The sequence below is a fragment of the Pseudomonas gingeri genome, assembly GCF_013385425.1.
In the GTDB taxonomy this organism is placed as follows: domain Bacteria; phylum Pseudomonadota; class Gammaproteobacteria; order Pseudomonadales; family Pseudomonadaceae; genus Aquipseudomonas; species Aquipseudomonas gingeri_D.
Genome location: NZ_JACAQA010000003.1, coordinates 569,332 through 612,722, shown reverse-complemented (window position 1 = coordinate 612,722; position 43,391 = coordinate 569,332). Strand labels below are relative to the sequence as shown.

Below are 43,391 nucleotides of genomic sequence, written 5' to 3'. Positions count from 1 at the left end.
TATCCACGGCCATCACCGACAGTTTTTTCACATCACTGGAAGTGGATTGCACGCTCGACACCATCACGCCAATGGCGCCAAGGGTTTCATCGACGCGACGACGACCGCTCGAAGCCGTCACGCTTGAGGTGGTCGCCGCAGCCGAGGCCTGCGCCGCGTTGCTGACCACTTCGTCGACCGCGGCGCTCATCTCGGTGACCGCCGTGGCGGCCATGGCGATTTCATTGTCCTGGCGAACCATCCCCCTGGCGGCCTCCTCCGTCACCGCCTGCAGCTGCTCGGCGGTCGCGGCCAACTGGGTCGACGACCCGCCAATCCGGGTGATGGTCTCGCGGAGGTTGGCCTGCATGGTGGCCAGCGCCGCCAGCAGTTGAGCCAGTTCATCCGAACCTTTGATCACAATGGGTTGGCTGAGATCGTTGCCGGCAATACGCCGAGCGATCGCGAGAGACTGGCTCAGGGGCACCGTGACGCTTCGGGTATACGACCAGGCCAACAGTACCGTCGCAATCAATGAAGTGCTGATCAATAGACTGATCATGACCTGGGTATCCAGGTAGACGGCATCCGCCGCTTCACCCGCGGCCTTGGCTTTGAGTTGAGCCAACTCAATCAGTGTGTTGATTCCGGAGGCGACTTTGGCGAGGCCGGGCAGTACATCGGTCGCGGTAAATGTATTGGCCCCGGCGAAGTCGTTTGTCTTGATGAGGGTCAGGTACTTGTCTTCGATGGCATTGAACGCCTGAATGTTGATGGCCAGTTCAGCAAACGCCACTTTTCCCTCGGGCATGATAAGCAGTTCTGATAAGTATTTCATTTTTTCCTGGGCGCTGGAGCGCAGCCTTCCTAAGGCCTCCAGGCTCTTGGATTTAGTGTCTTCGGTTTCCAGCGTATTACGCAGATTGGCGTTGTAAGGGCGAATGCTAATGAAATTTCTGTCGAGGGATCCGAGTGCTTCAATTGTGGGAAGGACGTCGTTCTCAACCAGGTCTTCCGCATCATTCAGCGCATTGGCCTGTTTCAAGGAGAACAAACCCATGGCCGTAATCAATAGGCAAAAAATTCCAAAGCATAGTGTCGAGCGGGTGGCGAGATTCAGTGTTCTGAGAGACATAGAACATTCCAGGTAAATGCTTGTGTTTGTCGATGCGTTCGAATAAGTAGTCTGGCTGGATTGCCCATTGAGGCATGGCAGCTGATATATATCCCTGAGTATATGTAGAATAACTACAATATTGATGAATTTAAAATACATAAAAAATCGATTTCGATATTTTAAAGATATAGAGTTTGCACTACCGCTCAGCCTGCTGAGTGAACGGCGCTGTCGGGCGTTTCAGCTGCGCAGTTCCTGCTGCAAGCGCTCCCGGTCGATGGCGTTTTCCCAATGGGCGATGGCCAGGCAAGCTACGGCGTTGCCGATCAGGTTGGTCAGTGAGCGGCACTTCATCAGCCGCTCGATGCTCAGCAGCAATGCGGCGCTGTCGAGTGGCACGATCTGCAGGGCGGTCAGGGTCACGGCCAGGGTAATGAACGACGAACCGGTCATGGCGCTGGCGCCTTTGGAGGTCAACATGGCGATCATTAGCAAGGTAATGAGCTCGCCGGGGTTCAGATCCACCTCGGCAATCTGGGTGACAAACAGCGCACTGGCCATAAGGTAGATATTGGTGCCGTTGAGGTTGAGCGAGTTTCCGGCGGGCAGGACCAGTCGCACGATGTTTTGCGCGCAGCCCAATCGCTCCATCTTGACGATCAGGGACGGCAGTGCGGCGAGCGAAGACGTGGTGAACAAAACTAGCAACAGCTCTTCCTTGATGTAGCGCAGCAGGCTCGACAAGCGCACCCCGGCAACCCGGGTTACACAGCTGAATACGGTCACAATGAACAGCAGGCTGGCCAGGTACAGGGTCAGCATCAGTTTTGCCAGGGGCAGTATCGACGACAGCCCATATCGGCCGATGGTGTAGGCGAGGGTGGCGAAGGCGGCCAGCGGCGCCAGTTTCAGTAGCATGGCCATGATATGGAGCATCAGTTGCGCCAGGATCTCGATACCTTGGCGCAGCGGCGCGCTCTTCTGGCCGCCGCGGGCCAGGGCCATGCCGAACAGAACAGCGAGAAACAGCACCTGCAGAGCGTTGGGCTGCATGAAGGCCTCGACGAAAGAGCTGGGAATGGTGTCGAGCACAAAGCGGCTGAAATGGAGCGAGTCGTGGAGGTTGTCGAGGAAGGGAGGATGCTGGGGGATTTCACGATCATCCAGCGTCAGCCCGACACCGGGCTGCAGCAAGAGTGCGGCAAGCATCCCGGATAGCAGGGAGAGCAGTGCCATGACCTCGAAATAGACCATGGTCTTGCTGCCGATGCGTACCGACTGGCGGTGATCGTGCAGGCTGGCGATTCCAGACACGACGAGCACGAATACCATCAGGGTGATGTTCATACTGATGAGCTTGATGAAGCCTTCGCTGACGGGCTTGAGCGTGGCCGCCATGTCCGGTTGCCCATACCCCAGTGCCAGGCCGCAAAGGATAGCGACCAACATGTGCAGGACACTGTTGCCAAGCAAACGCTCAGGCATGGGCCATTCAACTCCTGGCGATACGTTGTGCCAGGTTGATGAAGTTGCACAGGATCGGTCCTTGCTCTTCATACCGGCAAATCAGGGTAATCGGTGCCACCAGTCGGGGCCGGGCGCTGATATGGCAATAGACCACTGACTTGCGATGAAATCCGTTCATTGATGCGGGTACCACGGAAATCCCGGCCCCGGCGGCCACCAGGCTGATATTGGTCAACATGCGTTCGACTTCGAAGGCAATCTTGGGGGTGAAGCCTGCGTTTTCGCAGGCTTCGATCAGTTTCGAATACATTCCCGTGGCGCCACTGCGTCGAACGAGGATGAACGGCTCGTCAGCCAGGAGCTTGAGCGCGATAACCGGCATCGGCTCGTCGCTGCCCTCGGCTTTTTTTTTACGCGTGCACTTCAATAACCTGTGCCCGATCGGAAGAACCAGCAGCATGTCTTCCTCGATCAATTGATAGAAGCTCATTGCGTGGGGCGGGCTCACGGGGACACGAAGGATTCCGATGTCGAGCTTGCGCTGAACCACATCGTCGGTCAGTTCCCGGGCACTGCCCTCATTGAGCAACAGGCTGACACCCGGATAGGCCTCGCGATAGGCGCGGACTATGTGGGGGATCAAGTGGTGCGCGGCGGCCGAACTGGTAAGGCCGACTGATAGCGTCCCCTCGTAACCTTGGGCGGCCTTGGCCGAACGCCGTGTGGCGTCCGAGACCCGATTGAGGATGTCCCGTGCTTCCTGAAGGAAAATCAGGCCTCCGGGTGTCAGGTCGACACCCTTGGAGTGACGTCGAAACAGATCGAACCCCAGCTCTTTTTCCAGGGCTTGAATCTGCTGGCTGAGCGGAGGCTGTTGCATGTTCAGTCGAAGCGCCGCGCGAGTGAAATGTTGCTCCTCGGCGACCATCAGAAAGTAGCGCAAATGTCGAAGTTCCATAGAGGCCCGAAAAGTCTGGATTGATCAAGAAGCGTCGTCTGAAGCGCGCCGATAACAGCGGACCCAACGATGTCGGTCAGTACGCAGTCACACCAGGTCCCTGGAAGTGAGCAGGTGACCGCCAGGCACCTTGGACAGCACCGCATCGATCAATACCCTGGCAATATTGGCTGGCGGATTGATCCACAGGCCTCGTGGCAATATCGGCCGAAGCAGGGCGGCCAGGGGGAGTATCAAGCGTTCGGCAGGACGAAACTCTTCACGACTACCGCCGATCATTCCCGGACGAATAATCGTCAACGAGGGAAACCCGATGTTACCGATATCCCGTTCCAGCTCACCTTTGGTCCGGCAATAGTAAAGGGGGATGGACAGGGAAGCTCCAGGCGAAGAGATCAGCGCGCAAGCCTTCGCCCCCTGCGCCAACGCCCATTCTGCGAACTCGATCGGCAACAGGTAATCGACTTGTCGAAACGCTTCCTTCGAACCGGCCTTGGCGATGGTTGTGCCCATTGCGCAGATCATGGCGTCAATCGGCACCTTGGCGGCGTCCGCCAGTATCTGGCGCAAATCCTCCGACACCGGGTTATGGAGCTTGGGGTGTGGCGCGAGAGCCCTGCGCGTAGGGGCGATCACCCGTTCGATACGCTCGTTTTCCAGGGCTTGTTGAAGCACGTTGCGGCCAACCTGGCCTGTCGCCCCGAGAATCAATAGCGTCATCGTTTTGTCTCTTTATTCTGCGGGCCGCAAGCCCCGGTGTTGTGGGGAGGAGGGGCTTGGTGCGGCACGCCGCGAGCCCCCATCGTTGCAAATAGCGCAAGGCTTGCAATCGGGTGCCATGATGAACTGTTTTCAAGAGGAGATAATTATGTGGAAACAGACTATATAATTCCATTTACTATAATTATCAGGCGTTGTGTTTTCCGATGGATCGATTCCAAGAGATGCAGGTTTTTGTGCGAATCGCCGATCGCCAGAGTTTCACCGCGGCGGCGGAAGATCTGCGGATCCCCCGCGCCACAGTGACCAACCTCATCAAACGGCTGGAGTCGCGCATTGGCGTGCGCCTGCTGGAGCGCACGACGCGGCAGGTGCGCCTGACCCACGACGGTGAGGCTTACTATCATCGTTGCGTGCGTTTGCTGACGGATCTGGAGGAGGCGGAAACCTCTTTTAGCGATGCCCGCCCAAAGGGCCTGCTGCGAGTAAATCTGCAAGGCACCCTGGCGAAGCACTTCGTGATGCCGGCACTGAGAGATTTTCTGACGCAATACCCCGATATCACGCTGCACATGGGCGAGGATGATCGATTTATCGACCTGGTGCGCGAGGGGGTCGACTGTGTGTTGCGCGCGGGCTCACTGCAGGACTCTTCGATGATTGCCCGTCGCGTGGCATGCATGGAGCAGGTCACGGTGGCCAGTCCGGACTATTTGCAGCGTTATGGCGAACCGCTCGACCTTGACGAGCTGCGCTCCCATGTCGCGGTGAGCTACGTTTCCAGTGCCACCGGCAGGCCCCTCGGGCTGGACTTCAAGGTTAACAATGAAGTTGTCGAGATCAACCTGCGCGCGCTTGTCTCGGTGACGGGAGCCGATCTCTACACCGGCGCCGCGCTCTGCGGGCTGGGATTGGTGCAAGTGCCACGTTACCGGATCGAGAGGGAACTGGCCGAAGGTCGGTTGAAAGTCATATTGCCCGGTTTTGCGCCGCCGCCGATGCCCGTGACGGTGCTCTATCCACGGACCCGACAGCTATCGTCCCGTGTACGTGTTTTCACCCAGTGGCTGGGCAAGTGTTTTGAGTATGCCCCCTACGCCATGCGTGATTGAAGGCGGGCCTCGATTTTTCGCCGGGACAAGGCTGTTTGCTACCTGGCATAACGGTCAGGGCCGCGGGTGGCGGTCCGCACGCAACTGAACGCGGTATTTTCAAGCCCTATAGCCAGTTGCAAGTGATGGCAGCCCTGGCGCAGCCGGGGATCCTTTGCCCGGTGCATAGAGGTGTTTGAAAAACTGGCCTGGATAGTAGACTTGAGCCTGAATGGGCTTCGGCGATCAGACGCCGGCCGCGACTTTGGAGAGCAAGCACATTGTCAGTAGCCAGTAGTGTCAAGGGGGGCGGGTCTGACTCCGGATGGTCGGTGTTTCTGGTGTTCTTGCGCTTGGGTCTGAGCTCTTTCGGCGGCCCGATTGCACATCTGGGCTATTTTCGCGAGGAGTTCGTGGCGCGACGCCAATGGCTCAGCGAGCGCAGCTATGTCGATCTGGTCGCGTTGTGTCAGTTCCTTCCCGGACCCGCCAGTAGCCAGGTAGGCATCGGGATCGGACTCTCGCGTGCCGGGTTTCGGGGGGCGCTGGCTGCGTGGGCAGGCTTCACCTTGCCATCGGCGATCCTCCTGGCCCTGTTCGCCCAGGGCATGTCCATTTGGGGAAGCTCGTTGCCCAGTGGCCTGCTGCACGGTCTCAAGATCGTCGCGGTGGCCGTGGTAGCCCAAGCCGTCTGGGGCATGGCGCGCAATCTTTGCACCGATGTGCCGCGGGTGACCATCACCGCGTTCGCGGCCTGCGCCGCGCTGCTGTGGCCCAACGCCTGGGGACAGGTCGGAGTGATTGTCGTCAGCGCCGTCATCGGTTTGCTGCTGTTCAAACCCGCTCAAGGTCGAATGGCGGAGTCGTTGCCGATCCCGGTTAGCCGGAAAGCCGGAGGGGTGGCGCTGCTGCTGTTTTTCAGCCTGCTGGTGGGTCTGCCCCTGGCGCTCCAGGTTTGGCCTTCGCCCACGCTGGCCATGGTGAACGCCTTCTACCGTGCCGGTTCCTTGGTCTTTGGCGGCGGGCACGTGGTGCTGCCGTTGCTGCAGGCGGCCACGGTACCCAATGGTTGGGTCGCCAATGATACGTTTCTCGCCGGCTATGGCCTGGCGCAGGCGGTTCCGGGCCCGCTCCTGACCTTTTCGGCTTTTCTCGGGGCCTCCATGAGCGTCCAGCCTTCGGGTTGGGCTGGCGCGACGCTGTGCCTCATCGCTATTTTCGTGCCTTCGTTCCTGCTGGTGATCGGGGTGTTGCCATTCTGGGAGCGCCTGCGGCACAGCGTGCGCACCCGGTCGGCGCTTGCCGGGGTTAACGCGGGGGTGGTCGGGTTGCTCCTGGCGGCCTTGTACAACCCGGTCTGGAGCAGCGCAATATTCAAGCCTCAGGACTTCGGCCTGGCGCTGCTGGCCCTGGTCGCCCTGATGTTCTGGAAGGTCCCGCCGTGGTTGGTCGTCCTCGGCTGTGGCTTGCTCGGATGGCTGCTAAGCGTTGTATAGGATGGCGGTGACGCTGCCGTCACCCAGATGGCTGGCTCGCTCAATAGCGCAAACTCTCCTGGCGCAGTCGCGCGAAGCGCTCAAGGGACGAGGCATCGAGCGCTTGCGCCGCGTCCGCTGCCGCGCCGTCGTGGATCGCTTGCCACACCGCTTGTGAACCGACCGACGCCCTGGTCGCCGCCAGATCGAAGGTGTCGGGGTAGAGCGCGTGCAGGGTGGCGAGCAGCGTCAAGCCGAGGCTGGCGACGGGACGCGGAGTGGCGGTGGTGTCGCGCACGATGCTGACGCCATGACAGAGTTGACCGCGCCAGGTCGACTCGGTGGGGACGAAATCGATCTTTTCGAAATGCATGCCTGTATCCAGTGCATTCAGCCTGTCTGCCAGTCGGCCGGCGTCGATCCAGGGGGCGCCTATCCATTCGAACGGATGCGCTGTGCCGCGTCCGACACTCAAATTCGCACCTTCGAGCAAGCCGACTTCCGGGTACAGGTCCAGTTGCGGCAGCGTGCGCAGGTTCGGTGAGAGCGGCACCCAGCCCAGGCCTGTGTCGGCGAAGGTCATGGAGCGGCGGTAGCCTTGCATCGGTACGACGCGCAGGTCCGCGCCGATGTGCTTGTTGTGGTTGAACAGACTTGCCAGTTCGCCGACGGTCATGCCGGGGAGCAGCGGAAGCGGGAAATAACCGGTGAATGAGGTGTGGCGGCTGTCCAGCAGCGGCCCGCCGAAGCGCTGCCCGCCGAGCGGATCGGGGCGGTCCAGGACAAACAGCGGTATGCCTTGTGCCACCGCGGCTTCGAGTGCGTAGCCCAATGTGGTCTCGTAGGTGAAGAAACGCACGCCGGCATCCTGGATATCGAAGACCAGCGCATCCAGCCCCTGGAGCGAGCCGGCCGGGAAGCGCTGTGTCGCACCGTAGAGGCTATGGACGGTGAGGCCCGTGGCGCTGTCGAGGGTGTCGCCGACCCGCTCGTCGAGATCGGTGTTCAGCCCGTGCTCCGGCGAGAACAGTGCTGTCAGCCTGACGCCTGGCGCATGGGCGAGCACGTCGACGGTGCGCCGACCGTTGGCGTCGAAGCCGCTGCGATTGGTGATCAGGCCCACGCGCAGGCCGGCGAGTGCTGCAAACTGCTGCGCCTCCAGTACGTCGATACCGGTCTGCACCGGGCCGATCGAGGTGGGCAACTGGGTGGCGGCCTGCAACGCCGGCCATGCCGACGGCTGCAATCGAGCGATTTGCGCGGTGCTGGTCGGTGTCGCCCGGCTGGCCAGCAGCGCGAGCAACTGGGCACGCAGCGGGCGCGCGTCACCGCGATCATTCGGATGCACGCGGTTGCTCAGGATGACGATGAACTGGTGTGTCTGGGTATCGATCCACAGGCCCGTGCCGGTATATCCGGTGTGGCCGAGCATGCCAATGGGCGGTAGACGATCACGATTGGGCACCAAGGGGGCGGCCAGTTCCCAGCCGAGTCCGCGCCACGGCGGGCTCGCGAGGGGCGAGGCGGCCGTGGCGAGTGCGCTAATGCTCTGCGGTCGCAGGATCGGCGTGCTGCCCACGCGTCCGTCGTTCAGTAGCATCTGCGCGAAGCGGGCGAGGTCGTCCGCGGTGGAAAACAGCCCGGCATTGCCGGAGACACCGCCCATCCATTGGGCGGTCGGATCGTGCACGCGGCCCTGGCGCATGCCGGCCTTGTCCGGGGTTGTCGGGGCACTGCGTGCCGCTCGCCGGACGTCCGGGAGAAAGAGCGTGTCGCGCATGCCGAGTGGAGCAAAGATATAAGCCTGGCAATAGGCATCGAGCGAACGGTGGCTGACCCGCTCGATCAGTTCGCCGAGGACCACGAAATTCAGGTCGCTGTAGATGACCCGTTCACCGGGTGCGCTGCGCGGAGACTCTGCGGCGATGGCCTTCAATACGCCTTCGCGGCCCGGCTGAGCGGGGCGTGCGGGCAGGCCCGCGCGTAGCCCGGAGGTGTGCGCCAACAGGTTACGCACGCTCACCCTGTCCTTGCCGTGGGCCGCAAAGGCCGGCCAATAGTGTGCAACGGGGGCATCCAGGTCGAGGCGGCCGGTTTCGGCCAGTTGCATGATCGCCGTGGTGGTGGCGATGACCTTGGTCAGGGAGGCGAGGTCGAACTCGGTGTCCAGCGTCATCGGCTCAGGGGCCGGTAGGGTGGCGCGCTGTCCAAAGGCCTGGCGGTAGAACACATGGCTGGCGTCCCCGATCAGCACGACGGCCCCCGGGATGCGCCCGGCGGCGATCTGCCCCTCGACGATCCGTGCGGCTTGCAGGCGAGCGGCCGCATCGAGGTCGGCGGCCCCGGCGATCTGTATTGTTGCCAGGCCGGCGAGGAGCACCGAGACTTTCAGTGCCCCGATCAACGTTGCGGCAAATCGGCGGCGGCGTAGTGATTGTGCGGGTTCCATAACATCCATCCATCGCTGTCGGCGGCGTCGGCGGCCTTTATCTGGACACTGATCGCGGCGGCGTCAAATACGCGATGATCGAAGGCATAATCGCGAAAGGCTTGCAGCCACGGGCGAAAACGCACGCCTGGCAGGTGGGTGCGCTTCACGGCCTCCGCCAGGGAGCGCCTGACGATCTGGCCGGGATCGCTGACCGGGTTGCTCAGGCCCGGCAGTCCCCAGGTGAAACCGGATGGGTAGAGCATCGGCGAAATATAGTCCAGCGGTGCGCCGAGGGTTTCGAGTTGCTGGCCGATGGCGGTGTCGTCGAGATTCCAGCAAACATAGCCGAAGATGTCGGCGGAGACGAATACGTTGTAGGGCGCCAGTCGCGCGCGGGCGGCTTGCAGGAAACCGACGATCGCCGCTGTCCGGTTGCCCCGGGTATTCGGCTGGGCAAAGTGTAATCCGCCCTTGTCGGGAAAGCGCACATAGTCGAACTGGACTTCATCGAAGCCCATTTGTGCTGCCTCCTCGGCGATATCGAGATTGTGCTGCCAGACGTCGTGGGAAAACGGGTCCATCCATTGCAGCTTTTCGTTATCACGCCATGGCGCGCCTTGCGTGGTGTGCACGCTCCATTCCGGATGCGCGCTGGCGAGCGGGTCGTCCTTGAACACCACGATGCGCGCGATCAGGTACAAGTGTTGCGCATGCAGCCTGGCCAGCAGTGCCGGAAAGTCCTGTACCTGCGGTGCGCGCTCGGCCAGATGGGCGGTGGCGCCACTCTTCTCGCGGGCCGCGCTGTGATAGGGCGTCAGGCCGCGATCGCCCTTGACGTCGATTACCAAGGCATTGATGACCGTGCTCTGGGACAGGCTGACGGCCTGGTTGCGCAGGCTCGCGCTGGTCACGCCGAATACCGACAGATAGACCGCTTTCGGACGAAATGGGGTCAATAGGAGGGTGATGGGCGTTTCGTCGGACACCTGGGCTTGCGCACGCAGATACCCGGGCGCGCGAGCCCCGACGCTCGTGGCCGCCTGGGCGGTCTCGAAGCGCCCGTGCTCATCGGTGCGGGTGACGCCGGCCGAGGTGGTGATGATTGCGCCGACCAGTGGCTCCTGCGTGCTTGAGTCGAGCACGATGCCGCTCACGGCCAGGGCTTCCTGGCCTGTCAGCAGGGTGGCGACGGTGAGCAGTAGCGCAATCGCGTATCGCCTTGAGGAACGGAGGGTCATGGTGTGTTCCCCGCTGCGGGTGTCGTCGGGGTATCCGGTTCGCCGAGCAGGCGGGCGAACGCCCTGGCGCCATAGGCGTCGATCATCAGGAAGCGCGGCAGTGCCAGCAGCCGTGCGTGGCGGTCGGTCTTGCGGGCGTCGAGGGTGAAGGCGGCCACGTAGTGCTCTTCGGCGGCCAGTGCGAGCAATTCGTCGTCGTAGATGCCGTAAGGCCAGGCGAGCATGTCGATAGACGCGCCCGTTTGAGCCTCGAGACGGCGACGTGAATTGTCCAGTTGCGTGCGGACGAACTGCTGGAAGTCGGCGGGTGTACGCTGTTTGCGCTCGACCTTGAAATTGGGATGCCAGTAGGTGTGCGACTGGATGTCGAACAGCCCGCTCTGCTTCAGGGTCCGCAATTGCTCCCAGGTCAGCGCATAGGAAGCGTTCGAGATCGCCGATGGATAGATGAACAGCGTGACCGCAAAGCGATCGCGCAACACGATGGGCAGCAGTTTTTCGAAGACCGAACGATGCCCGTCGTCCACCGTGATCACCACCGGCTTCGGCGGCAGCGTCGCATGGGGATCGCGCAGCCAGTCGACCACCTCACGCAGCGGCACGATCTGGTAGCCACGCTCGTGCAGAACCTGTAACTGGGCTTCGAAGGTGCTCATGCGCACGGTCATCGAGTCGTCCGCCGTTTCCGAGAAACGGTGGTAAACCAGGATCGCGACACGGGGTTCCGCGGGCGGTGTGACGCCGTCCGTGCCCCAGGCCAGTGCGCAGAGACCCGCCAGCACGACACACACCATGAATTTACCGCACATCTGAGCGCTCCTGCGCAAGTCACGCTCACTCGCGTCATCCGTCTCGCGAATGCGAGGCGGATTCAGTGTGTGTCGAGTCCGGCCGCGTCCATATGATGAAAGTCAAAGCCGTGTGACATGGCACTGTCCGGAGTGCTGACTTGATCTATATCAAGGTTAGCTCATCGTTGCCGCGCGACTGTGTGAAAGGACACTATCGGAGGTCTACGTTCATGAATATCGATGAGGCGATTTCGGGCCGTCGCTCGATACGCGAATACACCACGCAAGCCGTTGACGAACCGCTTATTCAGCGCTTGATCAATGCCGCCATCCAGGCGCCCAGCGCGGTCAACCAGCAACCGTGGACGTTCACGGTGATACGTGATCAGGCGTTGCTGGATCGGATCTCTCGCGAGGCCAAGGCCCATATGCTCGCGACCATGCCCGCGGGAACCCTGTCCGAGCACTTCCATTCGGTGCTTAATGATGCGGATTTCCAGATCTTCTATCAGGCACCGGTGCTCATCCTGATTTCGGGGAGCACCCAAGGCCAGTGGATGGTCGAAGATTGCGCATTGGCTGCCGAGAACCTGATGCTCGCCGCCTATGCCGAGGGGCTCGGCAGTTGCTGGATCGGGTTTGCCCAGCGTTTTCTCGATACGCCGGAGGGGAAGAGCCTGCTGGGTCTTCCCGCCGAATGGTTGCCGGTTGCGCCGATCATCCTGGGGCATCCCAAGTCCGTGCCGGCCCCGGTCCAGCGCAACGAGGCGCAGATCCGCTGGATTGGCTGAGCCGGACGATCAGACTGCTGGTCTTACTTGGGCGCGGGGGGTGTCGCCGGCACCATCCGCCAGCCTTCAGGACACTCGCGCACATAGGGGTAGTAGCCCTTGGCTGACGGACAGTAATACCAGTTTGCCGCAGAGGGCGTCGCGGGCGCGGTGACCACCGGCGGTGCTGCGATCACCACCGAGGGCGGGATATCCGGGTAGTAGTACTCAGGGGCCGGGTAGTAGTAGACCGGATAAGCCGGAGCGTAATACGGGCCGCTGAGACGTCCCGCCTCCCAACCCAGGCCCAGGCCAAGCGCCAGCCCCCACCAACCCGCGCCACCTCGATAACCGCCTCCACGCGGTGCGGCGCTGGCCGGTACCGCGAGACTGGTAGCGATCACAAGCATGCCCACGAGAACGCAACGTTTTACCGAATCGATATTCATGATCTCTGTCCAATAATGGAACGTTCAGTGGCGCCTATTGTTCGACGGTTTCGTCGCGGTCTTCTTCCAGCGCCGGGGTGAGCGATTGCATGGGCATCTGCCAACCATCGGCGGCGGAGGCCCGGTGGTGCATCACTGTCCAGAACAGATCGAAAATGGTCTTCTGTTCGGCGGCCAAGGTGTCGTAGAAGGCCTGGGTACGCACCTGCGCCGCATCCAGGCGTACCAGGTGGGCCTGCATCCACTGGGTCTGGGCGCGCAGGCGCTCTATGCCCCTGGCCATTCTTTCCGGCGTGGTCTGGTCAACCAGTGCCTTCGGGGCGGCGGCGTCCTTTTCACCTTCGCCGTTGTCCTTTTTCAGTTGCTCCTTGGCATCGGCCAGGACCCCTGACGACCAGGTCTCCCAGGCCGGCAATTGCTCCGCTTTCAGATTCAGTTTGCCTTTGAGATCGTCAAGGGTCAGTTGGGTATGTTTGATCCAGTCGAACTCCGAATGGAGTTTGAACATCCCCCCTGACGCTGGCATTTGTGGATTCGCCATGACCTGGGTGGAGGGCAACAGAAAAGCGCTGGCTGCCACCAACAAGCATTGAGCGATCAAACCTGACTTTTTCATCTTCAGCCCCTGCCGGTACCGTGATTGTCAGGTCGAGCATAGGAGTGGCGCACGGGGGGGAATCTGATCTATGTCAGAAGACCCCGAGTGCCTTGATGAATGTTTTCTCAGCGCGCCAATCCGGGATAAAGCCTGGCCGCCAGCAGTAAAAGCAGGGCGAAAACCGACAGCATTACCGCAAAGCTCGTACTCAAGGCATACACACTGTTGCCGCCGACAATCATGCCGCCGCGCAAGGTATCCACCAGGTAGGTCAGTGGGTTGCAGACCGCGACAACTTTCAGCCAACCGGGCATCAGCTCCAGCGGGTAAATGGCGTTCGAGGCAAAGAACAGCGGCATGGTCAGGACCTGGCCGATCCCCATGAAGCGCTCCCGGGTCTTGACGATGCAGGCAATCACCAGGGAAAAGGTCGAGAAAATACACGAGCCGACGAACACCCCCGCGGCAACGGTGAGGATCGGCAGCAGCTCCCAGCGGATTTCGACTTTCAAGGCGATGGCCACCAGATAGACCACGATCGCCTGTACCAGCCCGCGCAGGCCGGCGGCAAAGGCCTTGCCCATGATCAGGGCGCTACGATGCGCCGGGGTCACCAGAAGCTTGTGGACGATACCCAGGTCACGCTCCCAGATAATGGCGATGCCGTAGAAAATGGCGCTGAACAGAATGCTTTGCGCCAGGATGCCCGGCGCCATGTAATCCAGGTAGCGCAGGTTGCCCGTGGGGATGCCGCGTACCTGGCTGAAAACCTGCCCGAATATCGCCAGCCACAGCACCGGCTGGACGGCTCGCGACAGCAACTCGGTGGGGTCGCGAATCAGCTTGCGCACCTCGGCATTGCAGACCGCGAATGTCTCATTGAGGTAATCGAACAGGCTCATCATCCCAACCTCTGAGCGACATCGCGGCTCTCGCGAGTACCGCGATAGTTGCCGCCCTGCTCAATACTGACGCCACTGAAGTAAACGAACACATCGTCCAGGCTGGCCTGCTTGCCCACCTGCGCCTTGAGTTCAGCGGGTTTGCCGACGACGGCCAGGCGCCCCTGGTGAAGAATCGCCAGCTCGTCGCAAAGCACGTCGGCTTCCTCCATGTCGTGGGTGGTGATCAGGATGGTGGTGCCTTTGCTCTGGCGCAATTGCAGCAAGCGTTCCCATACGGTCCGGCGGGCGATGGGGTCGAGGCCGATGGTCGGTTCATCGAGGAACAGGACTTGTGGGTAGTGCAGCGTGGCCTGGGCGATTTCAAGGCGGCGAATCATGCCGCCGGAGTAGGTCCGGACCAATTTCGATGCGGTCTCTTCAAGCCCGGCGAACGCCAGCGCCTCTTTCACCCGCGCCTGCCTTTTGGCGCCGCGCAGGCCTTGCAAACGGGCCGACAGGTTCAAGTTTTCAATGGCGGTCAATGCTCCGTCAGCCGAAAGCATCTGTGGCACATAGCCGATATGGCGGCGGACCTCGATCGGTCGACGGGCAATATCAAAACCGGCCACCGTTGCCGAGCCGGAGGTGGGGTCGAGCAGGGTGGTCAGCATCTTGATAACGGTGCTCTTGCCGGCGCCATTGGGACCCAGCAGGCCGAAGATACAGCCATGGGGCACTTGCAGGTCCAAACCTTCGAGCGCCACGAAGTGGTCGAAGCATTTGCGCAAGGCCTTGGTGGAAATGGCTGGGGACTCAAGGGTGTCGGTCATGGTGCGAGGACTCTGCGAAGAGGTCATGGATCAATGGCGGCATCAGCCTGGAGAGCCGGTGACAACCGACAACCTGATGCTCGACCTGCCATGTCATTGAGCTTGAACTTCGGGTTTCGGACTTGATGAAAATCAAGTCCGGAGCCTGACGGCGGCCTCGAGGGCTATTTGTTCTTCCAGTATTTCTGCATTTCGAGAAACAGAAACGAGGCGGTCCAGGAAATCAGCACCAGGCCGGTCAGGCCCTGCAGCCCGGTCAGGTACTTGAGGTGGCCGACGGGGGAGATGTCGCCGAAACCGATCGTGGTGTAGGTGGTGAAGGAAAAGTACACGCAGTCCATGAACGAGCCATCGAAGTTGCCCTCCAGGCTTCCCCATTTGCCGGAACTGACCATCAGGTAATAGACCAGGGCGAAGCACCAGACTTCCGCCGCGTGGGCGACCAGCGCGCCGAATACCCCGATGACAATCCTGAAACGATTCGAGAGCTTGAGTCGGGGCAGCCAGTCGTTCAGCCGTAACAGGCACTCGTAGTGGATCACCACGACGACGATGACGGCCAGTGTATTGATCAGGGTGACTGCCAGCATGGCCGGCCTCCAGCAATGGAAGAAAAAAGATCGTCTACCATCTTCGGGCCTGGTACCGATCAGTGCTTTCTACCCTGGGGCGACGAAAAATTATTGAGCTAAATCAACAGTGCTTTTTGTAGACCGATAGATGGCCATTTGTTGATAAAGATCAGGGGGCATTGGCAAGGGCGCCAGATACTTGCCACACCCCCTGGAGTTTCCAACGGAGACCCGGGAAAGCGCGCCGTCACAACCGATGTACCCAAGGCTGGCAAACACCGCGTAGCCATTTCCATACCATGGCCTGCCGGGCAGGAGAGATCATGAGTACCGCTCCAGTCGTTTCTACAACGCATCCGGCGATCGTTTCAAACGGCCTGAGCAAATGGTTTGGCGAAGGCAATGCGCGCATGCAGGCGGTCAACCAGGTATCACTGGTCGCCGGGTTTGGCGAGATGGTGTTTATCGTCGGTCCTTCCGGGAGTGGCAAGACCACGTTTCTCAGCATGATCTCCGGCATCCTGCGCCCCGATGCCGGCACGGTGACCATCAATGGCCAGGATATCTGGAGCCTGGGCACTGACCAATTGGCCGAGCTGCGCCTCAATAACATTGGCTTCGTGTTTCAGGACTATCACCTCTTCGCGCGCTTGACCGCCGCCGAGAATGTGGCGATTCCGCTGATTCTCCAGCATCACGACTGGGACGATGCCATTGTCCGGGCCCGGCGCAGCCTGGAAGTGGTCGGCCTCAAGGATCGCGGGGATATTCTGCCGGTCAAGCTGTCCGGCGGCGAACAACAACGGGTGGCCATTGCCCGGGCGATTGTCGGCGAACCACAGATTCTGATCTTCGACGAGCCGACCGCGTCCCTCGATGGCGATACCGGGAAAATGATCATCGCCTTCGTCAAGACCCATATCCTCAACCAGCAGCGGTGCATCCTGATCGTCACCCACGATGCGCGGATCAACGAGTACGCCGATCGCATCATTCACATGGAAGACGGGCGCATCACCGAACTGGAACGGGTCGCCTCATGAAAAACCGCCTGCTGTTCGGTGTGGCCGTACTCGGTGTCTTGGCCGGCCTGGTGGCCGCCTATCTCTTTGGGCGCACTCCACAGACGCCGCCGCCGGTCTTCGCCCCGGCGAGCAGTCCCTATGAGACCGCGATTTATGCCAACGGCATTATCGAGAGTGAACAGTCCGGCGGCTCCGACATCGTGATTTACCCGCAGGTGGCCGGGCCAGTGACGCAACTGTTGGTGCACGAGGGGCAGAAGGTGACCCTGGGGATGCCGTTGGTGACCCTTGACGATGCCGTGCCCAGGGCCAATTTCGAGTTGGCACAGGCCAATCTGAGCACTGCCCGGGACCAGTACAACAAGCGTCTGGCCTCCTACGGCATGGACCCCAAGTCGATCAGCAAGGATACCCTCGATACCGCCAGGGACACGGCGGCCCAGGCCCAGGCGGCGTTGAAGGCCGCGGCGGCGACGCTGGCGCAGTATGCGATCAAGGCGCCCGCGAATGGGGTGGTGTTGGCCATCAACAGCACCGTCGGCAGCTATGTGTCGTCCCAGGGCGCCTATAACACCTACACCGAGGGGTTCACGCCGTTGCTGGTCATGAGTTCCGAGCAGGATCATCTGGCCGTGCGCTGTTACATCGACGAGATCCTGATTGCCCGCTTGCCGGCGCCTGAACATATCCGCGCGCAGATGCAGATCCATGGCACGGAGATCAAGGTACCGCTGGAGTTCGTGCGGGTGCAGCCCTATGTTTCGCCGAAAATCGAGTTGTCCGATCAGCGCCAGGAGAAAGTCGACCTGAGGGTCTTGCCGGTGATTTTCCGCTTTGAGAAAAAAGACCTCCCGATGGTGTACCCGGGGCAGTTGGTGGATGTTTTCATAGGGCAGAAATAATGGACCAGTCGCGCGTGTTTCGCCCGATGAGGCCCTGTGGCCGCTGGCTGGTCCTCAGCTTGTTGACGCTGACCAGCGCGTGCACCCTCGGTCCGGATTTCTCACGTCCGGCGGCCCCGGCACAGGAGGGTTATATTCGCGATCCGATCAGCGCCACCGTGGCCGCCCAAGGGCAGGCGCAGCGCTTTTTGCCGGGGGCCGAGGTCGCGCCTGACTGGTGGCGGCTGTTCCAGTCCGCTTCGCTGGATGCGGTGGTCCATCAGGCGATTGCCAACAACATGACCCTGCGGGCAGCCGAGGCCAGCTTGCGGCAAAGCCAGGATACGCTCATGGCCGGCTATGGGGTTTTCTACCCGCACCTGGACGTTCACGCGGGCGCCGATCGTGAGCGCAGCGCACCCATCCAGCAAGGACTGGGTACCAAGGGCTCGATCTTCAATGTCGTGACCTTGAGTGGCACGATCAGCTACACCCTGGATATTTTCGGCGGCGAACGTCGAACCGTGGAAGGCCTGCAGGCCCAGGTCGATCATCAGACCTGGCTGACCCAGGCGGCTTACCTCACCTTGACCGCCAATGTCGTCAATGCCGCCATTGCTCGCGCAGCTTATGCCGCGCAGATCCAGGCCACCGAACAACTGATCGAACTGCAAAAGCAGCAGCTGCAAACCACCCAGGTGCAGGTACGCAGCGGTACGACGCCGTATTCGGCGATCCTCAGCTTGCAAAGCCTGATCGCCAGCAACGAGGCGCTGTTGCCGGCCCTGCGGCAGAAAGTCAGCCAGGCCGAGCATTTGCTGGCCACCCTGGAAGGCGTTGTACCGTCCGAAGTCAAACTCCCGGACATCCAGTTGAGCGGGCTGTCGTTACCCAAGGATCTCCCCGTCAGCCTGCCTTCGGTATTGGTCCGCCAGCGCCCGGACATCCTCTCCGCCGAAGCACAGCTGCACCAGGCCAGCGCCGCTATCGGCGTGGCTACGGCGGCGATGTTTCCCAGCTTCAGCCTGACTGGCACCTATGGCACTGCCGGATCGAGCCCCGGATCATTGTTCGCCGGTGCCGGGCGTTTCTGGAGTGTCGGGCCGTCGATCGATATCCCGCTGTTCCAGGGTGGCAGCCTGTGGTTTGGCCGCAAGGCCGCGATCGATGCCTATCAGCAGGCCGCGGCGGGTTATCGGGAAGTGGTGCTGGAATCTTTTGCCCAGGTCGCCGATACCCTCAAAGCGCTGGAGTTCGATGCCCAGGCCTTGCAAAAGCAGGCCGAAGCCCAGGCCGCCTCCGCAGAGGCCTTGCGGTTGTTGCAAGCCAACTATCGCTCGGGCCTGGTGACCTATCTGGATCTGCTGGCCGCCGATGTGCAACTGCATCAGGTCAACATTGCCTATTTGCAGGCGCTTGCCCAACGTCATCAGGACACCGTCGGTCTGTTCGTTGCCCTGGGGGGCGGCTGGTGGAACCGAGTCGACGCCACCGGCAGCAGGCCCGGCCCATGAAGCACTTCGGCATTCTGCGCATAGGTTTCAAACTCCTGGTCAATGACCGCTCCAAGTTTTCCGCGTTGCTGGTGGGTATTACCTTTTCGGTATTCCTGATGATGCAGATGACGGCGATGTTTGCCGGGATCCTCAACCGGGCCTACTCGACGGTGACCAATATCGGTGCGGCGATGTGGATCCTGGACCCGGCCGTGAACACCCCGACCAGCGTCATCCCGCTGCCGGATTACCTGCTTGATGCAGTGCGCAGCATGGACCAGGTCCGCTATGCCGTGCCGATTTTCATCGGCGGCGCCCAGGTCCGGCTGGCCAGCGGCACTTACCAGTCGGTCAGTGTGATCGGCCTGGACGACACCAGCCTGTTCGGCCGGCCGTTACTGGAGCAGGGGGCCATCGAGGATATCTACGCCGAAAACGCGTTCATCATGGTCCACGATGCCGAGTTTTCGAAGCTGGAGAACCCAAGGATAGGCACCGCCTTCGAGCTCAATGATCATCGCGGCACCATTGTCGGCATTGCCAAGGTCCTCACCAGCGGCCTGACCGGGGTGCCGACGCTCTACACCACCTACCGGCGCGCCATCGAATACCTGCCGACCACCCGGTTCACCATCTCCTATATCCTCCTGGATCCCCGCGATGAAGCGGCCGTGGGCCAGATCAAGCAACAGGTCTCGAAGTTGGGGTACATCGCCCTGACCAAGGACGAGTTCAACCAGCGCATCGCCAATTACTACATCTATCAGACCGGGGTAGGCACCAATATCCTGATGATGACAGTCATCAGCTTTCTGGTCGGTCTGTCGATTTCCGGCCAGACCTTCTACACCTTTATCCTGGAAAACCTGGACAAGTTTGCCGCCCTCAAGGCCATTGGCGCCAAGAGCCGTGAACTGATCTACATGATCCTGTTCATGGCCACGTTCACGGCGATGACCGGTTATGGACTGGGCATCGGCCTGGTCACGCTGATGATCTCCGTGGCGCGCTCCAACCTGCCCAACTACGCGGCCATCATCACGTTCTGGAACCTCGGGCTGGCCTTCGTCATGGTGCTCCTGATCGCCGGGGTCTCCAGCTATGTGGGTATCCGCAAGGTCCTGAGAGTCGAGCCTTTCGATATTTTCAGAGGGTGATGACAACTCGCTGGAGCGCATCGTGATCCTGCTCGGTTGCTGGCCAGGGGGTCAGCACGATTGCCCCCTTGACCGCTCCCGCCCTGAGTTGCGCCAAGGCCTGGTTGGCCTCGGCCAGGGGAAAAACCGTGACGTCGCAATGTACCGATGTGCGGCGGATTTCGTCGAAAAATGCCGTGCCGTCGTCGCGCGTGAGATTGGCTACCGAGCGTATGCAGCGTTCGCCCCACAGTAGCCGGTAGGGAAAACCTGGCACATCGCTCATATGAATACCGGCGCAGATCACACAGCCCCCGCGGACCGTGGAGGCCAGCGCCTGTGGGACCAACGGACCGACCGGGGCAAAGATCAGGCTCGCATCCAGCAGATGGGGTGATGGCTGGTCCGAAGGGCCCGCCCAGGTCGCGCCGAGTGCACGAGCGTAAGCCTGGCCTTCGGTGTCTCCGGGCCGGGTGAAGGCATAGACTTGCTGTCCCCGGCCCAGCGCCACCTGGATCGCCAGATGGGCCGCCGCGCCGAAGCCGTAGAGACCCAGGTGCTGCGCCGTGCCGGCCATGCGCAAGGCGCGAAAGCCGATCAAGCCGGCGCAGAGCAGGGGCGCGGCTTCAGTCGCGCTCATGCCTTCGGGCAGGGCAAAGCAGAATCGGGCATCGGCCACTGTGTATTGCGCATAGCCGCCGTCCAGGTGACAGCCGGTGAATTGCGCTTGCTCGCAGAGATTTTCCCGGCCCGAGCGGCAGAATTCGCATTCCCCGCATGTCCAGCCCAACCAGGGCACGCCGACCCGCTGGCCGATCCAGCTGGAGGCGACATCGCTGCCGACAGCGATCACTTCACCGACGATTTCATGCCCGGGCACCCTGGGTAGCACCGCCTGGGGCAGTTCTCCGTCCAGCAGATGCAGATCCGTGCGGCACACGCCACAGGCCAGCACCTTGATCAGCAGTTGCCCTTGCGCTGGATGCGGAATCTGCCGCTCCTCCGATTGCAGGGGCTGGCCGGGGGCGTGCAGGACCATGGCATGCATGACGATTCTCCTGAAACAGTGATGTTGCAGCGATCCCAGATCAGCTGCCCATGTTGTTCAGCGGTGCCGCTCGAAGAGGGGCGTGGTCCCGTCCACGGCCTGACCCAATGGGCCGGTGAGGGCGATAACATGACGGGCTTCGCAGGCCGACGGCATCAGGGCGGGGAACTCCTCGGGCGTGAGCGTCTCCTTCTCCATCAGCAGGTTGGCACCGCTATCCAGATCGGCGCGCCGCTGCTTGAGCAGCGCCTGCGCACGTGTATAGGCTTCATCGAGCAAGACACGAATACCCAGGTCGATCTCCCGGGCAGTCTGTTCCGAGTAGTCTTTTTCGCCCGCGCCCGCTAGATATTCGCCCAGATAGGTGGAAGACCGCCGTTCCAGTACCGACTGGCCGAGCTCGGCGCTCATGCCGAAGCGGGTGATCAACTGCCGGGCGATATCGGTGGCGCGTGTCAGATCGTCGGCCGCGCCAGTGGAGATCTGGCCATAGACGATGTATTCGGCCGCGCGTCCGGCCATCAGCACCACAATCCGGTCCTTGAGCATCTGGCAACTGATCAGGAAGTGGTCTTCGGTCGGGCGCTGCAAGGTGTAGCCCAACGAACCGGCGGCACGGGGAATAATGGACACTTTGTGCACCGGGTCCATCCCGGGCAGGGTCGCGGCAGCCAGGGCATGTCCCATCTCGTGATAGGCCACGATCAGGCGTTCTTCGGGATGCAGCAGGCTGCTTTTATGTTCAAGGCCCACGACGATGCGTTCTACCGCGTTGGTGAAATCTTGCAGGTTGACGCTCGAGCCTGCCCGGCGGGTGGCAACGATTGCGGCTTCGTTGACCAGGTTGGCCAAGTCGGCCCCGGTGAAACCAGTGGTGATATCGGCAATTCGCTCGGCATCGGTGCCGGGGTCCAGGGTGATTTTCTGCAGGTGGACCTTGAGAATGGCCAGGCGTCCCTTGCGGTCGGGACGGTCGATCAGGATCTGCCGATCAAAGCGACCGGCGCGCAGCAGGGCGGGATCAAGAATTTCCGGGCGGTTGGTCGCCGCCAGCAGGACTACCCCTTCGCGGGGGTCAAAGCCATCCAGCTCCGCCAAGAGCTGATTGAGGGTCTGTTCTTTTTCATCGTTGCCCCCCAGGGTTCCCACACCGCGGGCCTTGCCCAAGGCATCCAGCTCGTCGATGAAAATAATGCAGGGGGCGGCCTGCCGTGCCTGCTCGAACAGGTCACGGACCCGGGCGGCGCCGACGCCAACGAACATCTCGACGAATTCGGACCCCGAGATGGAAAAAAACGGTACGCCGGCTTCACCGGCAATGGCCTTGGCCGCCAGGGTCTTGCCGGTCCCCGGAGGACCGACCAGCAGCGTGCCTTTGGGAATATGGGCGCCCAGGCGCGAGTACTGTTCCTTGTCCTTGAGGAAGGAGACGATTTCCACCAGCTCGGCCTTGGCCTCGTCGATACCGGCGACATCGGCAAAGGTCACGCCGGTATCGCGCTGGACAAAGACCTTGGCCCGCGACTTGCCGACATTCATCATTCCGCCGAGGCCCTGCTTCTCGGCCATGCCGCGGAACAGGAAGTGCCAGACCACCATGATCATGACAAAGGGCAGCAGCCAGCCGATCAAGCCGGTGAGCAAGGTGTTTTCAGTGACCCCGGAGAAGGAGGCATTGGACTGTGCCAGTTCGGTCGCCAGGGCGGGGTCGACGCGTACCGTGCTGAATCGATCATGGCCATTGATGGGTTCTTGCAGCTTGCCGCTGATCTGATCCTTTTCCACTTGCAAGTCACTGACTTTGTGAGCGTCCAGCAGTTGGAGGAACTGGCTGTAGGGCAGGCTTTCCACGGGGTGTTGTTGACCGAGGAACATCTGCAGTGCGGCAAACGCCAACAAGGCGATGAAGAAATACGACAGGTTCCACTGATGAGTCTTTTTCATGACCTTGGCCCAGGGAGCAAAGAGGGGGAGAGGGCGGTATTTTCAACGCCGGGCTATTCGGGTTCGTCGTTCATGACGCAGCGCAACAGACCGGCCACTTCCGAGTTCTACGCTTTGGGGCTGGGAAATCATTGAGTTATATCAAAAATGCCTGGATCTGCGGTCCACGGGTGTTGCCCTTTGGGCGAAGGGTTGTGTCCGACATTCGCGCCGTTAGTTGATAAAGATCAGAGTTCGGTTTTCTTCTGCCCCGATACTTTCCGGACCATCTGATTTCTCAAGTGCACTTACCGAGGGCAATACCATGAACAAGTTCCTGTCTGTTGCAGTACTGGGCGTGATGCTGGCGGCAACCGCGGGTTGCAGTCATCAACATGCTCGTGAAATGGATGCGCGCCTGGACTCCGCGGAAAACAATGCCGCGTCGGCCCGCTTAAAAGCTGATGAGGCCTACACCAAGGCCGAACAGGCAATGGCTGCCGCCGCCCAGGCGCAACGCACGGCTGACGAGGCCAACGAGCGGGCCAACCGCATGCTGGAAAAAGCCGCTCGCAAGTAACGACGGTTGTGCCACCCGGCCAGGGAGGCTGGGTTGTTGCTTTACCCTACAGCCCTTGTCGATCAAGGCTTGTTCGATATCGGCGTTTGTCTGCCGATGGCAAGCAGCAAAAAGCCCCTGCCGGTATTCCGGCAGGGGCGAAGTACCTACTTGTTCAGTCGCCTTTGATCGGTACGACTTTTTCCGCCTTCATGGCGTCGGCTTTCTTCGGCAAGGAGATACTCAATACACCTTTGCTGAAGTTGGCTTCGATCTTTTCCGCCTCGACTGACGTCGGCAAGTTGAAGACACGCTCGAAGCTGCCGTAATGGCGCTCGGTCATGTGATACCCCTTCCTTTTTTCTTCCTTGTCCTCTTTCTTCTCCCCTTTGATGATCAAGCTGCCATTGGACAGTTTGATCTCAATATTCTTCTGATCCATGCCGGGAAGTTCTGCGGTGATTTCGAAGCTTTTGTCTTTCTCGACGATATCCACGGCAGGCATTGCGTGAGTGATCAGTTCCCGACGCCAGAACGGCTCCACATCGAACAGGCCACGTCCAAAGGACGGCAGTCCGGAGCCGTGGGTGAAGTCTTCGAACAGGTGGTCCACCTGTTGCCGCAGTTTTTCCAGAGGGCGCCACAGATCAGTCGTTACCGGGTGGTGGCTGGTCTTGTCTTCGCTATGCAGCGGCATTTTTTTTACGCTATTAGCCATCGTCACATCTCCTCTTGGGTGAGCCGGGGGAAGCAAGCGCCAAGACACTTGCGTTGCCCGGGAAAGTGGGATCGATTCGCCAGTCCTGACAAGGTCGGGTTTCCCGACTGCGACTTCCAATCGATACGGCGCCGTACAAACACGGCTATTTACTGTCACCGTGAATGGGATTGAGAGGCTTGATTTAGATCAGACCGAGGGTAAAAAGCTTCGAGTACCTGGATTGGCGGCGCCCGTTCGGGATCGATCCAGGGCACCGCAGAATTGGCGAATGGCATCGCAGGCCTGACGCAGCGAATCGTCATCCAAGGCATAGGCGATACGGATATAAGGCCCCAACCCGAACGCGCTGCCCTGCACAACGGCGACATCCGCTTCATCCAGCAGCGCATGGGCGATATCTTCATCGTTGTGCAGTACTCGCCCTGCGGGAGAGGTGCTGCCAATCAGGCCGGCACAGGAGGCAAAAGCATAGAACGCGCCCGCCGGACTCACGCATTCCAGTCCTGGTATGTCATTCAGCAGTGCCACCATCAAGTCGCGACGACGCTGGAAAACCGCCCGGCTTTCCTGGATGAAGTCCTTGGGGCCTTCCAGTGCCGCGAGTGCCGCTTGTTGTGAAACCGAACTCGCCCCCGAGGTCTGTTGCCCTTGCAGCTTTTCCATGGCATCCAGCAACCAGCGTGGCCCGGTGGCAAAGCCGATGCGCCAGCCGGTCATGGCATAGGCCTTGGAGACGCCGTTCATGGTCAGGGTTCGCGCTGCCAGCCGTGGCTCCACCTGGGCCAGGGTATGGAAGGTTTGATCGTCGAAGATCAGGTGTTCATAGATATCATCGGCCAGGATCAGCACCTGGGGATGGGCCAGCAATACCTCGGCCAGTGCCTGGAGCTCCTCCCGGCTGTACACCGCGCCGGTGGGGTTGGACGGCGAATTGAGGATCAGCCAGCGGGTCTGCGGCGTGATTGCGTCATTCAGTGCCGAGGCGGTCAGCTTGAAACCCGTATCGGCATCACAGACGACGATCCGGGTTTCGCCACCGCACAGCTGGACCATCTCCGGGTAACTGACCCAGTAGGGCGCGGGTACTATGACCTGGTCGCCCTCGTTCAGCGTGGCCGCCAGGGCGTTGTAGATCACCTGTTTGCCGCCGTTGCAGACCAGGGTGTCCTGCCAGGTGACGTCCAGGCCGTTCTCGCGCCGGAACTTGGCGGCCACCGCTTCACGCAGCGAACGGACACCGGCGACCTGGGTGTAGCGGGTGTGGCCGTGTTCGATGGCATCAATGGCCGCTGCGCGTACATGCGCGGGCGTATCGAAGTCCGGTTCGCCCGCGCAGAGTGAAATGATCGTTGCGCCTTGCGCCCGCCGTTCCGCCACCCGGTCCATGATCCGGTAGGTCGCCGACGGTTGCGCGCTGGCCAGGCGCCGGTTCAGGCGTTGAATATCGATGCTCATACTTTCCTCTGCAGGTTGTGATAACCCAATGCGGCCCTGGCTTCTTTCAGGGTTTTGCCTTGGCTGATCAGGGCGCGAATCTCGGCTTCGACCGTTTCGATCTGGCGGGCACAGGCCGCTACTTCGACGGCACGGGCAAGGGGCACGATCACCACGCCGTTGGCATCGGCGACCACGATGTCGCGGGCGCAAACCCGGGCGCTGCCGATGGACACCGGTTGGTTGACTGACTGAACCTGTACGCGGTCCTTGCCGGTGCGCATGAAGCGGCCCTTGCTGAAGATCGGGTAGCCATCGCCCAGCGCCTTGTTCACGTCTCGGCAGACACCGTCGATAACGGTGCCGGCAATCCGTCGTGCGCCGGCGTACTGGGTCATGATGTCGCCCCAGACTGTGCAGTCGGTGCGCCCGCCGTTGTCGATGACCACGATGTCACCGGGCGCCACGTCCTCGATAAAGTCACCCACGGTGCCGGGCGGCACGCTGGCCGTGACGTACTGCACGGTGAACGCCGGGCCGACGATCACCTGGCTGTAATTGCCCAGGGGCGCGATCCCGAAGCATTGGCCGGGCAGGCCGAGCTTGTCCATGGCATCGGACACGCCCGGGGTGTCGAGTCCCTCGAAGAGGGCGACCAGTTGGCGGTCTTCCGGGCTCATCGGCTGTGCTCCACATGGATGGCTTCGAACTGGGTGTCATGCATCACCTCGGCCACCGAGCGGCCGCTGCGCACGGCCTCGACCATGCCGTCCTGGCGACGGGCAATACGTTCGCCAAGGTCGAGCACTTTATCGATGTGGACAGTGGAGACGAACACCGTGCCGCAGTTGTCGGCGATCACATAGTCATCCTCGCTGACGGCCACGCCGGCCACGTTGATTGTCACGGCGGCATCGACCTGCACCACACGATTGCGCGCGCTGATCATCGTGACGCCACGGCCGTAGACCGGGTAGCCGATCGCTGCGCTGCCGTCGATATCGCGACTGAAACCGTCGATCACCGTGCCGCGTACCTGCTTGGCGGACGCGGCATTGGCGAGGATATCGCCCCAGCAGGAAATGCCTTCGAGACCGCCGGCAATCACCAGTACACGATCGTCGCTGTCGATCTGTTCGACCACCGGAGTGATCAGGTGCACGGTGGGTGTTTTATCGGACTTGGGGGCCAGCAGTACGGTACTGGCCCGGCCGACGATTTTCGGGCACTTCCACAGCGGACGTAGCCCTACCGTGGCGCCGGGCAGGCCGAGGAAATCGAGCGCATCGGACACGGTGTTGGTGTCCAGCGCCGCCAAGCGTTCCAGCAAACTCTTGTGGGTCATGGGGGAGCCCCTGTGGTGACGGAGGCGCCCAGTGTCGGCGAGGAGGTTTGATAGGTATATTACTAATCACAGAAGCGTTGGATACGCTGAACCTATGGATAAACCATGATCAATTTCCGTCTGATTCGTCACCTCTGGTTGTTCCTGGCGGTTGCCGAGGAACAGAATTTCGGCCGCGCCGCCAAGCGTCTGGGCATGTCCCAGCCACCGTTGAGCGAGCAGATCCAGGTCCTGGAACAAGCGCTCAAGGTCACGCTCTTCGAGCGTTCGCGACGGGGTGCGAAACTGACCCCGGTCGGGGCCGCGATCCTGCCGGCGGTACGCAAGTTCGCCGAGCAACTGGAACGTCTGGAACTGGCCGTGGAAGAGGCGGTGGCGGGGCAGTCGGGCCTGTTGACCATCGGCGCGATTTCAACGGCCATGTTTGACGTGTTGCCGGGGCTGATCGAACAACTGAAGCGTGAATACCCGCACCTCACGGTGTCGGTGCGGGAAATCGACAGCGTTGAAGCCGTCCCGGCGCTGGAGGCCGGGGATATCGATCTGGCGTTTGCCCGGCTGGACGGTGATCTGGGGGCGTCGATCCGGTCACTGCCATTGACGGAAGATCGTCTGGTGGTGGCATTGCCCGTCGATCACCCATTGGCCTCGCGTTCGCGTATCAGTCTGTCGAGTCTGGTCAACGAAGCCTTGGTGATGTTTTCTCGGAAGGTCAGCCCGGTGTATTTCGATAACCTGATTGCGACCTGTCGGGCCAGTGGTTTCTCCCCGCGTGTCTTGCATGAAGTGCGTTCGGTCGCGTCGCAGATCGCCTTTGTCAGCTATGGCCAAGGTATTGCGCTGGTACCGGCGTCGCTGAAAAAGCTGGCTCCCGCCAATGTGGTGTTTCGGCCGCTGAGCCAGAAGTTGCAGGTGGTCACCACCGCGATGGCCTGGAATACCAGCCGACCCAATCCATTGGTAGAAGCCCTGGTCGCCCGGTTCCAGGCCAAGGTGTGAGCGGGGTGTTTTTCAAGGCTGATAGGTTTTGCGTATGAAAACCTTCCTGAATCAGGAGTTTACAGAAAACCTGATTCCCTTGAGATTGTCGCCCGTACCGTCGGCAATTCGTGTCCGTGCGAAAACCTTTTGTTCAAGGAGTTACTTCCGTGCCCTCACCGGAAACATTCACCCATACGCAGCTCCCTCTTACAGTCGAAGGGGTTCAACTGAACGTGGCGGCCATTTATCGTGAGGGTGACTTGGCACCGATTGTCTTCCTGCATGGTTTTGGCTCGACCAAGGAAGACTACGCCGACATCGTGCTGCAGGGTGCCTTTTCCGGTCATCCCTTTGTCGCGTACGACGCGCCGGGCTGCGGTGAGAGCCAGTGCAGTGATTTATCGAGGATCTCCATCCCTTTCCTGCTGCAGACGGCCTTGCAGGTGCTGGAGCATTTCGGTATCGAGCGCTTCCATCTGGTCGGTCACTCCATGGGCGGACTCACCGCGCTGATGCTGGCCCATCAGTTCCCGGAGCGGATACTCAGCTTCGTCGATATCGAGGGCAATATTGCCCCGGAAGACTGCTTTCTCAGCCGACAGATCGTCGATTATCCGGCGGAAGATCCCGAGGTTTTTTTTGCCGCGTTTATCGAGCGTACCCGCCAGGCTCCGGCGTATGCCAGCGCGCTATATTCGGCCAGCTTGCGATACAAGGTGCGGGCCGGCGTGGTGCGTGGGATCTTCCAGTCAATGGTCGAGCTTTCCGATAACGCTGACCTGATGGGCAAATTTCTCGGCCTGAAATGTCCGCGCATGTTCATGTATGGCGAACAGAACGCCTCGTTGTCCTATCTCTCGCATATCCAGGCCGAAGGCGTGCGGCTGGCCCCCATCGCGCAGTGTGGCCACTTTCCCATGTATTCCAATCCGCTTGCGATGTGGCAGCAGATTGCCGATTTTCAGAACGCCGGCCAACGGAGTCCTTTACCCAACATGGATTGAGCCTGGCCGTCGACCTCCAATAAAAACGCCCCGAATCCTGCAGGTCGAGGCGTTCTTCTTCAGCTCAGGTGCTTAGTGCCCGGCGCTCTGCCCGCCGTCCACATGCAGGATCTCACCTGTCACAAACCCGGCAGACTCCAGGTAGACAATCGCCTGGACGATATCGCTGGTTTCCCCCATCCGCCCGACCGGATGCAGGCGGCCCAGCGCTTCATGGGTTTCTTCGGCATGCATCGGGGTCTTGATGATCCCGGGGCTGACCGCATTGACCCGGATCCCGCGCTTGGCGTACTCGATGGCCAGGGACTTGGTCGCCGAATTGAGCCCACCCTTGGTCAGCGAGGCCAGTACCGACGGCACCCCGTCGATGGCGTGATCCACCAGGCTGGTGGTGACGTTGACGATATGACCCTTGCCTTGTTTCTCCATCTCGCTAATCGCCAGCTGGCTGATGTAGAAGAAACCATTCAGGTTCACCGCCAGCACGTTGGCATAGTCTTCGTGGGTGTAGGCGGTGAACGGCTTGGCGATAAAGATCCCGGCATTGTTGATCAGGCTGTCGATGCGACCAAAACGGGCGACGCCTTCACGGATGACGCGCTCGGCGGTGGCCGGGTCGGCAATGTCACCGGCGACGGTGAGGATGTCCGGGTCTGTGGACGGCTTGACCGAGCGGGCTGTGGCAACCACCCGGTAATCGAGATCACGGTAGGCCTTGACCAGCGCCGCGCCGATCCCTTGGGAAGCGCCAGTAATCACAACGACTTTTTTTGCATGGCTCATGATAAAACCTCGATGGAAAGTAAGGGGGTAGGGCGTGATCAATCAAGCAGCGGCGGAGGCGATTTCCCGCAGCATCTGTTCGTAGTACTCGACCGACTGTGAGCCGGACACCAGATGACGGCCGTTGAGGATCATGGCTGGCACCGAGTTGATGCCGCGTGCGCGGTAGAAAGCCTCGAGTTCACGGACTTCGTCGGCGAACGCGTCGCTGGCCAGCATTTCACGGGCAGGCGCCGCCTGCAGTCCCGCTTCGGTTGCCAGACGCACCAGGGTTTCCCGGTCGCTCGGGTTCTGCCCGTCGCTGAAATAGGCGCGCAGCAAGGCTCGCTTCAGTTCGAGCTGTCGCCCTTCCTGCAAGGCCCAGAGCAACAGGCGGTGGGCATCGAAGGTGTTGTAGAAATGGCTGCGTTTTTCCAGGTCGAACTGAAAACCGATGGCTTCGCCCCGGGTCATCAACATCTGCTTGCCGGCGGCGACTTCTTCGGCGCTGCGGCCGTATTTGCGCATCATGTGCCGCACCGCGTGCTCGCCTTCGGCCGGCATATCCGGGTTCAGTTCGAAGGGTTTGAAGGTCAACTCGACCGAGACTTCATCGGCCAGGTTGGCGATGGCCTGTTCCAGGGCCGTCACGCCCAGGGCGCACCAGGGGCAGACCACATCGGAGATGAAGTCGAGCTTGACCTGCGCGTTCATGACGGGTTCTGCGCCAGTTGGCGGCGGTATTGGGTGGTGCTGATGCCGGCGTAACCCCAGTTATCCGTGTCGACTTCCTCGATCACGATGTGGGTCAGGTCCGGGCGTTTGTTGAGCACCCGTTGCAGGGTTTCAGTGATTTCGGCAATCACCTGGGCTTTCTGCTCCGAGGTAACGCCATCGCGGGTTATGCGCACGCTGACAAAAGGCATGACAAGTCTCCAGTGACCTGCCCATCGGCATGATGGCAGGCAGTGGGAGCAATTTATTAGGTTGTTAAACGCGGATAAAGGTGGGGCCAAGAACATCATTAGTGAGGTGGTGTAATGAGTTTTGCGCTTGATCGGCGGGTTCGCTTACCCGGTTTGTGATCTATAGTCCTTATCGGATCAGTTGATAATCTCTTTCGCACGGACGCTACAAGGAGCTCCAGCCCGCTCCTTGGGCCATAACCCCGGCGGATGCCCTCTAGCCTAGAAGTGTTGGTACAACGCAGGGAGCACAGCATGTCGATCCTACGACCAGACGGACTGAGGTCGGCTCCCACTATTGCCAGGTCTGCGAGCGCCATTGCCAGGACCACACGCGGTTTTTTCCAGCGCGGGCTCGATCAGGTCAAGGAAGCCTATATCCTGTTTCCGCTGCTGGCCGCTGTCCTTTTGCTGGTTATCTGGACGGCAACGCTGTACCTCATCAACAGTGAACTGGTACGGGCGCAACGCGGCGCAACCACGGCCAGCCTGGAGATCGGCGCCACCTACGAGGCCCAGATGTTGCGTGCCGTCCACGAAATCGATCAAACCCTCAAGCTGGTCAAATACACCTATGAGGCCGAAGGCGAGCGTAATCCACTGCCCAGGCTCAAGGAGCGGGCGTTATTGCCGCCGCCCCTGTTGTTTGACGTCAGTGTGGTCAACCCGGACGGCGGGCTGGTGGCGAGTACGCGGGCCAACGATACGGAAGCTATTTCGGACCGGGATGAGCAACAGGCACTGCAGCACGACGACACACTGTTGATCAGTCAAGCCTGGAAAAAACCGCAGACGGGAGAATGGCGGCTACGTTTCAGCCGCCGGCTGAATGCGCCGGACGGTGGGTTTTCGGGCATCGCCCGGGTCGAGGTCGATGCGGCCTATTTTGTCAGCAGCTATGACGCCTCGAAACTCGGCGACCATGGCATCCTTGGTTTGTTGGGTACCGACGGCATTTTTCGGGTACGCCGAAGCGGCGATGCGGTGCTGGCCGGCGATGCGGTGGATTATGCGGCGTTGGTCCCGGACACCGATGACACCCAAGCGCTGTTGGCGACCAATACCTGGGACGGAGTGCGCCGCTACACCAGCGCCCGTCAGCTCTATGACCTGCCCCTGGCAGTGATCGTCGGGCTGTCTGAAGAAGAACAACTGGCCACGGTGACCGGTCAGGCGCATACCTATTTGTGGCGGGCCGCGGGCGGCAGCCTGTTGCTGGTGTTACTGGTCGGCCTGCTGAGCCGGATGAGCTGGCAGCTGGCGCAAAGCCGCTTGCGCACGGCCGAAGCCCAGGCCCAGCTGGTCGCCATTGCACGTCAGGCCGGCATGGCGGAAATCGCCACCAATGTCCTGCACAACGTGGGCAATGTGCTCAATAGCGTGAATGTCTCCGCCGAAGTGGTTACCCGCAAGTTGCGCACCAGCAAAGCCCTGGGGCTGAGCAAAGCGGTGCAGTTGATGAACGAGCATGTCGAGGATCTGGGTCACTTCATCTCCCAGGACGAGAAAGGCAAGCTGCTTCCGGGCTATCTGAACCAGTTGGCGGACGCTTTGGCGCTCGAACAAAAGAGCATGACCGACGAACTCGATCAATTGACCCAGAGCATCGATCACATCAAGGAAATCGTCGCGGCCCAGCAGTCTTATTCAGGGGCATCCAGTCTTGCCGAGGCCGTACAGGTACCGCAGTTGATCGAGGATGCGCTGCGCATGAATGCCAGTTTCCTCGCTGCCCGCCAGGTCACCGTGGTGAAAGAGTTTGCCGAAACGCCTTGTTTACAACTGGACAAGCACCGCCTGCTGATGATCCTGGTCAATCTGATAAAAAATGCCGGCGGCGCGATGGACAATCCAGCCGATCGTCCCCCGCTGATTACCCTGCATACCGAGATGCTGCCGGAGCAGACCCTGGTCATCAAGGTGATCGACAATGGCGAGGGGATTGCCGAGGAGAATCTGACACGGATTTTTGCCCACGGATTCACCACGCGCAAAGACGGCCATGGTTTCGGATTGCACAGCTGCATCCTGGCGGCCATGGAGATGGGCGGGGCATTGAAGGTCCACAGCGACGGGCCGGGACAAGGGGCAATCTTCACCCTGGAACTGCCCAGCCAGGTTTCGAGCCCGGCAGCGGCTGCATAACCCGAGCGTATGGGGTTTTGTCGTCTACAATTTTGCTCGTGGTATCGCTGGATTTTATTGAGCCAACGTTACAAGGAATAGAACGAATGGCCGCAGTCCTCCCCGACACTTCATCAGTCAATCGCCAAGCGTGTTCCCGAGCGAAAGCGTTCCCGGATGTATTCGCATCCCCTGTTGTGGTTGCATTGAACCCATGAGGCTTGCACTCAATACGCTGGCCTTGGCCGTGATGACGTTATATACCGCCACCGTGAAGGCCGACGACGCCACGATGCCCACGTTTTCCCTGAGCAGTTTCGGCACTGCGGGTATTGTTCACTCCAGCGAAAAAAACGCCGACTTCACCTCCAGCATCTACAAGCCCAACGGTGCCGGTCACACCCGTAGCTGGGATGCGGATGTCGACAGCCTGATCGGTGCCCAGGTAACGGCCAACTTTACCCGGCAGCTCTCGGCCGTGGTGCAGGTCATCTCGGAGCAGAATTACGACAACAGCTACCGTCCCACCCTCGAATGGGCGAACTTCAAATACCAGTTCACACCCGATTTCAGCCTGCGCGCCGGTCGCACGGTGCAGCCGGCTTTCCTGCTCTCCGACAGCCGCAAAGTGGGTTACACCCTGCCATGGGTACGCCCGCCGGGAGAGGTCTATAGCCTGATACCGGTCACCAGCACCGATGGCCTTGACCTCAGCTACCGGCTGCACTTCGGCGACCTGACCAATACCGTGCAGGGCAATGTCGGCCAGGGCGATTTCCGGATGCCCGCCAACACCGGCAGGACCTTGAGCAGGGACGCGTGGGGCATTTCCAATTTGACTGAATACGGGGACTTGACCACCCGCGTCACCTACCAGAAAACCCACGTGACCGTGGAGTCGTTCAATCCACTGTTCGACGGTTTCAGGGACTTCGGTGCGCAAGGCAATGCGATAGCCGACCGTTATGATGTCAAGGGCAAGCCCTTTGAGTTTATCGGCGTGGGGGCCATCTATGATCCAGGCAAGTGGTTCGTCATGGGCGAATGGGGGCATATCGACAGCCATTCGGCAATAGGGACGATAAACGCCTGGTATGTCAGCAGTGGCTATAGAATTGACACCTTCACACCCTATGTCACCTACGCCCGCTCAAAGACGGTCAGCGAAACGTCCAGCGCGGGTCTGACGACATCGGGTTTATCGCCAGACCTCGCGAGCACCGCTGCCGGCCTTAACGGCGCACTCAACACCCAACTGGCATCGGGCAGCGGCCAGCAGACCCTGTCCGTCGGCATGCGCTGGGACTTCACGAAGAATATGGACGCCAAACTGCAGTACGATCACACGCGTTTAGACAGTAACGCCAGTGGTCCGTTGGTCAATCTCCAGCCGGGCTATGAGCCGGGAGGCTCGTTCAATCTGCTCAGCCTTGCTGTCGATTTTGTCTTCTGATGGCGCCGATCATGGGAGTTCTCAAACGTGCCGGTTGCACGCTGGCAGGGTTCGCCCTGTGCCTGGGCAGCACGCTTGCCATGGCCGAGGTGGTGGTGGTTGTCGCCGCTGCCAGCCCGGTGCAGGCGCTGACACGCAATCAGGTGGCGGACATCTTCCTGGGCAAGACCAATCGTTTCCCCAGCGGCAAGCCGGTCACTCCGATCGACCAGACGGAAGGCTCCGCAACCCGTGATGAGTTCTACACCACCTTCACCGGCAAGTCGGCCGCGCAGCTCAAGGCGCACTGGTCGAAAATCATTTTTACCGGCAGGGGCCAGCCGCCGGAAGCGGTAGCCAATAGCGCGGAAGTGAAGAAACGGATTGCCGGGAATCCCGACAGTATCGGCTATATCGAGTCCCGTGAAGTGGATGCCAGCGTCAGGGCGCTTCCTCCCGACCCGCAATGAGGGGTTACCTGCCGAGGGTCTTGTTGGCTGCCTGTGTCTGGAGCAAGACCCCGAACTGATCGGCGGGCACCGGCTTGTTGAAGTAGAAACCCTGGAATTCGTCGCAGGCGTTGTCCCGCAGGAAATCGGCCTGTTCGCGGGTTTCCACACCTTGGGCCACCACGGTCAGGCTGAGGGTTCGACCCATTGCGATAATGGCCTCGGTCAGGGCCTTGTCTTCCGCCACGCTGGTGACGTCACGGATAAACGAGCGATCGATCTTGATTGAGTCGAGTGGAAACTGCTTGAGTGCCGAGAGCGAAGAGTAGCCAATCCCGAAATCATCGATGGCGATCCGGATCTTCAGCTTTTTCAGGCCGTTCAACACCTGCAGCGCTCTTTTGACATCCTGCATGAGCAGGCTCTCGGCGATCTCCAGTTCCAGCAGGCCGGGCTCCATGCCGGTCTCTGTCAGTATCGTGGCGAGGTCGGTGAGTAGATTGTCATCGACAAACTGCCGGGCCGTCAGGTTCACGGCGACCCCCAGATGCGGCAGCCCCTGCCGTTGCCAGGCGATGTTTTGCAGGCAGGCCGTTCTCAGCACCCACTTGCCGATGGGCACGATCAAACCGGTTTCCTCGGCGACGGGGATAAATTGCATGGGGGCTATCAGCCCCAGGTCCGGGTGTTCCCAGCGCAACAGTGCTTCCATGCCGGTAATCCGGCCGCTGCGGATATCGCGTTTGGCCTGGTAGTGAAGCCGGAACTCGTTACGTTCCAATGCATGGCGCAAGCCGAGTTCCAGGGTCAAGCGTTCCAGCGACTCGGCGTTGAGTTTCTCGGAGTAGAACTGGAAGTTGTTTTTACCCTGTTGCTTGGCCTGATACATGGCGATATCGGCATGTTTGGTCAGCGTCTGCTCGTCCAGGCCATCTTGCGCATAGAGGCTGATGCCGATGCTGGCGGTTACCCGGAACTCTTGCCCTTGAAGCTTGAAAGGCTTGGCGATGGCCGAGAGGATTTTCTGCGCGGTGTCCGCCACATACTTGGCCTCGGACAGCTCCGGCAGCAGGACCACGAATTCGTCGCCACCCAGGCGGGCGACGGTATCGCTGGCGCGCAGGCAGGCCGTGAGGCGGCCCGCGACTTCCTGCAGCAGTTGGTCGCCGGCATGGTGGCCCAGCGTATCGTTGATGTGTTTGAAGCGGTCGAGGTCGAGGAACAGCACCGCCAGTTGCCGATGATCACGGCGCGCCTCACTGATGTTCTGGCTCAACAGTTTGCTGAACAGGCTGCGATTGGGCAGCGCCGTGAGACCGTCGTGGTAGGCGAGGTACTCGACGCGCTCGGCATAGGCCACCTTGTCTTCGGCGGCGCGCAAGCGACTTTGCGCCAGCTGCCAGTTCATGCGGCTCAGCAGGCCGGCCAGAAGCACCAGCAGCAGACTGCCGGCGGCGGCTCGCCACAGGTAGGTCTGCGCTTGCCGGGTCACGGCGGCCAGGCGTTCTTCGGCGGATAACCCGACAATCACCGCCAGGGGAAAGTCATACAGCTGGCGGACACTGGTGTAGCGTTGCACGCCATCCCAGGCATTGGTCGAGAGCCGCGCCTGGGTGTCTTCGGTATTGGGCGCCAGTGTCGCGTAGTCGACGGCATCGCCGGCCAGCACCGACTCTCCGCTGCGTCGTACCCGGAAGATGCCATCGGTGCCCAGGAGTCCGAGTACGCCCCGCTCGCCGAGTTTCGAGTCGTCATAACTGCTGACGAAATAAGCCGCATCGACTTCGACCCGGGCAATGCCCGAGAACGCGCCGTTCGCTGCATTGAGCCGACGGCTGAAGCGCAATCGCCATTCCCCCGTCAGCGGATTTTTCCAGGGGCGACTGATCAACAGCGTATCGTTGTGCCGCAGCGTCTGTTGTTCGTCCGGTTCGGTGATATTTCCCGCCTCGTTGGCGCGAGTACTCGCCACGGGTTCACCGTCCGGGGTGACCACACTGACGTCAAACAACAGGGCCGGCGGCAACAAGGCCCGCTCCTTGAGCTTGGGCAGGGGATTACGCTCACCCTCGGTCTCATAGGTGTATTTGATCAGCTTGAGGGTTTGGTCAATTTCACGAACGGCGCGCAACATCTGCGCTTCGTAGGTAGCGCTGATCTCCAGGCTGGTGGTGGCCGCGTTGCGTTGCGCCCGCGTCTGTTCGATCTTGATCAGGTAGAGGGTGGCCGACCAGATGGCCAGTACCAGCAGGGCGGCCAGCAGCGGGAACAAGATGTAGGCTTCCTTGATCGGCTCCAGAAGGCGCCGAAAGAGGCTGTCGCGGTTCTCGGAAGGTGGGGCGACGGGCGTTGCGCTATCGGGAGCCGATCTCAGTCCGTTTGTCCGTTGGATCGACATGCAGTGCTCCCTGCGTTGTAGCAACACTCTAGGCTAGCGGGCATCCGACGGGGTGATGGCTCGAGGACGGGGCCTTGTAGCGTCCGTGCGAAAGAGATTATCAACTGATCCGGTAGGAACTATAGACCACAAAAGACACCTGCCTTCCGAGGGGCACTCCGGGATATTCGATCTATCCCTTCTCTGAATCCTCAATACCGGCAAGCAGGTCCGTGGCCAATGCGAATGCCGCCGTTCTGGCGGGAGCGCCCAGCGTCTGCGTTCTGGCACCGGTCGTCAGCACAAACGCCACCCGGTTGAGTGGCATTTTTGTGGGCGCGCGCTTACTTCTCCAGCACGACCGGCGGTTTACCTTTCTGCGCTGCTCAGATATTCAAACAACTTGGCCGCCTCCGGGGCCAGTTGCGCTGCGTCCTTGACCCCGACAAACAAGGTGCGCCGGGCCCAGTCATCGCTCAGGTCGACGGCTATCAGGCGAGTGCCGAGCAGTTCGCTCCGTACCGCCTGCAACGGCAATATCCCGATCCCCAAACCCGCTTCGATCATGCGGCAGATACCGTCGAAGCTGCTGACCTGAATGCGTACCTTGAGGACCTTGCCCGCGCTCACGGCGGCATCGTTGATCCGGCGCAGCAGCGAGCTGCCCTGATTGAGCGCCACGTAATCGAAGCCGAGCGTGTCCGTGAAGGACACACGGCCCGCATTGGCCAGCTCATGGCCGACAGGCACCAGCAGCACCAGGCGATCGTTGCGATAGGGCAGTGTGTAGAGCCCCTCGGCCGGCACGTTATCGGCAAAAATACCGATATCGGCGCGTCCGTTCTCCACGGCTTGAATGATCGGTTCGCTGAGAGCTTCTTCCAGTCCGATACGCACGTGGGGGTTGGCGCGCAGGAACAGCGTCAGGTCACCCGGCAGGAACTGGACCACCGCCGAGGTGTTGGCGAATAGCCGTATATGCCCGCGCACGCCCACCGCGTAATCACTGGCATCAGAGGCCATGCGGTTGACCCCTTCAAGAATCGTCCTGGCGTGCTCGACCATCCCTTGTCCCGCCGCCGTCAGTTCAAGCCCCCTCGGCAACCGCACGAACAACGGACACTGGGTCGTGCGCTCCAGCTCGGCCAGGCGCTTGCTGGCCGCCGAGACCGTCATATTGGCCTTGTCGGCGGCGCGGGTCAGGTTGCCGGCCTCGGCGGCGAAGATCAGCAGGCGCAAGGACAGCAGGTCGAAATGCAGGGGATTGATCATCAAAGGAGTCCAAGGCTTTCCAGTTTGGAAAGGATAGTGGCGAAATATGAAATTTTCATCTGCCGGGTTTGTGTCGATTATCCCTGTCACAAGTACTCGACAAGAACGGAAAACGCCATGGATTTACCTCTGCAAGGTGTGAAGGTCGTGGAGCTCGGCCAACTGATCGCCGGGCCCTTTGCGGCGAAGATGCTCGGTGAGTTTGGCGCCGATGTGATCAAGATCGAGCCGCCAGTCACCGGCGACCCGCTGCGCAAGTGGCGCTTGCTGCACGATGGGACGTCCGTCTGGTGGGCCGCGCAGTCACGCAACAAACGCTCGCTGACCCTGGATTTGCGCCAGGCCGAGGCGCAGCAGGTGGTGCGCCAACTGGTGGCCGATGCCGATGTGCTGATCGAGAACTTCCGTCCGGGCACCCTGGAAAATTGGGGGCTGGGCTGGGACACACTGCATGCGTTGAACCCCAGACTCATCATGTTGCGCGTCTCCGGCTACGGTCAGACCGGACCCTATCGTGATCGTCCCGGATTCGGCGTGATCGGCGAAGCCATGGGTGGTCTGCGGCATCTCTCCGGTGAGCCCGGGCGCACGCCGGTCAGGGTCGGCGTTTCTATCGGCGACTCGCTGTCGGCCCTGCACGGGGTGATCGGGATTCTGCTCGCCTTGCGTCACCGTGAACAGAACGGCGGGGAAGGCCAGCAGATCGACGTGGCGCTGTATGAATCAGTGTTCAACATGATGGAAAGCCTGCTGCCCGAATACTCGGTGTTCAACACCGTGCGTGAACCCGCCGGCAGCAGTTTGCCGGGAATCGCCCCGACCAATGCCTATCGTTGTCGCGACGGCGGTTTTGCCCTGATCGCCGGCAATGGCGACAGCATCTATCAACGCCTGATGGAAGTGATTGGCCGCTGTGATCTGGCGAGTAATCCCGACCTCGCGCAGAACGACGGCCGCGTGTTGCAGGTCGAGCGCATCGATGCCGCCATCTCCCAATGGACCGCGCGGCTGGGCCTCGATGAAGTGCTGTCGATCCTGACCGAGGCGCGGATTCCGGCCGGCAAGATCTACAACGCGGCCGATATCGCCCAGGACCCGCATTACCGGGCGCGCGACATGCTACTCGACAGCCAACTGGACGACGGCACTCCAGTGACCTTGCCCGGCATCGTGCCCAAGCTGGGCAGCACACCGGGCCGCGTAGCGCGCCCGGCACCCACTCTCGGCCAGCACACCCGCGAGATTCTCGACCAGCTTGGCATCGAGCCCGCGCAGCAGGCCGACTGGCGCCAGCGCGGCATCATTTGAACCCGAGGAATGTCCATGCAACGTCTTTTCCTGCAGGAAGTCGCCACCCGTGACGGCTTCCAGAACGAAGCACGGTTTATCGAAACCGCCGACAAGATTGCCTTGATCGATGCCCTCAGCCAGTGTGGCTTCGCCAAGATCGAGGTCACCTCGTTCACCTCGCCCAAGGCCATTACCGCGTTGCGGGATGCCGAGGCGGTGATGCACGGCATCCGCCGCAATCCTGCGGTGGAGTACACCGTGCTGGTGCCCAATGTGCGCGGCGCCGAGCGGGCCCTGGCGTGCACTATCGATGAAGCCAATCTGGTGATGTCGGTCAGCGAACCCCACAACCGTTCCAACCTGCGCATGAGCCGCGAGCAGTCGTTTGCCCAGCTCAGCGAAGTGTTCAGTGTGATCGGCCAGGCACCGGTAGCGATCAATGTGTCGTTGTCGACGGTGTTCGGTTGCCCGATGCAGGGCGATGTGCCGGTGGGGGAGGTGCTGCACTGGGTCGAGCGCTTTGCCGAACTGGGCGCCCGTGGCGTGACCCTGTGCGACACCACCGGCATGGCCTACCCGAGCCAGGTCGAGGCGCTGTCTCGTGCGGTGCGCGAGCGTTTTCCGGCGCTGCAACTGACCTTGCATTTCCACAATACCCGTGGCATGGCCCTGGCCAATGCCCTGGCGGCCATCGAGGCCGGTGTCGACCGTTTCGACGCCTCCCTTGGCGGCCTTGGCGGTTGCCCCTACGCGCCGGGGGCCAGCGGCAATGTCTGCACCGAAGACCTGCTGCACATGCTGCAGTTGATGGGGTTTGACACCGGGGTCGACCTGGACCGCGTGCTGGCCGCAGCCGCGCAGTTGCCGGGGCTGGTCGGCCACGAGATTCCCAGCCAGATCCTCAAGGCCGGCAAGCGCCTGGACCTGCACCCGATACCCGCCCATGTCGCCAGCCTGGAAAAACAGGTGCCATCGACCCGAACCCAGGAGTTGCAACCATGATCGACCATCTTGACCATCTGGTGCTGACCACCATCGACCCGGTGGCCGCCGAGGATTTCTATGTGCGGGTCATGGGGATGCAGGTGCAGACCTTCGCTGGCGGGCGCAAGGCGTTCGCCTTCGGCCAGCAGAAAATCAACCTGCACGTGCGCGGTCACGAGTTCGAGCCCAAGGCGCACCTGCCGGTGCCGGGGGCGCTGGACCTGTGTTTTATCGCCTCGATCCCCCTGGAGCAGGTGATTGCCCATCTGGCTCGTGTCGACTGGCCGATTATCGAAGGCCCGGTGTTGCGGACCGGGGCCACGGGGCCGATCCGCTCGGTGTACGTGCGTGATCCGGACCTGAACCTGATCGAGATTTCCGAGCCGGTACAACCGGAGCCTGCATCATGAGGGTGGTGTTTCTCGACAGCGCCAGTCTGCCCGTGGGCATTGCACGTCCAGCTTGGGTGACGGACTGGCAGGACCGTTCCGACACGACACCGGAGCAGGTGGTGGAAGCTGCCCGCAATGCCGACGCCGTGATCACCAACAAGGTCCGCATCGGCCGGGCCGAACTGGAGCAACTGCCCAACCTGAAATTCATCTGCGTCGCCGCCACCGGTTACGACTGCATCGACCTGGCGGCCTGCCGTGATTTCGCCGTAACGGTGTGCAATGTCCCGGCCTACTCGGCGCAAAGCGTCGCCGAGTCGGTGATCGCCTCGATCTTCGCCCTGCGTCGGCAGCTGTTCGCCTACCAGGCCGCCGCCGTGCGCGACTGGCCGGATTCGCGGCACTTCTGCGTCCATCGCGCGCCGATCCGCGATGTGCAGGGCAGCGTGCTGGGCATCGTCGGTAAAGGCGGCATCGGCCAGGCCACGGCCCGTCTGGCCAGTGCCCTGGGCATGCAGTTGCTCTGTGCCGAACACCGTGGTGCGATCCCGGTGCGCAAGGGTTACCAGGCCTTTGAAACGGTGCTGGCGCAAAGCGATGTGATCTCGCTGCACTGCCCGCTGACCGAACACACCCGCCATCTGATCGGTGCCGCGGAGCTGGCACGGATGAAACCCGGTGCCTTGCTGATCAATACCGCCCGCGGGCCGTTGGTGGATGAGGCGGCGGTGCTCGCCGCCTTGGACAGCGGTCGCCTCGGCGGCGCGGCCCTCGATGTGCTGGGCCAGGAGCCGCCAACGGCTGACCACCCCTTGCTCACCCAGCGCCATGCCAACCTGATCGTCACGCCCCATGTGGCCTGGGCCAGCCAGAGCAGTCTGCAACGCCTGGCCGACGGCATCCTCGGCAACCTGCACGGCTACTACTCGGGGAACCTGATCAACCTCGTCTCGTAACGGCTTCACCCCCTAACAAGAAGGTCGACCCATGACAACAATAACAATAGGAAAACCGCGCCCTTCAAGGCTGCGCGGGGTGTTTCGCCATCTGTATGTACAGGTGCTGCTGGCGATCGTGCTGGGCATTGTCTTCGGGCATTTCTACCCCAGCCTCGGCGAAGAAATGAAGCCGCTGGGCGACACCTTCATCAAGCTGATCAAGATGCTGATTGCGCCGATTATCTTCTGCACCGTGGTCAGCGGCATTGCCAGCATGCAGAGCCTCAAGCGCATCGGCCGGGTCGGCTTCAAATCGTTGCTGTACTTCGAGGTGCTGACCACCCTGGCGCTGGTGGTGGGATTGATCGGGGTCAACCTGATGCAGCCCGGCACCGGCATGCATATCAACCCGGCGAGCCTAGATGCCCATGCCATCGACAGCTACAGCAAGCTGGCCCATGAACAGAGCGTGGTGGGGTTTCTCACCCATATCGTGCCCGGTACCGTGTTTGGCGCCTTTGCCGAGGGCGATATCCTCCAGGTGCTGTTCATTTCCATCCTGTTTGCCTTTGCCTTGCAGATGCTCGGCGGCGCCGGCAAGCCGCTGCTGAACCTGATCGACCTGGTGGCCCAGGCGTTTTTCCGCATGGTCCGGATCGTCATGTACGTCTCGCCGTTGGGGGCCTTCGGCGGCATGGCCTTTACGGTCGGCAAGTACGGCGTGGGCTCCCTTGGGGCGTATGGCAACTTGCTGATCTGCTACTACGTGACGGCGCTGTTTTTTGTCCTGGTGGTGCTCAATCTGGTGGCGCGATTGGCGGGCTTCAGTCTGTGGCAGTTCCTCAAGTACATCCGCGACGAGCTGTTCCTGGTGCTGGGCACCTCGTCTTCGGAGTCGGCCTTGCCGCGTTTGATGGGCAAGCTGGAGCGCCTTGGCTGCGAGAAATCGGTGGTGGGCCTGGTGGTGCCTTCGGGTTACTGCTTCAACCTCGATGGCAGCTGTATCAACATGACGGTGCTGGCGATTTTCATCGCCCAGGCGCTGGATATCCACCTCGACCTCTGGCACCAGGTGACCTTGCTGTTCATTCTGCTGCTGACCTCCAAGGGGGCGGCCAGTATCACCGGCGGAGCGTTTATCACCCTGGCGGCGACCCTTGGCAGCCTGGATGTCATCCCGGCGGCGGGGTTGGTGCTGGTACTGGGGGTCTACCGGTTTATTTCCGAGGGCGGGGCATTGATCAATGTGATCGGCAACGGTGTGGCGACGCTATTTATCGCCAAGTGGGAAGGGGCGCTGGACGAAGAGAAGCTGGCGGCCGAATTGCACAAGGGCTGTGCCCGTGAGCGGGAGGTAGAGTCCTGAACGAGTTGTCGTGAGGCAGCCCCAAGACCGCTCAGTCCACGAAAACTGAGCGGTTTTGGGTTTTTGAAGCAGCTTGCCCCGACTTGCTGGCGTTGTTTTCCCCTGCGTCGGGAGCGC

At 61.1% G+C, this 43,391-nt stretch carries 42 protein-coding genes (1 of these 42 running past the window's edge); 18 read left to right on the top strand and 24 right to left on the bottom strand.

Annotated elements, in window-relative coordinates; all coding sequences use genetic code 11:
- The 4 genes from HX830_RS05430 to HX830_RS05415 all read right to left on the bottom strand — a co-directional run.
- Positions 1 to 1,114: methyl-accepting chemotaxis protein (locus HX830_RS05430; RefSeq protein ID WP_177099216.1), on the bottom strand; the 1,114-nt coding region annotated here is incomplete at its 3' end.
- Between the two features lie 222 nt (positions 1,115 to 1,336).
- Complete coding sequence (locus tag HX830_RS05425) at positions 1,337 to 2,581, bottom strand: cation:dicarboxylate symporter family transporter (protein ID WP_177099215.1); 1,245 nt, start codon at positions 2,579 to 2,581, stop codon at positions 1,337 to 1,339.
- Positions 2,582 to 2,588: 7 nt separating this feature from the next.
- On the bottom strand, positions 2,589 to 3,521 hold the full coding sequence (locus HX830_RS05420) for a LysR substrate-binding domain-containing protein (protein ID WP_177099214.1): 933 nt from the start codon (positions 3,519 to 3,521) through the stop codon (positions 2,589 to 2,591).
- 87 nt (positions 3,522 to 3,608) lie between these two features.
- Entirely contained in the window at positions 3,609 to 4,241 is a 633-nt protein-coding gene (locus HX830_RS05415) for an NAD-dependent epimerase/dehydratase family protein (protein ID WP_177099213.1), read from the bottom strand.
- Positions 4,242 to 4,447: 206 nt separating this feature from the next.
- Here HX830_RS05415 and HX830_RS05410 point away from each other — a divergent pair, with 206 nt between their 5' ends.
- On the top strand, positions 4,448 to 5,353 hold the full coding sequence (locus HX830_RS05410) for a LysR family transcriptional regulator (RefSeq protein ID WP_177099212.1): 906 nt from the start codon (positions 4,448 to 4,450) through the stop codon (positions 5,351 to 5,353).
- Positions 5,354 to 5,613: 260 nt separating this feature from the next.
- Positions 5,614 to 6,828 carry a chromate efflux transporter gene (gene chrA, locus HX830_RS05405; RefSeq protein ID WP_177099211.1) on the top strand — a complete coding sequence of 405 codons (1,215 nt, stop codon included), beginning with the start codon at positions 5,614 to 5,616 and terminating at the stop codon, positions 6,826 to 6,828.
- 40 nt (positions 6,829 to 6,868) lie between these two features.
- Here the strand turns inward: chrA and HX830_RS05400 are convergent, their stop codons facing one another.
- Genes HX830_RS05400 through HX830_RS05390 form a run of 3 tightly spaced genes read right to left on the bottom strand, consistent with a single transcriptional unit; the run spans position 6,869 to position 11,285 of the window.
- Positions 6,869 to 9,256, bottom strand: a complete 2,388-nt coding sequence (locus HX830_RS05400) for a serine hydrolase (RefSeq protein WP_177099210.1) — start codon at positions 9,254 to 9,256, stop codon at positions 6,869 to 6,871.
- A complete protein-coding gene (locus HX830_RS05395) occupies positions 9,208 to 10,476 on the bottom strand; it encodes a putative glycoside hydrolase (RefSeq protein WP_177099209.1) in 1,269 nt (422 codons plus the stop codon). Before HX830_RS05395 ends, HX830_RS05400 begins: the two co-directional genes overlap by 49 nt.
- Positions 10,473 to 11,285, bottom strand: coding sequence for a polysaccharide deacetylase family protein (locus tag HX830_RS05390; protein WP_177099208.1), 813 nt, complete (start codon positions 11,283 to 11,285; stop codon positions 10,473 to 10,475). The genes HX830_RS05395 and HX830_RS05390 overlap by 4 nt, the downstream gene beginning before the upstream one ends.
- A gap of 212 nt (positions 11,286 to 11,497) precedes the next feature.
- Between HX830_RS05390 and HX830_RS05385 the strand changes: the two genes are divergently transcribed.
- The gene (locus HX830_RS05385; protein WP_103494342.1) at positions 11,498 to 12,058 is read left to right on the top strand and encodes a nitroreductase family protein; all 561 of its coding nucleotides are present in this window, start codon (positions 11,498 to 11,500) and stop codon (positions 12,056 to 12,058) included.
- A 23-nt stretch (positions 12,059 to 12,081) separates the two neighbouring features.
- On the opposite strand, the gene HX830_RS05380 is transcribed toward HX830_RS05385, so the two are convergent.
- The 5 genes from HX830_RS05380 to HX830_RS05360 form a co-directional block, all read right to left on the bottom strand.
- The gene (locus tag HX830_RS05380; RefSeq protein ID WP_177099207.1) at positions 12,082 to 12,486 is read right to left on the bottom strand and encodes a hypothetical protein; all 405 of its coding nucleotides are present in this window, start codon (positions 12,484 to 12,486) and stop codon (positions 12,082 to 12,084) included.
- Positions 12,487 to 12,520: 34 nt separating this feature from the next.
- A complete protein-coding gene (locus HX830_RS05375) occupies positions 12,521 to 12,994 on the bottom strand; it encodes a Spy/CpxP family protein refolding chaperone (RefSeq protein ID WP_349292774.1) in 474 nt (157 codons plus the stop codon).
- Positions 12,995 to 13,209: 215 nt separating this feature from the next.
- Positions 13,210 to 13,986 carry an ABC transporter permease gene (locus HX830_RS05370; protein WP_256350399.1) on the bottom strand — a complete coding sequence of 259 codons (777 nt, stop codon included), beginning with the start codon at positions 13,984 to 13,986 and terminating at the stop codon, positions 13,210 to 13,212.
- The gene (locus HX830_RS05365) at positions 13,986 to 14,798 is read right to left on the bottom strand and encodes an ATP-binding cassette domain-containing protein (protein ID WP_152740858.1); all 813 of its coding nucleotides are present in this window, start codon (positions 14,796 to 14,798) and stop codon (positions 13,986 to 13,988) included. The genes HX830_RS05370 and HX830_RS05365 overlap by 1 nt, the downstream gene beginning before the upstream one ends.
- A gap of 164 nt (positions 14,799 to 14,962) precedes the next feature.
- Positions 14,963 to 15,388 (bottom strand): potassium channel family protein, encoded by a 426-nt coding sequence (locus HX830_RS05360; protein ID WP_103494345.1) that lies wholly within the window; start codon positions 15,386 to 15,388, stop codon positions 14,963 to 14,965.
- Between the two features lie 305 nt (positions 15,389 to 15,693).
- Between HX830_RS05360 and HX830_RS05355 the strand changes: the two genes are divergently transcribed.
- From HX830_RS05355 to HX830_RS05340, 4 genes are read left to right on the top strand one after another with little or no spacing between them, the layout of a single operon-like run.
- The gene (locus HX830_RS05355) at positions 15,694 to 16,413 is read left to right on the top strand and encodes an ABC transporter ATP-binding protein (protein WP_103494346.1); all 720 of its coding nucleotides are present in this window, start codon (positions 15,694 to 15,696) and stop codon (positions 16,411 to 16,413) included.
- A complete protein-coding gene (locus HX830_RS05350) occupies positions 16,410 to 17,297 on the top strand; it encodes an efflux RND transporter periplasmic adaptor subunit (RefSeq protein ID WP_152740859.1) in 888 nt (295 codons plus the stop codon). Before HX830_RS05355 ends, HX830_RS05350 begins: the two co-directional genes overlap by 4 nt.
- Positions 17,297 to 18,790, top strand: coding sequence for an efflux transporter outer membrane subunit (locus HX830_RS05345; protein ID WP_177099204.1), 1,494 nt, complete (start codon positions 17,297 to 17,299; stop codon positions 18,788 to 18,790). The genes HX830_RS05350 and HX830_RS05345 overlap by 1 nt, the downstream gene beginning before the upstream one ends.
- Positions 18,787 to 19,929, top strand: a complete 1,143-nt coding sequence (locus HX830_RS05340) for an ABC transporter permease (protein ID WP_177099203.1) — start codon at positions 18,787 to 18,789, stop codon at positions 19,927 to 19,929. Before HX830_RS05345 ends, HX830_RS05340 begins: the two co-directional genes overlap by 4 nt.
- Here HX830_RS05340 and HX830_RS05335 read toward each other — a convergent pair.
- Both HX830_RS05335 and ftsH read right to left on the bottom strand, forming a co-directional pair.
- On the bottom strand, positions 19,919 to 20,956 hold the full coding sequence (locus tag HX830_RS05335) for a zinc-dependent alcohol dehydrogenase family protein (protein WP_177099202.1): 1,038 nt from the start codon (positions 20,954 to 20,956) through the stop codon (positions 19,919 to 19,921). The two genes, HX830_RS05340 and HX830_RS05335, sit on opposite strands and share 11 nt — an antisense overlap.
- A gap of 57 nt (positions 20,957 to 21,013) precedes the next feature.
- Positions 21,014 to 22,900, bottom strand: a complete 1,887-nt coding sequence (gene ftsH / locus HX830_RS05330) for an ATP-dependent zinc metalloprotease FtsH (protein ID WP_177099201.1) — start codon at positions 22,898 to 22,900, stop codon at positions 21,014 to 21,016.
- A gap of 304 nt (positions 22,901 to 23,204) precedes the next feature.
- On the opposite strand from ftsH, the gene HX830_RS05325 reads away from it, so the two are divergent.
- On the top strand, positions 23,205 to 23,459 hold the full coding sequence (locus HX830_RS05325; protein WP_152740864.1) for an Lpp/OprI family alanine-zipper lipoprotein: 255 nt from the start codon (positions 23,205 to 23,207) through the stop codon (positions 23,457 to 23,459).
- Positions 23,460 to 23,613: 154 nt separating this feature from the next.
- Here the strand turns inward: HX830_RS05325 and HX830_RS05320 are convergent, their stop codons facing one another.
- The 4 genes from HX830_RS05320 to HX830_RS05305 all read right to left on the bottom strand — a co-directional run bounded on the left by HX830_RS05320 (position 23,614) and on the right by HX830_RS05305 (position 26,938).
- Positions 23,614 to 24,156: an Hsp20/alpha crystallin family protein gene (locus HX830_RS05320; protein ID WP_177099253.1), complete on the bottom strand. Its 543-nt coding sequence runs from the start codon at positions 24,154 to 24,156 to the stop codon at positions 23,614 to 23,616.
- Between the two features lie 189 nt (positions 24,157 to 24,345).
- Entirely contained in the window at positions 24,346 to 25,614 is a 1,269-nt protein-coding gene (locus HX830_RS05315) for a pyridoxal phosphate-dependent aminotransferase (RefSeq protein ID WP_177099200.1), read from the bottom strand.
- Complete coding sequence (locus tag HX830_RS05310) at positions 25,611 to 26,273, bottom strand: RraA family protein (protein WP_177099199.1); 663 nt, start codon at positions 26,271 to 26,273, stop codon at positions 25,611 to 25,613. Before HX830_RS05310 ends, HX830_RS05315 begins: the two co-directional genes overlap by 4 nt.
- Complete coding sequence (locus HX830_RS05305) at positions 26,270 to 26,938, bottom strand: RraA family protein (RefSeq protein ID WP_152740867.1); 669 nt, start codon at positions 26,936 to 26,938, stop codon at positions 26,270 to 26,272. The genes HX830_RS05310 and HX830_RS05305 overlap by 4 nt, the downstream gene beginning before the upstream one ends.
- A 105-nt stretch (positions 26,939 to 27,043) precedes the next feature.
- Between HX830_RS05305 and HX830_RS05300 the strand changes: the two genes are divergently transcribed.
- On the top strand, positions 27,044 to 27,937 hold the full coding sequence (locus HX830_RS05300; protein ID WP_177099198.1) for a LysR family transcriptional regulator: 894 nt from the start codon (positions 27,044 to 27,046) through the stop codon (positions 27,935 to 27,937).
- Between the two features lie 149 nt (positions 27,938 to 28,086).
- Positions 28,087 to 28,923: an alpha/beta fold hydrolase gene (locus tag HX830_RS05295; protein ID WP_177099252.1), complete on the top strand. Its 837-nt coding sequence runs from the start codon at positions 28,087 to 28,089 to the stop codon at positions 28,921 to 28,923.
- 72 nt (positions 28,924 to 28,995) lie between these two features.
- Here HX830_RS05295 and HX830_RS05290 read toward each other — a convergent pair whose 3' ends face one another.
- Genes HX830_RS05290 through HX830_RS05280 form a run of 3 tightly spaced genes read right to left on the bottom strand, consistent with a single transcriptional unit; the run spans position 28,996 to position 30,611 of the window.
- Positions 28,996 to 29,706 carry an SDR family NAD(P)-dependent oxidoreductase gene (locus HX830_RS05290; RefSeq protein WP_177099197.1) on the bottom strand — a complete coding sequence of 237 codons (711 nt, stop codon included), beginning with the start codon at positions 29,704 to 29,706 and terminating at the stop codon, positions 28,996 to 28,998.
- A 42-nt stretch (positions 29,707 to 29,748) separates the two neighbouring features.
- Entirely contained in the window at positions 29,749 to 30,399 is a 651-nt protein-coding gene (locus HX830_RS05285; RefSeq protein WP_177099196.1) for a DsbA family oxidoreductase, read from the bottom strand.
- Positions 30,396 to 30,611 carry a tautomerase family protein gene (locus HX830_RS05280; protein WP_152740871.1) on the bottom strand — a complete coding sequence of 72 codons (216 nt, stop codon included), beginning with the start codon at positions 30,609 to 30,611 and terminating at the stop codon, positions 30,396 to 30,398. Before HX830_RS05280 ends, HX830_RS05285 begins: the two co-directional genes overlap by 4 nt.
- Before the next feature lie 294 nt (positions 30,612 to 30,905).
- On the opposite strand from HX830_RS05280, the gene HX830_RS05275 reads away from it, so the two are divergent.
- The 3 genes from HX830_RS05275 to HX830_RS05265 all read left to right on the top strand — a co-directional run bounded on the left by HX830_RS05275 (position 30,906) and on the right by HX830_RS05265 (position 34,676).
- Positions 30,906 to 32,795 (top strand): ATP-binding protein, encoded by a 1,890-nt coding sequence (locus tag HX830_RS05275; protein WP_177099195.1) that lies wholly within the window; start codon positions 30,906 to 30,908, stop codon positions 32,793 to 32,795.
- 229 nt (positions 32,796 to 33,024) lie between these two features.
- A complete protein-coding gene (locus HX830_RS05270; RefSeq protein ID WP_256350413.1) occupies positions 33,025 to 34,227 on the top strand; it encodes a hypothetical protein in 1,203 nt (400 codons plus the stop codon).
- An 11-nt stretch (positions 34,228 to 34,238) separates the two neighbouring features.
- Complete coding sequence (locus HX830_RS05265) at positions 34,239 to 34,676, top strand: substrate-binding domain-containing protein (RefSeq protein ID WP_177099193.1); 438 nt, start codon at positions 34,239 to 34,241, stop codon at positions 34,674 to 34,676.
- Positions 34,677 to 34,680: 4 nt separating this feature from the next.
- Here HX830_RS05265 and HX830_RS05260 read toward each other — a convergent pair whose 3' ends face one another.
- Positions 34,681 to 36,927: a putative bifunctional diguanylate cyclase/phosphodiesterase gene (locus HX830_RS05260; RefSeq protein WP_256350398.1), complete on the bottom strand. Its 2,247-nt coding sequence runs from the start codon at positions 36,925 to 36,927 to the stop codon at positions 34,681 to 34,683.
- Positions 36,928 to 37,401: 474 nt separating this feature from the next.
- On the bottom strand, positions 37,402 to 38,304 hold the full coding sequence (locus HX830_RS05255) for a LysR family transcriptional regulator (protein ID WP_152740876.1): 903 nt from the start codon (positions 38,302 to 38,304) through the stop codon (positions 37,402 to 37,404).
- 117 nt (positions 38,305 to 38,421) lie between these two features.
- Here HX830_RS05255 and HX830_RS05250 point away from each other — a divergent pair, with 117 nt between their 5' ends.
- The 5 genes from HX830_RS05250 to HX830_RS05230 are packed head-to-tail and all read left to right on the top strand — an operon-like array spanning position 38,422 to position 43,274.
- Entirely contained in the window at positions 38,422 to 39,612 is a 1,191-nt protein-coding gene (locus tag HX830_RS05250; RefSeq protein WP_177099192.1) for a CaiB/BaiF CoA transferase family protein, read from the top strand.
- A gap of 15 nt (positions 39,613 to 39,627) precedes the next feature.
- Entirely contained in the window at positions 39,628 to 40,596 is a 969-nt protein-coding gene (locus tag HX830_RS05245; protein ID WP_103494365.1) for a hydroxymethylglutaryl-CoA lyase, read from the top strand.
- The gene (locus HX830_RS05240; protein WP_177099191.1) at positions 40,593 to 40,988 is read left to right on the top strand and encodes a VOC family protein; all 396 of its coding nucleotides are present in this window, start codon (positions 40,593 to 40,595) and stop codon (positions 40,986 to 40,988) included. Before HX830_RS05245 ends, HX830_RS05240 begins: the two co-directional genes overlap by 4 nt.
- A complete protein-coding gene (locus HX830_RS05235) occupies positions 40,985 to 41,926 on the top strand; it encodes a D-2-hydroxyacid dehydrogenase (RefSeq protein WP_177099190.1) in 942 nt (313 codons plus the stop codon). Before HX830_RS05240 ends, HX830_RS05235 begins: the two co-directional genes overlap by 4 nt.
- Positions 41,927 to 41,957: 31 nt before the next feature.
- On the top strand, positions 41,958 to 43,274 hold the full coding sequence (locus HX830_RS05230; RefSeq protein WP_177099189.1) for a dicarboxylate/amino acid:cation symporter: 1,317 nt from the start codon (positions 41,958 to 41,960) through the stop codon (positions 43,272 to 43,274).
- Positions 43,275 to 43,305: 31 nt separating this feature from the next.
- Here the strand turns inward: HX830_RS05230 and HX830_RS05225 are convergent, their stop codons facing one another.
- Positions 43,306 to 43,391: the 3' portion of an antibiotic biosynthesis monooxygenase gene (locus HX830_RS05225; protein ID WP_152740882.1), read on the bottom strand. The gene runs 289 nt beyond the window's last position; 86 of the gene's 375 nt are visible here — the last part of the coding sequence; the start codon falls outside the window, past its right edge; its stop codon occupies positions 43,306 to 43,308.

Coding starts and splice junctions, on each gene's coding strand:
- HX830_RS05265 (WP_177099193.1), top strand. CDS start 34,239: ATGGGAGTTCTCAAACGTGCCGGTTGCACGCTGGCAGGGTTCGCCCTG.
- HX830_RS05335 (WP_177099202.1), bottom strand. CDS start 20,956: ATGCATGCCATGGTCCTGCACGCCCCCGGCCAGCCCCTGCAATCGGAG.
- HX830_RS05350 (WP_152740859.1), top strand. CDS start 16,410: ATGAAAAACCGCCTGCTGTTCGGTGTGGCCGTACTCGGTGTCTTGGCC.
- HX830_RS05365 (WP_152740858.1), bottom strand. CDS start 14,798: ATGACCGACACCCTTGAGTCCCCAGCCATTTCCACCAAGGCCTTGCGC.
- HX830_RS05285 (WP_177099196.1), bottom strand. CDS start 30,399: ATGAACGCGCAGGTCAAGCTCGACTTCATCTCCGATGTGGTCTGCCCC.
- HX830_RS05250 (WP_177099192.1), top strand. CDS start 38,422: ATGGATTTACCTCTGCAAGGTGTGAAGGTCGTGGAGCTCGGCCAACTG.
- HX830_RS05320 (WP_177099253.1), bottom strand. CDS start 24,156: ATGGCTAATAGCGTAAAAAAAATGCCGCTGCATAGCGAAGACAAGACC.
- HX830_RS05370 (WP_256350399.1), bottom strand. CDS start 13,986: ATGAGCCTGTTCGATTACCTCAATGAGACATTCGCGGTCTGCAATGCC.
- HX830_RS05315 (WP_177099200.1), bottom strand. CDS start 25,614: ATGAGCATCGATATTCAACGCCTGAACCGGCGCCTGGCCAGCGCGCAA.
- ftsH (WP_177099201.1), bottom strand. CDS start 22,900: ATGAAAAAGACTCATCAGTGGAACCTGTCGTATTTCTTCATCGCCTTG.
- HX830_RS05310 (WP_177099199.1), bottom strand. CDS start 26,273: ATGAGCCCGGAAGACCGCCAACTGGTCGCCCTCTTCGAGGGACTCGAC.
- HX830_RS05275 (WP_177099195.1), top strand. CDS start 30,906: ATGTCGATCCTACGACCAGACGGACTGAGGTCGGCTCCCACTATTGCC.
- HX830_RS05395 (WP_177099209.1), bottom strand. CDS start 10,476: ATGACCCTCCGTTCCTCAAGGCGATACGCGATTGCGCTACTGCTCACC.
- HX830_RS05290 (WP_177099197.1), bottom strand. CDS start 29,706: ATGAGCCATGCAAAAAAAGTCGTTGTGATTACTGGCGCTTCCCAAGGG.
- HX830_RS05390 (WP_177099208.1), bottom strand. CDS start 11,285: ATGTGCGGTAAATTCATGGTGTGTGTCGTGCTGGCGGGTCTCTGCGCA.
- HX830_RS05420 (WP_177099214.1), bottom strand. CDS start 3,521: ATGGAACTTCGACATTTGCGCTACTTTCTGATGGTCGCCGAGGAGCAA.
- HX830_RS05245 (WP_103494365.1), top strand. CDS start 39,628: ATGCAACGTCTTTTCCTGCAGGAAGTCGCCACCCGTGACGGCTTCCAG.
- HX830_RS05375 (WP_349292774.1), bottom strand. CDS start 12,994: ATGTTCAAACTCCATTCGGAGTTCGACTGGATCAAACATACCCAACTG.
- HX830_RS05305 (WP_152740867.1), bottom strand. CDS start 26,938: ATGACCCACAAGAGTTTGCTGGAACGCTTGGCGGCGCTGGACACCAAC.
- HX830_RS05410 (WP_177099212.1), top strand. CDS start 4,448: ATGGATCGATTCCAAGAGATGCAGGTTTTTGTGCGAATCGCCGATCGC.
- HX830_RS05270 (WP_256350413.1), top strand. CDS start 33,025: ATGACGTTATATACCGCCACCGTGAAGGCCGACGACGCCACGATGCCC.
- HX830_RS05325 (WP_152740864.1), top strand. CDS start 23,205: ATGAACAAGTTCCTGTCTGTTGCAGTACTGGGCGTGATGCTGGCGGCA.
- HX830_RS05380 (WP_177099207.1), bottom strand. CDS start 12,486: ATGAATATCGATTCGGTAAAACGTTGCGTTCTCGTGGGCATGCTTGTG.
- HX830_RS05230 (WP_177099189.1), top strand. CDS start 41,958: ATGACAACAATAACAATAGGAAAACCGCGCCCTTCAAGGCTGCGCGGG.
- HX830_RS05425 (WP_177099215.1), bottom strand. CDS start 2,581: ATGCCTGAGCGTTTGCTTGGCAACAGTGTCCTGCACATGTTGGTCGCT.
- HX830_RS05235 (WP_177099190.1), top strand. CDS start 40,985: ATGAGGGTGGTGTTTCTCGACAGCGCCAGTCTGCCCGTGGGCATTGCA.
- HX830_RS05340 (WP_177099203.1), top strand. CDS start 18,787: ATGAAGCACTTCGGCATTCTGCGCATAGGTTTCAAACTCCTGGTCAAT.
- HX830_RS05300 (WP_177099198.1), top strand. CDS start 27,044: ATGATCAATTTCCGTCTGATTCGTCACCTCTGGTTGTTCCTGGCGGTT.
- HX830_RS05385 (WP_103494342.1), top strand. CDS start 11,498: ATGAATATCGATGAGGCGATTTCGGGCCGTCGCTCGATACGCGAATAC.
- HX830_RS05240 (WP_177099191.1), top strand. CDS start 40,593: ATGATCGACCATCTTGACCATCTGGTGCTGACCACCATCGACCCGGTG.
- HX830_RS05255 (WP_152740876.1), bottom strand. CDS start 38,304: ATGATCAATCCCCTGCATTTCGACCTGCTGTCCTTGCGCCTGCTGATC.
- HX830_RS05345 (WP_177099204.1), top strand. CDS start 17,297: ATGGACCAGTCGCGCGTGTTTCGCCCGATGAGGCCCTGTGGCCGCTGG.
- HX830_RS05360 (WP_103494345.1), bottom strand. CDS start 15,388: ATGCTGGCAGTCACCCTGATCAATACACTGGCCGTCATCGTCGTCGTG.
- HX830_RS05400 (WP_177099210.1), bottom strand. CDS start 9,256: ATGGAACCCGCACAATCACTACGCCGCCGCCGATTTGCCGCAACGTTG.
- HX830_RS05355 (WP_103494346.1), top strand. CDS start 15,694: ATGAGTACCGCTCCAGTCGTTTCTACAACGCATCCGGCGATCGTTTCA.
- HX830_RS05280 (WP_152740871.1), bottom strand. CDS start 30,611: ATGCCTTTTGTCAGCGTGCGCATAACCCGCGATGGCGTTACCTCGGAG.
- HX830_RS05415 (WP_177099213.1), bottom strand. CDS start 4,241: ATGACGCTATTGATTCTCGGGGCGACAGGCCAGGTTGGCCGCAACGTG.